This window comes from Allgaiera indica (assembly GCF_900106675.1).
Classification (GTDB): domain Bacteria; phylum Pseudomonadota; class Alphaproteobacteria; order Rhodobacterales; family Rhodobacteraceae; genus Acidimangrovimonas; species Acidimangrovimonas indica.
Window position 1 is genome coordinate 1 of record NZ_FNOB01000011.1, and the last position, 55465, is coordinate 55465.

The 55465-nt window shown below is 67.3% G+C and carries 52 protein-coding genes, 2 tRNA genes and 4 pseudogenes (1 of these 58 cut by a window edge); 29 read left to right on the forward strand and 29 right to left on the reverse strand.

Annotated features, from left to right (window positions below; all coding sequences use genetic code 11):
* Window positions 1-104 precede the first annotated feature (104 nt).
* The 9 genes and pseudogenes from BLV97_RS11250 to BLV97_RS11290 form a co-directional block, all read left to right on the forward strand.
* Window positions 105-422: pseudogene (locus tag BLV97_RS11250) on the forward strand (IS3 family transposase); the annotation flags it as partial.
* 274 nt (window positions 423-696) lie between these two features.
* The gene (locus tag BLV97_RS11255; protein ID WP_035845598.1) at window positions 697-1680 is read left to right on the forward strand and encodes an SPOR domain-containing protein; all 984 of its coding nucleotides are present in this window, start codon (window positions 697-699) and stop codon (window positions 1678-1680) included.
* 20 nt (window positions 1681-1700) lie between these two features.
* Window positions 1701-2870 (forward strand): D-alanyl-D-alanine carboxypeptidase family protein, encoded by a 1170-nt coding sequence (locus tag BLV97_RS11260; protein WP_035845600.1) that lies wholly within the window; start codon window positions 1701-1703, stop codon window positions 2868-2870.
* Between the two features lie 22 nt (window positions 2871-2892).
* On the forward strand, window positions 2893-3531 hold the full coding sequence (gene tmk, locus BLV97_RS11265; protein WP_035845603.1) for a dTMP kinase: 639 nt from the start codon (window positions 2893-2895) through the stop codon (window positions 3529-3531).
* On the forward strand, window positions 3528-4658 hold the full coding sequence (locus tag BLV97_RS11270; protein WP_035845606.1) for a DNA polymerase III subunit delta': 1131 nt from the start codon (window positions 3528-3530) through the stop codon (window positions 4656-4658). The genes tmk and BLV97_RS11270 overlap by 4 nt, the downstream gene beginning before the upstream one ends.
* Window positions 4659-4666: 8 nt before the next feature.
* Window positions 4667-5476, forward strand: coding sequence for a TatD family hydrolase (locus tag BLV97_RS11275; RefSeq protein WP_092164069.1), 810 nt, complete (start codon window positions 4667-4669; stop codon window positions 5474-5476).
* On the forward strand, window positions 5476-6273 hold the full coding sequence (locus BLV97_RS11280) for an MBL fold metallo-hydrolase (RefSeq protein WP_035845613.1): 798 nt from the start codon (window positions 5476-5478) through the stop codon (window positions 6271-6273). Before BLV97_RS11275 ends, BLV97_RS11280 begins: the two co-directional genes overlap by 1 nt.
* 4 nt (window positions 6274-6277) lie before the next feature.
* Window positions 6278-7207: an AEC family transporter gene (locus BLV97_RS11285; RefSeq protein ID WP_092164070.1), complete on the forward strand. Its 930-nt coding sequence runs from the start codon at window positions 6278-6280 to the stop codon at window positions 7205-7207.
* Window positions 7208-7274: 67 nt separating this feature from the next.
* Window positions 7275-8435 (forward strand): beta propeller repeat protein, encoded by a 1161-nt coding sequence (locus tag BLV97_RS11290; protein WP_035845618.1) that lies wholly within the window; start codon window positions 7275-7277, stop codon window positions 8433-8435.
* A gap of 122 nt (window positions 8436-8557) precedes the next feature.
* Here the strand turns inward: BLV97_RS11290 and BLV97_RS11295 are convergent, their stop codons facing one another.
* Window positions 8558-9748, reverse strand: coding sequence for an MFS transporter (locus BLV97_RS11295; protein WP_035845620.1), 1191 nt, complete (start codon window positions 9746-9748; stop codon window positions 8558-8560).
* Between the two features lie 148 nt (window positions 9749-9896).
* On the opposite strand from BLV97_RS11295, the gene BLV97_RS11300 reads away from it, so the two are divergent.
* Window positions 9897-9972, forward strand: a tRNA-Val gene (locus BLV97_RS11300).
* Window positions 9973-10014: 42 nt separating this feature from the next.
* On the opposite strand, the gene mntR is transcribed toward BLV97_RS11300, so the two are convergent.
* Entirely contained in the window at window positions 10015-10458 is a 444-nt protein-coding gene (gene mntR, locus BLV97_RS11305) for a manganese-binding transcriptional regulator MntR (RefSeq protein ID WP_051646250.1), read from the reverse strand.
* A gap of 390 nt (window positions 10459-10848) precedes the next feature.
* Here mntR and BLV97_RS11310 point away from each other — a divergent pair, with 390 nt between their 5' ends.
* Window positions 10849-12135: an Nramp family divalent metal transporter gene (locus BLV97_RS11310; protein ID WP_035845623.1), complete on the forward strand. Its 1287-nt coding sequence runs from the start codon at window positions 10849-10851 to the stop codon at window positions 12133-12135.
* Window positions 12136-12156: 21 nt separating this feature from the next.
* Here BLV97_RS11310 and BLV97_RS11315 read toward each other — a convergent pair whose 3' ends face one another.
* From BLV97_RS11315 to BLV97_RS11330, 4 genes are all read right to left on the reverse strand, one after another.
* Window positions 12157-12675 (reverse strand): tetratricopeptide repeat protein, encoded by a 519-nt coding sequence (locus BLV97_RS11315; protein ID WP_143037515.1) that lies wholly within the window; start codon window positions 12673-12675, stop codon window positions 12157-12159.
* Between the two features lie 67 nt (window positions 12676-12742).
* Window positions 12743-13255, reverse strand: a complete 513-nt coding sequence (locus BLV97_RS11320; protein WP_051646251.1) for a CHAP domain-containing protein — start codon at window positions 13253-13255, stop codon at window positions 12743-12745.
* A gap of 288 nt (window positions 13256-13543) precedes the next feature.
* On the reverse strand, window positions 13544-13849 hold the full coding sequence (locus BLV97_RS11325) for a lipid-A-disaccharide synthase N-terminal domain-containing protein (RefSeq protein ID WP_035845630.1): 306 nt from the start codon (window positions 13847-13849) through the stop codon (window positions 13544-13546).
* Window positions 13846-14598, reverse strand: a complete 753-nt coding sequence (locus BLV97_RS11330) for a glycosyltransferase family 2 protein (protein ID WP_210184786.1) — start codon at window positions 14596-14598, stop codon at window positions 13846-13848. The genes BLV97_RS11325 and BLV97_RS11330 overlap by 4 nt, the downstream gene beginning before the upstream one ends.
* A gap of 345 nt (window positions 14599-14943) precedes the next feature.
* Here BLV97_RS11330 and BLV97_RS11335 point away from each other — a divergent pair, with 345 nt between their 5' ends.
* Genes BLV97_RS11335 through BLV97_RS11345 form a run of 3 tightly spaced genes read left to right on the forward strand, consistent with a single transcriptional unit; the run spans window position 14944 to window position 17113 of the window.
* Window positions 14944-15327 carry a low affinity iron permease family protein gene (locus BLV97_RS11335; RefSeq protein WP_051646253.1) on the forward strand — a complete coding sequence of 128 codons (384 nt, stop codon included), beginning with the start codon at window positions 14944-14946 and terminating at the stop codon, window positions 15325-15327.
* A 50-nt stretch (window positions 15328-15377) separates the two neighbouring features.
* Window positions 15378-16460, forward strand: a complete 1083-nt coding sequence (locus BLV97_RS11340) for an NAD(P)/FAD-dependent oxidoreductase (RefSeq protein ID WP_051646254.1) — start codon at window positions 15378-15380, stop codon at window positions 16458-16460.
* A complete protein-coding gene (locus BLV97_RS11345; protein ID WP_035845632.1) occupies window positions 16457-17113 on the forward strand; it encodes a DUF938 domain-containing protein in 657 nt (218 codons plus the stop codon). The genes BLV97_RS11340 and BLV97_RS11345 overlap by 4 nt, the downstream gene beginning before the upstream one ends.
* Before the next feature lie 57 nt (window positions 17114-17170).
* Here BLV97_RS11345 and BLV97_RS11350 read toward each other — a convergent pair.
* The 7 genes and pseudogenes from BLV97_RS11350 to BLV97_RS11380 form a co-directional block, all read right to left on the reverse strand.
* Window positions 17171-17245, reverse strand: a tRNA-Val gene (locus tag BLV97_RS11350).
* Window positions 17246-17293: 48 nt separating this feature from the next.
* A complete protein-coding gene (locus BLV97_RS11355) occupies window positions 17294-17668 on the reverse strand; it encodes an HU family DNA-binding protein (protein ID WP_244521012.1) in 375 nt (124 codons plus the stop codon).
* Between the two features lie 262 nt (window positions 17669-17930).
* A complete protein-coding gene (gene lon / locus BLV97_RS11360) occupies window positions 17931-20342 on the reverse strand; it encodes an endopeptidase La (protein ID WP_035845635.1) in 2412 nt (803 codons plus the stop codon).
* A 284-nt stretch (window positions 20343-20626) separates the two neighbouring features.
* Window positions 20627-21715, reverse strand: a complete 1089-nt coding sequence (locus tag BLV97_RS11365; RefSeq protein WP_035845638.1) for an alkene reductase — start codon at window positions 21713-21715, stop codon at window positions 20627-20629.
* Window positions 21716-21914: 199 nt separating this feature from the next.
* Window positions 21915-22669, reverse strand: a pseudogene (locus BLV97_RS11370) (IS5 family transposase).
* Window positions 22670-22951: 282 nt separating this feature from the next.
* A pseudogene (locus BLV97_RS21785) lies at window positions 22952-23080 on the reverse strand (phosphatase PAP2 family protein); the annotation flags it as partial.
* A gap of 56 nt (window positions 23081-23136) precedes the next feature.
* Window positions 23137-23679 carry a phosphatase PAP2 family protein gene (locus tag BLV97_RS11380; protein ID WP_035845645.1) on the reverse strand — a complete coding sequence of 181 codons (543 nt, stop codon included), beginning with the start codon at window positions 23677-23679 and terminating at the stop codon, window positions 23137-23139.
* A gap of 34 nt (window positions 23680-23713) precedes the next feature.
* Between BLV97_RS11380 and BLV97_RS11385 the strand changes: the two genes are divergently transcribed.
* Entirely contained in the window at window positions 23714-24196 is a 483-nt protein-coding gene (locus BLV97_RS11385; protein WP_035845742.1) for a DUF2127 domain-containing protein, read from the forward strand.
* A gap of 90 nt (window positions 24197-24286) precedes the next feature.
* Here BLV97_RS11385 and tgt read toward each other — a convergent pair whose 3' ends face one another.
* A complete protein-coding gene (tgt, locus tag BLV97_RS11390) occupies window positions 24287-25414 on the reverse strand; it encodes a tRNA guanosine(34) transglycosylase Tgt (protein ID WP_035845647.1) in 1128 nt (375 codons plus the stop codon).
* 334 nt (window positions 25415-25748) lie between these two features.
* Here tgt and BLV97_RS11395 point away from each other — a divergent pair, with 334 nt between their 5' ends.
* The 3 genes from BLV97_RS11395 to BLV97_RS11405 all read left to right on the forward strand — a co-directional run bounded on the left by BLV97_RS11395 (window position 25749) and on the right by BLV97_RS11405 (window position 26949).
* Window positions 25749-26114 (forward strand): SUF system Fe-S cluster assembly protein, encoded by a 366-nt coding sequence (locus BLV97_RS11395; RefSeq protein WP_035845649.1) that lies wholly within the window; start codon window positions 25749-25751, stop codon window positions 26112-26114.
* Window positions 26115-26197: 83 nt separating this feature from the next.
* Window positions 26198-26548 carry a HesB/IscA family protein gene (locus tag BLV97_RS11400; RefSeq protein WP_035845652.1) on the forward strand — a complete coding sequence of 117 codons (351 nt, stop codon included), beginning with the start codon at window positions 26198-26200 and terminating at the stop codon, window positions 26546-26548.
* The gene (locus BLV97_RS11405) at window positions 26548-26949 is read left to right on the forward strand and encodes a TfoX/Sxy family protein (protein ID WP_035845655.1); all 402 of its coding nucleotides are present in this window, start codon (window positions 26548-26550) and stop codon (window positions 26947-26949) included. The genes BLV97_RS11400 and BLV97_RS11405 overlap by 1 nt, the downstream gene beginning before the upstream one ends.
* On the opposite strand, the gene BLV97_RS11410 is transcribed toward BLV97_RS11405, so the two are convergent.
* The gene (locus BLV97_RS11410) at window positions 26897-27550 is read right to left on the reverse strand and encodes a TetR/AcrR family transcriptional regulator (protein WP_051646255.1); all 654 of its coding nucleotides are present in this window, start codon (window positions 27548-27550) and stop codon (window positions 26897-26899) included. The genes BLV97_RS11405 and BLV97_RS11410 overlap by 53 nt on opposite strands.
* Window positions 27543-28094 carry a VOC family protein gene (locus tag BLV97_RS11415; RefSeq protein ID WP_035845657.1) on the reverse strand — a complete coding sequence of 184 codons (552 nt, stop codon included), beginning with the start codon at window positions 28092-28094 and terminating at the stop codon, window positions 27543-27545. The genes BLV97_RS11410 and BLV97_RS11415 overlap by 8 nt, the downstream gene beginning before the upstream one ends.
* Before the next feature lie 276 nt (window positions 28095-28370).
* Here BLV97_RS11415 and BLV97_RS11420 point away from each other — a divergent pair, with 276 nt between their 5' ends.
* Together BLV97_RS11420 and BLV97_RS11425 are read left to right on the forward strand one after the other, a co-directional pair.
* The gene (locus tag BLV97_RS11420; RefSeq protein WP_051646256.1) at window positions 28371-29897 is read left to right on the forward strand and encodes a class I adenylate-forming enzyme family protein; all 1527 of its coding nucleotides are present in this window, start codon (window positions 28371-28373) and stop codon (window positions 29895-29897) included.
* Window positions 29894-31990 carry a 3-hydroxyacyl-CoA dehydrogenase NAD-binding domain-containing protein gene (locus BLV97_RS11425; protein ID WP_035845661.1) on the forward strand — a complete coding sequence of 699 codons (2097 nt, stop codon included), beginning with the start codon at window positions 29894-29896 and terminating at the stop codon, window positions 31988-31990. Before BLV97_RS11420 ends, BLV97_RS11425 begins: the two co-directional genes overlap by 4 nt.
* Before the next feature lie 234 nt (window positions 31991-32224).
* On the opposite strand, the gene BLV97_RS11430 is transcribed toward BLV97_RS11425, so the two are convergent.
* Both BLV97_RS11430 and BLV97_RS11435 read right to left on the reverse strand, forming a co-directional pair.
* Window positions 32225-33046 carry an IclR family transcriptional regulator gene (locus BLV97_RS11430; protein WP_035845665.1) on the reverse strand — a complete coding sequence of 274 codons (822 nt, stop codon included), beginning with the start codon at window positions 33044-33046 and terminating at the stop codon, window positions 32225-32227.
* Window positions 33047-33076: 30 nt separating this feature from the next.
* Window positions 33077-34279: an acetyl-CoA C-acyltransferase gene (locus tag BLV97_RS11435; protein WP_035845667.1), complete on the reverse strand. Its 1203-nt coding sequence runs from the start codon at window positions 34277-34279 to the stop codon at window positions 33077-33079.
* 299 nt (window positions 34280-34578) lie between these two features.
* Here BLV97_RS11435 and BLV97_RS11440 point away from each other — a divergent pair, with 299 nt between their 5' ends.
* The 6 genes and pseudogenes from BLV97_RS11440 to BLV97_RS11460 all read left to right on the forward strand — a co-directional run bounded on the left by BLV97_RS11440 (window position 34579) and on the right by BLV97_RS11460 (window position 39559).
* Window positions 34579-35814 (forward strand): branched-chain amino acid ABC transporter substrate-binding protein, encoded by a 1236-nt coding sequence (locus tag BLV97_RS11440; protein ID WP_035845670.1) that lies wholly within the window; start codon window positions 34579-34581, stop codon window positions 35812-35814.
* Window positions 35815-35887: 73 nt separating this feature from the next.
* On the forward strand, window positions 35888-36820 hold the full coding sequence (locus BLV97_RS11445; protein WP_035845673.1) for a branched-chain amino acid ABC transporter permease: 933 nt from the start codon (window positions 35888-35890) through the stop codon (window positions 36818-36820).
* Window positions 36817-38088, forward strand: coding sequence for a branched-chain amino acid ABC transporter permease (locus BLV97_RS11450; protein WP_051646257.1), 1272 nt, complete (start codon window positions 36817-36819; stop codon window positions 38086-38088). Before BLV97_RS11445 ends, BLV97_RS11450 begins: the two co-directional genes overlap by 4 nt.
* Window positions 38089-38159: 71 nt before the next feature.
* Window positions 38160-38606, forward strand: a pseudogene (locus BLV97_RS21960) (ATP-binding cassette domain-containing protein); the annotation flags it as partial.
* Window positions 38607-38705: 99 nt separating this feature from the next.
* On the forward strand, window positions 38706-38855 hold the full coding sequence (locus BLV97_RS21965) for an ABC transporter ATP-binding protein C-terminal domain-containing protein (protein ID WP_425285089.1): 150 nt from the start codon (window positions 38706-38708) through the stop codon (window positions 38853-38855).
* Window positions 38852-39559: an ABC transporter ATP-binding protein gene (locus tag BLV97_RS11460; RefSeq protein ID WP_244521013.1), complete on the forward strand. Its 708-nt coding sequence runs from the start codon at window positions 38852-38854 to the stop codon at window positions 39557-39559. Before BLV97_RS21965 ends, BLV97_RS11460 begins: the two co-directional genes overlap by 4 nt.
* A 289-nt stretch (window positions 39560-39848) precedes the next feature.
* On the opposite strand, the gene BLV97_RS11465 is transcribed toward BLV97_RS11460, so the two are convergent.
* From BLV97_RS11465 to BLV97_RS11485, 5 genes are all read right to left on the reverse strand, one after another.
* Window positions 39849-40295 carry a YtoQ family protein gene (locus tag BLV97_RS11465; protein ID WP_035845679.1) on the reverse strand — a complete coding sequence of 149 codons (447 nt, stop codon included), beginning with the start codon at window positions 40293-40295 and terminating at the stop codon, window positions 39849-39851.
* Between the two features lie 162 nt (window positions 40296-40457).
* On the reverse strand, window positions 40458-43559 hold the full coding sequence (locus BLV97_RS11470; RefSeq protein WP_035845681.1) for an efflux RND transporter permease subunit: 3102 nt from the start codon (window positions 43557-43559) through the stop codon (window positions 40458-40460).
* 43 nt (window positions 43560-43602) lie between these two features.
* Window positions 43603-44667 carry an RND family efflux transporter gene (locus BLV97_RS11475; protein ID WP_143037516.1) on the reverse strand — a complete coding sequence of 355 codons (1065 nt, stop codon included), beginning with the start codon at window positions 44665-44667 and terminating at the stop codon, window positions 43603-43605.
* Window positions 44645-45187 carry a Chromate resistance protein ChrB gene (locus tag BLV97_RS11480; RefSeq protein WP_035845684.1) on the reverse strand — a complete coding sequence of 181 codons (543 nt, stop codon included), beginning with the start codon at window positions 45185-45187 and terminating at the stop codon, window positions 44645-44647. The genes BLV97_RS11475 and BLV97_RS11480 overlap by 23 nt, the downstream gene beginning before the upstream one ends.
* A gap of 172 nt (window positions 45188-45359) precedes the next feature.
* Window positions 45360-46799, reverse strand: a complete 1440-nt coding sequence (locus tag BLV97_RS11485) for an MFS transporter (RefSeq protein WP_035845686.1) — start codon at window positions 46797-46799, stop codon at window positions 45360-45362.
* 257 nt (window positions 46800-47056) lie between these two features.
* On the opposite strand from BLV97_RS11485, the gene BLV97_RS11490 reads away from it, so the two are divergent.
* The 3 genes from BLV97_RS11490 (at window position 47057) to BLV97_RS11500 (ending at window position 49995) form a co-directional block, all read left to right on the forward strand.
* Window positions 47057-47923: an S-methyl-5'-thioadenosine phosphorylase gene (locus tag BLV97_RS11490; RefSeq protein WP_035845688.1), complete on the forward strand. Its 867-nt coding sequence runs from the start codon at window positions 47057-47059 to the stop codon at window positions 47921-47923.
* A 281-nt stretch (window positions 47924-48204) separates the two neighbouring features.
* Entirely contained in the window at window positions 48205-48744 is a 540-nt protein-coding gene (locus BLV97_RS11495) for an adenine phosphoribosyltransferase (protein ID WP_035845690.1), read from the forward strand.
* Between the two features lie 78 nt (window positions 48745-48822).
* The gene (locus BLV97_RS11500; RefSeq protein WP_035845693.1) at window positions 48823-49995 is read left to right on the forward strand and encodes a dipeptidase; all 1173 of its coding nucleotides are present in this window, start codon (window positions 48823-48825) and stop codon (window positions 49993-49995) included.
* A gap of 23 nt (window positions 49996-50018) precedes the next feature.
* Here BLV97_RS11500 and BLV97_RS11505 read toward each other — a convergent pair whose 3' ends face one another.
* The 6 genes from BLV97_RS11505 to murD all read right to left on the reverse strand — a co-directional run.
* The gene (locus BLV97_RS11505) at window positions 50019-50987 is read right to left on the reverse strand and encodes a Gfo/Idh/MocA family protein (protein WP_035845750.1); all 969 of its coding nucleotides are present in this window, start codon (window positions 50985-50987) and stop codon (window positions 50019-50021) included.
* Between the two features lie 372 nt (window positions 50988-51359).
* Window positions 51360-51605: a DUF2484 family protein gene (locus BLV97_RS11510; protein ID WP_035845696.1), complete on the reverse strand. Its 246-nt coding sequence runs from the start codon at window positions 51603-51605 to the stop codon at window positions 51360-51362.
* A gap of 3 nt (window positions 51606-51608) precedes the next feature.
* On the reverse strand, window positions 51609-53024 hold the full coding sequence (murC, locus tag BLV97_RS11515) for a UDP-N-acetylmuramate--L-alanine ligase (RefSeq protein ID WP_035845699.1): 1416 nt from the start codon (window positions 53022-53024) through the stop codon (window positions 51609-51611).
* Entirely contained in the window at window positions 53021-54148 is a 1128-nt protein-coding gene (locus tag BLV97_RS11520; RefSeq protein ID WP_035845700.1) for a UDP-N-acetylglucosamine--N-acetylmuramyl-(pentapeptide) pyrophosphoryl-undecaprenol N-acetylglucosamine transferase, read from the reverse strand. Before BLV97_RS11520 ends, murC begins: the two co-directional genes overlap by 4 nt.
* On the reverse strand, window positions 54148-55311 hold the full coding sequence (gene ftsW / locus BLV97_RS11525; RefSeq protein WP_035845702.1) for a putative lipid II flippase FtsW: 1164 nt from the start codon (window positions 55309-55311) through the stop codon (window positions 54148-54150). The genes BLV97_RS11520 and ftsW overlap by 1 nt, the downstream gene beginning before the upstream one ends.
* A 151-nt stretch (window positions 55312-55462) precedes the next feature.
* On the reverse strand, window positions 55463-55465 hold the end of the coding sequence (murD, locus tag BLV97_RS11530) for a UDP-N-acetylmuramoyl-L-alanine--D-glutamate ligase (RefSeq protein WP_035845704.1). It continues 1401 nt past the right edge of the window; only the last 3 of its 1404 coding nucleotides appear in the window; its start codon lies beyond the right edge, outside the window — the gene reads right to left on this strand; the stop codon is at window positions 55463-55465.

Below are 55465 nucleotides of genomic sequence, written 5' to 3' on the forward strand. Positions count from 1 at the left end.
CACGCGCCCCAGAAAAACGCTGGGCTGGCAAACACCGGCAGAGGCTCTCGACCGGCTGCTCAAACAGGATATGATAGAAGGTGTTGCGACGACCGGTGGAATCCGCCCAATACACCAGCGGGCAGTACCAGCACCTGCTTATCGACAATGGCATCACGTGCTCGATGAGCCGGGCCGGCAATGTCTGGGATCGAGCCATGTGAACGCCACTGGTCCGAGAGACCATGGCGAGGTCAGCGATGGAGAGCTTCTTCTCTTCGCTGAAGACCGAACGGACCGCCTCCAAAGTCTACTGCACCCGCGATGCCGCCCGCGCCGACGTGTTCGATTGCATCGAGCGCTTCTACAATCCGCGGCGGCGTCATTCAAAGCTCGGCTATCCAAGCCCCATGGCATTCGAGGCCCGAGCTATGCAAACCTAACCCGGTGTCCACGAAACAGGCAGCAGCTCAGGGGCGCGAACACGCCTTTAGCCCCCCCCCTCACGCGATTCTGAAAGACCGCGGCGCCTCAAGATCCAGTCCACACAAGTACAAAAGGGCGCCGAAATCTGCTGAGGCCGATGCAGCGCCCTTTCCTTGGATGCCCCCCCCGGCTAGTATGCGCACCAGCCGCCATGGGGCCGGCAGGTACAGGCTGAGAACCCCGCAAAGGGGAAAGCGGACGCACCCGGAACGGTGCGCAAAGGGGGCAAGTATGGCAGTATCCAAGATTTCGGCGCTTGTGCTGATGACGGTCGCGGCCACTGCGCTGGCGGGATGCCAGGACGGGGCGCAACCGTTCGGCTTCCTTAAGGGCACGGGCGGCAAGGCGGCCGCGGGCAAGACCGCCACGGCGGCGACGCCAGAAAGATCGGTCAAGCTGGTCGACCGCGATGTCGAGGCGCCCGAAATCTTTCACGTCACCGCCAAGGGCCTGTGGGATGGGCGGCCTTCGCTGGGGGGCGTCTGGGCCGCCTATCCCGGGGTCCAGAACCCCGAGCGCGTGATCATCCGCAACCCGAAGAGCGGCAAGTTCGTGATCGGGGCGCTGTTCAGGCGCGAAGACAACAACCCCGGCCCCAAGCTTCAGCTTTCCTCGGATGCCGCAACCGCGCTTGGCCTTTACGCGGGCGAGCCCGCGACCGTCAGCGTCACGGCCCTGCGCCGCGAAGAGGCCCCCGTGCCCGCGCCCGACGCCAAGGCGCCGGCCCTGGCCGCCAATGAACAGATCACCTCGAAGCCGCTGGCCTCGGAAGCGGCGCCCGCAAAGCCCGGATCGAAACCGGTGGCCGAGGTGGCCTCGAAGGCGCGTGCCGCGATCGAGAAGGCACAGAACCGCAAGGCCGCGGCAGCCCCCAAGATGACTGCCTCGAAAACCGCGGCCGCGACAACGGCAAGCGCCGTGACATCCGCGCGTAAACCCGAGGCGCGGCCCAAGGCGGCCGCCAAGCCGGCGCCAGCCTCAGGCGCGCGCGACTATCTGCAGATCGGGATCTTCAGCGTCGAGGCCAACGCCAACCGCGCCGCGAACATGGTGTCGAAAGCCGGGGCTCTGGTCCATATCCGGACAGAGAAGAGCCACGGCAAGACCTTCTGGCGCGTCGTCGCGGGGCCCGCCACGTCCGCGACCCAACGCCAAGCGCTGAAGGACAGCGTCAAGAAGCTTGGCTTCAACGATGCCTATTACGTCACCCGCTAGCACAGGAAGAAGCGCCACCGATGATGTTTAGCCGCCTGCTTGCCCCCGTCCTGCTGATCGTCACCCTTGGCGCGGCCCATTCGGCCGCCGCGTTCGACACGATCGCCAGATCGGCCTATGTCGTCGATGTCACCACCGGCACGGTCCTGCTGTCGAAGAACGCCGACACGCCCGAACCGCCGGCGTCGATGTCGAAGCTGATGACGGTGGATCTGCTGTTCCAGGCCCTGGCCGACGGGCGGGTGAAGATGACCGATACCGCCACAGTCTCGCCCGATGCGGTACGACTGACGCATCTGGGCGGATCGACCATGTACCTCAAGGTCGGTGACCGGCCGACGATCAAGCAACTGATCCAGGGGATCATCGTCAATTCCGGCAACGACGCCTGCGTCGCCGTGGCCGAGAAACTGGCCGGCACCGAAAGCGCCTTTGCCAAGATGATGAACGCCAAGGCCAAGGAACTGGGGCTGAAGCATTCCGAATTCGCCAATGCCTCGGGCTGGCCGAACCCGCATCAGCTGATGTCCATGCATGACCTGGCGATGCTGGCCATGCACATCATCAAGACCTACCCGCAATATTACCACTTCTTCGGCGAAACCGAATACGATTACGACGACCGCGCCCCCGGCAATCGATTCAACCGCAACCCGTTGCTGGGGCTGGGGATCGGCGCCGACGGCATGAAGACCGGCCATACCGTGGCCTCGGGCTACGGCCTCGTCGGCACCGCCAAGCGCGACGGGCGCCGGGTGCTGGTGGTGCTCAACGGCCTGCCGACCGAACAAAGCCGCGGCACCGAGGGCGAAAAGCTGATCAACTGGGCCTTTGGCCAGTTCTCGATCAAGGAAGTCGCGAAGAAGGGCCAGGTCCTGGCCGAGGCCCCGGTCTGGATGGGCGACGCGTCCCAGGTGGGGCTGGCACCGGCGAAGGATCTGAAGCTGCTGGTGCCGGTGGTCGGCGGCAGCCAGGTCAGCGCCAAGGTGATCTACGACGCGCCCCTGAAGGCGCCGATCAAGGCGGGAACCAAGGTGGCGGATCTGGTGGTCTCGGCGCCCGGGCTGCAGGACCGCACGATCCCGCTGGTGGCGGCCTCGACGGTGCGCAGGGGCGGCGTGACCAAACGCCTGACCACGGCGGCGGCGCAGCTGTTTCGCCAGGTCGCCGGCCAGGCCGTGAACATGTGACCCGGCGCGGGAAGGAACACGGGTGTTCATCAGCTTCGAGGGCATAGACGGCTCGGGCAAATCCACCCAGGCCCGGCTTCTGGCCGAAGCGCTGCGCGCCGAGGGCCGCGAGGTCGTGCTGACGCGCGAGCCCGGCGGATCCCCGGGCGCCGAGGAGATCCGCCGCCTGGTACTGGAAGGCGACCCCGACCGCTGGTCGGCCGAGACCGAGATCCTGCTGTTCACCGCCGCCCGCCGCGATCACCTGGAAAAGACTATCCGTCCGGCGCTGGCGGCGGGCAAGATCGTGATCTCCGACCGTTTCGCCGACAGCACCCGGCTTTATCAGGGCATCACCCGGGGCGATCTGCGCGCCGTGGTCGACCGGCTGCACGATCTGATGATCGGGATCGAGCCCGACCTGACCCTGATCATCGACATGGACCCGGCCGAGGGCCTGGCCCGCGCCCTGGGCCGCCAGGGCACCGAAGAGCGGTTCGAAAGCTTCGGCGAAGGGCTTCAGGTACGGATGCGCGACGGCTTCCTGGCGCTGGCGCGCGAATTCCCGACCCGCTGCGTCGTCGTCGACGGCGCCCGCACGGCCGACGTGGTCGCCGCCGATGCCGCCCGCATCACCCGCGACCGGCTGATGCGCACCAGGGACGGGGCCCTCGGCGCATGAGCGATGATCCCACCCCCGAGGCCGACCGCGTCGAAGGCGCCCCCCACCCGCGCGAGACCCGGGCGCTGATCGGCCAGTCCGCGGCCGAGGTGGCGTTTCTTGATGCCTATCGCGCCGGTCGGCTGCACCATGGCTGGCTGATCACCGGCCCGCGCGGCGTCGGCAAGGCGACGCTGGCCTGGCGCATCGCGCGCTTCCTGCTGGCCGAGGAACCGGCGGGCGACACGGGCCTCTTCGGCGCCCCTCCCCCGCCCGAAAGCCTGGACATCCCCGACGACCACCCTGTCGCGCGCCGCATGGCCGCGCTGTCCGAGGGGCGGCTGTTTCTGCTGCGCCGCGCCTGGGACGCCGACAAGAAGCGCCTCAAGGCGCAGATCACCGTGGACGAGGCGCGCAAGCTGAAGGGTTTCTTCGGCCTGTCCTCGGCCGATGGCGGGCGGCGCGTGGTGATCGTCGACGCCGCGGACGAGATGAACGTCTCGGCCGCCAACGCGCTTCTGAAACTGCTGGAGGAGCCGCCTGCCAACACCTCCCTTCTGCTGGTCAGCCACCAGCCCTCGCGCCTGTTGCCGACGATCCGCTCGCGCTGCCGCGAATTGCGGCTGACGACGCTTTCACCCGACGACATGGCCGCCGCGCTTGCGGCCGCGGGCTGTGCGGCTGGGGCCGACACGGCGGCGCTGGCCGAACTGTCCGCCGGCGCGGTGGGAGAGGCCGTGCGGCTGACCAACCTGGGCGGGCTGGAAGGCTATGCCGATCTGGTGCGGCTGTTTTCCGATGTTCCCGGCCTCGACCGTGCCCGCGCGATCCGGCTGGCCGAGGCCTGCGCCGGGCGCGGCGCCGAGGACCGGCTGGACCTGACCATCGGCCTGATCGAAACCTTCCTGGCCCGCCTTGCCCGCGCCGGCGCCACCCGCCGCACCCCGCCCGAGGCCGCGGCGGGCGAGGCCGCGCTTTTCGCCCGCCTCGCGCCCGACGCCGGCGCCGCCCGCCGCTGGGCCGATCTGCACCAAAGCCTGGGGGCCGAGGCCCGCCACGGCCGGGCGGTCAACCTTGACCCTGCCGCGCTGGTGCTCGATATGATCCTAAAGATCGACGAAGCGGCGGCCGGGGTCGCCGCACACTGAGGGCCCCGATGACAGCCGACATCGTAGACAGCCATTGCCACCTCGACTTTCCCGATTTCGAGGGTCAGCTTGACGCCGTCATCGCCCGCGCGGCCGAGGCCGGGGTGACGCGCATGGTCACCATCTGCACCCGACTGCGCAACGAACCCGCCGTCCGCGCCATCGCCGAGGCGCATGATCCGGTGTTCTACGCCGCGGGCACCCATCCGATGAGCGCCGCCGAGGAACCGCTTGCCACGGTCGAGCAGCTGGTCGCGCTGGCCGCACATCCGAAATTCGTGGGCATCGGCGAGACCGGGCTGGATTACCACTACACCGCCGAAAGCAAGGCGGTGCAGAAGCAAAGCCTGCGCATCCACATCGCGGCGGCGCGCGAAACCGGGCTGCCGCTGATCATCCACGCCCGCGACGCCGACGACGACATGGCGCAGATCCTGACGGAAGAGCACCGCGCCGGCCCCTACCCTTGCGTGATGCACTGCTTCTCGTCCTCGGCGACACTTGGCCGCGCCGCGCTGGATCTGGGCTTTTACCTGTCGATGTCGGGGATCGCGGCCTTCCCGCGCTCGACCGAACTGCGCGAGATCTTCGCCGCCGCCCCGGTCGACCGGATCCTGGTGGAAACCGACAGCCCCTACCTTGCCCCGCCGCCGCACCGCGGCAAGCGCAACGAACCGGCCTTCACCGCCCACACCGCCAGGGTGGGCGCCGAGGTCTTCGGCCTCTCCTACGAGGATTTCGCGGCCCGGACCTCGGCCAATTTCGACCGGCTCTTTGCCAAGGCCGCCGCCTGGCGCGGCGCGCAAGGGACCGCGTGATGGCCAGGCTGCGCTTCACCATCCTGGGCTGCGGCTCCTCTGGCGGGGTGCCGCGGCTGGGCGGGCATTGGGGCGAATGCGACCCTCAAAACCCCAAGAACCAGCGCCGCCGCTGTTCGCTGCTGGTCGAGCGCGAGGACGCCCAGGGCACCACGCGGGTGCTGATCGACACCACCCCCGACATGCGCGGCCAGCTTCTGGACGCGGGCGTCGGGCGGCTCGACGCGGTGGTCTATACCCATTCCCATGCCGACCATGTGCACGGCATCGACGACCTGCGCCAGATCGTCTTCAACATGCGCCGCCGCCTGCCCGTCTGGGCCGACGGCGACACGCAGGAGGCGCTGATCGCACGCTTCGGCTATGCCTTCGTGCAGCCCCAGGGCAGCCCCTATCCGCCGATCCTGGACCTGCACACGATCAAGGGCCCCTTCGACATCGCGGGCGAAGGCGGCACGCTGACCTTCCATCCGTTCCGGGTGGGCCACGGGTCGATCGATGCGCTGGGGTTCCGGATCGCCGGTCTTGCCTATCTGCCCGACGTGGCCGAAATCTACGAAGACGCCTGGGGCGCGCTGGAAGGCCTCGATTGCTGGGTGCTCGACGCGCTGCGCCGCCAGCCGCATCCGACCCATGTACATCTGGACCGCGCCCTGGAATGGATCGCCCGCGTGGCGCCGCGCCGAGCGGTGCTGACCAACATGCATATCGACCTGGATTACGAAACGGTGCGCGCCGAGACCCCCGACCACGTCACCCCCGCGCATGACGGCATGATCATCGAATACGAGGTCTGACGCGGTGGAGGCGCTTATCGAGGTCGTCCTGCCGGTTTTTCTGGTCATCGGCTTCGGCTATGGCGTCGCCTGGAAGGGCTGGTTCGCGGAAGAGCATGTCGATGGGCTGATGAAATTCGCCCAGCAATTCGCCATTCCCTGCCTGCTGTTTCGCGCCATCTCGCGCCTCGATCTGGGACAGGAATTCAACCTGCCGCTGTTGGTCAGCTTCTATGCCGGCGCGGTCAGCGGCTTTCTGGCGGCGATGCTGGGCGCGCGGTTCATCTTCAAGCGCCCCTGGGAGGACAGCGTCGCCATCGGCTTCTGCGGGCTGTTTTCCAATTCGCTGCTCTTGGGCCTGCCGATCACCGAACGCGCCTATGGCACGGGCGCGCTGGCGGCGAACTACGCCATCATCGCGCTGCATGCGCCGATCTGCTATGCGCTGGGGATCACCACGATGGAAGTGGTGCGCCACCGCGGCGGCGGGTTGGCGGCGACGGGACGGCGGGTGTTCCGAGCGATGTTCAGCAATGCGCTGGTGATCGGGATCGCGCTGGGCTTCGTGGTCAATATCGGGCATGTGCCGCTGCCCGGCGTCTTCACCGACGCGCTGGACCTGATGGTGCGCGCGGCGCTGCCTGCGGCGCTGTTCGGGCTGGGCGGCGTGCTTTACCGCTATCGGCCAGAGGGCGACCTGCGCACCGTGCTTTACGTCTGCGCCTGTTCGCTGATCCTGCATCCGGTGATCACCTGGTCGCTGGGGTCCGGCTTCGGCCTGGGCACCGCGCCGTTCCGCTCGGCCGTGGTGACCGCGGCGATGCCGCCTGGGGTGAACGCCTATGTCTTCGCCAACATGTATGGCGTGGGCAAACGCGTGGCCGCGACCACCGTGCTGCTGGCCACCACCTTCGCCATCATCACCGCCTGGGTGTGGCTGTCGCTTCTGCCGTGAGGCGCCGCGCGCTAGGCGGAATCTCCGCGCCATGGTATCATTGCGACGCGAACGGGAGGGCCCGGTGATGACGAAGCTTGGATTGACCTTGCTGATCGGCACGACCAAGGGCGCCTTCCTGGCCGACGGCGGCGGCGACCGCAGCGGTTGGCGCGTGCGCGGCCCGTTCTGCGGCGGCTGGCCCATCAACCACGTCATCGGCGATCCCGACAGCGGCACGATCTGGGCCGGCGGCGGCGGCGATTGGTTCGGCGCCGGGGTCTGGCGCTCCTCGGACGGGGGCGAGACCTGGGATCTTACCCGCCTCAGCCCCGGGCAGATGGACGAATGGGCCGCGAATGACGCCGACTTCGCCAGCATGATCGGATGGGAGGCGGCCGAGCTTCCGTTCAAGGGCCTGTTCTCGCAGGTCTGGTCGCTGAATTTCGCCCATGGCACGCTGCATGTCGGCACCAAGCCCGCAAACCTGCTGCGCAGCCGCGACGGCGGCGAAAGCTTCGAGCGGGTCGAGGGGCTGACCGATCATCCCTCGGCCGCCGACTGGTCGCCGGGCGCGGCGGGGCTGGTGCTGCACACGATCGTCCCCGATCCCGGCGATGCGCGGAAGATGTGGGTGGGGATATCCGCCGCGGGCGTCTTCGCCACCGAGGACGGCGGCACCAGCTGGGAGCGCCGCAACCGCCTGTCGAATGCCGAGGCCTGCGATCACCACAGCCACCCTGCCGGCCCGAAGGACGGCGAGATCGGCCACTGCGTCCACAACATGATGCGCGCGCCGGGCGATGGCGCCCTGCTGTACCAGCAAAATCACCACGGCGTCTGGCGCAGCGCCGATGGAGGCCGCAGCTGGGAAGACATCACCCAGGGTCTGCCCTCGACCTTCGGCTTCCCGATCCGGGTCCACCCGCGCGATCCGCGCCGGATCTGGACGATTCCGCTGAACGGCGACATGGCGGGCCGCTTTCCGCCGGATGCCGCCGCGGCGGTCTGGCGGTCCTCGGACAGGGGCGACAGCTGGCAGCCGATGCGCCGGGGGCTGCCGCAGGAAGGCTGTTTCTTCACCGTGCTGCGGCAGGCCATGGCCGGCGACGGGCGCGATCCGGCCGGTGTCTACTTCGGGACCAACAGCGGCTCTGTCTTCGCCAGTTTGGACGAGGGGGACAGCTGGGGCGAAATCGTCCGCCATCTGCCCACGATCCTTTCTGTCGAGACGCTGGACCGGGCTTGAACGACGGCGCAGCCCCCCATCCGACGGCCTTTCAGCCGGCTAACCCCGAGACAGCGGCAACGACGAGCCCGCACCCGAGCGCCGCGCCCGAATTCGGACCCCGCCATGCTGGATTGCACCGCTCAATCCAGCCGATCCTCGGTGAACAGGTAAAGCCCCAGAGTCAGCGCCACGAAGCCCGCGAAGAACAGGAAGATCGCGCTATAGGGGGCGATCGGTCCCGCCCCGCCCCAGGCGGCGTGGATGCGCCCGGTCACCACCTGCATCAGCCCGGTGCCGCCGATGCCCACCAGCGTCAGCAATGTCACGCCACGCCCCACCAGATGCGGGGGCAGGAAGCCGCGCCCATGCGCCATCACCGCCGAATAGGAGGCCCCGAAGACCCCCAGCGCGGCCAGCCCCAAGGTCGCCTGCCAAAGCCCCGCCGCCGGCCACAACCCCATCGCCAGAAGGCTTAGGCAGGCCAGCACATTGCCCCCGAACACGCCCCATTTGCGCGACCCGATCACCCGGTCGAGCGGGCCGTAAAGGAAATTGCCCGCGATCATTGCCAGCCCCATCACCAGGCTGACGCGGCCGATCCCGCCCGCATCCAGCCCGTAGACATCGCCCAGCCACGGCCCGACCCAGAGGCCGCGAATATCGGCCGCCGGGGCATAGCCGGCCACCATCATCGGCGCCAGCAGCCACAGCGAACGCTCGCGCAGCAAACCCCGCAACGTCAGCCCGTCCCCGTCGCGCGCGACCGGCGCGGGATCATGCACGAACCGCCACAGCGCCGCCGCGGCCAGCAGCGTCACCACGCCCACCCCGGCCACCGCCGCGCGCCAGCCATAGGTCTGCGCGGCCCAGGCCAGCGGCAGTGTGCCCGCGATGTTGCCGAAGGATCCGATCCCCACCGTCATCCCCGCCAGCGTGGCGAACAGCGCCGGCGGATATTCCCGCGCATAGATATAATAGGCCGCCACCAGCACCGGCGCGCAGCCCAGCCCCGTCAGCACCATCGCCACGGTGATTCCGATCGGTCCCTGGGCCAGCGCAAAGCAAAACGCCCCGCCGCCGCCCAGCACCGCCAGCGGCACCGCCGCCGTCAGCCGCGGCCCGATCCGATCCAGCGCCCAGCCGATCGGCAGCTGCGCCAGCGCGAAGGCCACGAACCACAACCCCGAGGCCCATGCCAGGCTGTCCGCCCCCACCCCCAGATCTCGCATCAGGAAGGGAGCCAGCACTGCCAGGAACGCGCGGTAGAACTGGCTGAGCACATAGCCCAGCACCAAGAATACCACCCCTGTCGAGACCCGTCTCCTGCCCATCGGCGCATCATGCAACTCGCCGGTGCCGCGGCAAGCCCTTTCGCATCGGCCGCCGGCGGGATTTCCGCTCCGCCGCACCCGCCTGGACAGGATCGCCTCTTGCGTCATGGCAGCCGCCCGCGCTAAGAGGCGGCGCGCTACATGGCAAGGGTGATTAGCTCAGTTGGTAGAGCGCCTCGTTTACACCGAGGATGTCGGGAGTTCGAGTCTCTCATCACCCACCAGCGCCCTCACGAATCCCACGACGGTGGCCATTGCGCCCGATCCTACGGCTTGCCCGCCAGATAAAGCTCGAACGCCTTCAACGTGCGGCGCGAGACATGATGCTCGATCCCTTCCGCGTCGGCCTCGGCATGTTCGGGCGGCACGCCGACCGCGACCAGCAGATCCACCACCGTGCGGTGGCGGGCGCGCACCCGATCGGCCAGCGCCGCGCCCTCGTCGGTCAGGAATACCCCGCGATAAGGCCGCGAGGTGGCCAGCCCCTCGCGCTTGAGCCGCGCCACCGCCTTGGTCGCGGTCGGATGGGCCACCCCCATGCGTTCGGCGATATCGGCGACGCGGGCCTCACCATGCACGGCGATCAGATCGCCGATCATCTCGACGTAATCCTCCAGCACCGCCTTGGCCTGCGCCTCGCGCGCGCGCGCAAAACGCCCGGCCTGTTCGGATGGAGACGCCTCGGATGCTGGGCGGTCGTCCTCGATCATCCCTCTCTCTCCCGCGCCGGCCCCGGCGGGCAGTCGCCGGGGGTGACAGATAGCATCCTGAAGCCGCAGAAATCAATATAGCCGAGGGTGAATTTCGGGGCCTGATCCGGAGTTTGCCGCCAGCCTGCCCCGCACGCCGCGTCGCGAGGACAGCGCCGGTCCGTCAACCTGCCCTGCGACGCCCTGAGGACCATCCGCCAGGCCGAACTGCAAGACCTCCACCCTGATTTCGCGACTGCCGATCGCGCCAGAGGGGTCCTGCCCCGCGCTGCGGCTTCGGCTTCCGCCCGGCGTTCGTCGCCCCGATCCGCCCGGCCTGAATAATATGCCCCCTTGCGGATAATGTAGCCTTGGCTATATTCCTTTGCGAAACGCAATCCGGAACCTCTGATGACCAGCTCCGAACGTACACGCCTTGGCATGAGTGCCGTCCTTTCGGGCGAGAGGAGGGGATTTGGCGCCAAGTTCCTGTTCGTAGGCCCGGCGGTGATCGCCTCGATCGCCTATGTCGATCCCGGCAATTACGCGACCAACATCCAGGCCGGGGCCGGCTACGGCTATACGCTGCTGTGGGTCGTGCTGATGGCCAACCTGATCGCCATGCTGTTCCAGGCGCTTTCGGCGCGGCTGGGGATCGTCACCGGCAAGAACCTGGCCGAGATGTCGCGCGACAACTTCCCCCGCCCCGTCGTCTGGGCGATGTGGGCGGTCAGCGAAGTGGCGGCGATGGCCACCGATCTGGCAGAATTCCTGGGCGGTGCGATCGGCCTGGCGCTTCTGTTCAATATACCGCTGATCTGGGGGATGGCGGTCACCGCGATCGTCACCTACGGCATCCTGATCTTCGAGCGCAAAGGCTTCCGCCCGATGGAGCTGATCATCGGCACGATGGTCGCGATCATATCGTTGTGCTACCTGGTCGAGATTTTCATAGCCCCCGTCAACTGGGGCTCGGCCGCCGTGGGGCTGGTGACGCCGGATCTTCCCGACGCGGCCGCGCTGACCATCGCGGTGGGCATCATCGGGGCCACGGTCATGCCCCATGCCGTCTATCTGCATTCCGGGCTGACCCAGAATCGCGTTGTCATCCGCAACGACACGGACCGCCGCAAGGTGCTGCGGTTCTCCAACATCGAGGTGATCGCGGCCCTCGCCGTGGCCGGGATGGTCAACATGGCGATGGTGATCATGGCCGCCTCTGCCTTCCATCAAGGCCATAGCGACGTCGCCGAGATCGAGACCGCCTATCACACGTTGACTCCGCTTCTGGGATCCGCCGCGGCGGCGGTGTTCCTGGTCTCGCTGATCACCTCCGGGGTGTCGAGTTCGGTTGTCGGCACCATGGCGGGGCAGATGATCATGCAGGGCTTCCTGCATTTCCATGTTCCGATCTGGTTGCGCCGCCTGATCACCATGTTGCCCGCCTTCGCGGTGGTCGCGATCGGCTTCAACGCGACCGAAGCGCTGGTGATGAGCCAGGTCGTGCTGTCGATCGCGCTGCCGGTGCCGATGATTGCGCTGGTCATCTTCACCTCGCGCCGCGATGTGATGGGGGATTTCACCATCGGCCCGGCGATGCGGGTACTGGCGATCCTGGGCGCGACCGTGGTGCTGGGGCTGAACTTCGTGCTTCTCGCCCAGACCTTCGGCGTGCCGATCCCGTTTCTGGTGGGCTGACCCCCTGGCCGCGCCTGCCGGCTAAAGGCTATGCCCCTCGGGGGAGGACAGCAGCTTGCGCTCGGGCAGCCAGGGGTCAAGCTTCAGCGCGGCACGGATGGTCTGCTTGGCGGCTTTGACCCGCCCCATCCGCATCAGCACCAGCGCCTTGCCCGACAGCGCGCCCACATGGTTCGGCACGCGGGCCAAGACGTGGTTCGCATCCTTCAGCGATGCCGCATCCTGCCCGGCCAGGAATTCGCTGAAGGCCCGCTGATTGTAGGCCTCGACGAAATCGGGGCAGGTCTTGATCAGCCGGGTCAGCGTGTCGATCGAACCCTGAAGGTCGCCCTGGGCGCGCTGGGCACGGGCGGCGTTCAGCAACGCCTGGGATTCGGGACCAGGGGCGCGCAGCTGGATCATCCAGAATTCGCCCATCAGCGCGGCGGCCTCCTTGGCCGATCCGGCCTTCTGCAGGTCCGCGATCACCGCCGCGCGCGCCGGCCCCTTGTCGGGGCCCGCCGGGCAGGCCACCGCCGCGACAGGCGAAAGAAGGGCCATCAGAAAGCTTGCGTAGCGCATCGCCGAATGATGCCGCGACGGGTCGGGAAGTCAAGCGCGGGGCGCGTCAGTGGACGCCGGCGCTAGCCCAGATGAAACCGGCGACGGGGTAGATGCTGCCGAACTTGTCGGGCCGGCTTTCGACCCGCACCTTCGACCAATCGTTGTCAGCCGAGACGTCGATCACCGCCATCCCAAGGGATACCTTGTTGCGGTGCCAATTCGCCTGATCGACCAGGATCTTGCGCGACGAAACCACCTTGGAAACCACCGCCACATGACCCAGCGGAATGCGTCGCGTCGGGCGGAACGTCATCACCGCGCCGACCTTGGGTTCATGGCTGCGGTCATAGCGATGGGCGGCCTGGCTCCACCAGGTTCGTGCATTGCCGTGGATATCGACGCCGCTCGCGACCCGCGCGAAGGGGACGCACCAAAGCCTGCGCCCGCTGGCGCGGATCTCATGCGCCTCCTTCAACGCGGCGGCGCGGCGGACGGGGCTTAGCTCTTGCGGGGCGCCGGCACCGCGCGAAACCGGAGGTTGGGAACAAGCCGCCGTGAACAGCAGCAAAACAGGCATCAAAAGCGCCCCGACTCTCGGTCGACCGGCATGTTTCAATCTGCAACACTCCCCAGAGCGGTCGGCCCCACCGCATTCGGTCGCGTGGCGATGGGCCACGGGGCGGATCCGGGCGGCACTTTTTCAGTTTATGAAGCAAAATCAACCCCTCCGCGCCGGGATTGGCGAACTTCCGCCTTCCGGGCTGCGTCTTGCGCGGCCGTTCGCCGCCAAGGCACGGCGCAAGGGTCAGCCGGACGAGGTGCCGAAGTCATGCGACCGGGGGGCGGAAGGGACCGCTTGCGCGGGTCAGCCCTGCTGGCGTTCGGACCGGATGAGCCACAGATTGCGGGCGTAGATCACCACCCCCATCGACTGTCCCAGCGTGAACACCGGATCGCGCCGATAAAGCGCATAGGCCAGCAGGACCAACCCGCCCGCGATCGAGAAATACCAAAACAGGATCGGCATCACCGAGCGATGCGCCCGCTCGGAGGCGATCCATTGCACCAGGAAGCGACCGGTGAACATCAACTGGCCCAGAAGGCCGACCATCACCCAGGTCAGTTCAAGCCCGTCGTCAACATGAAACCAGTTCATCATTTGGTTGATCATCGCCCCCCCTTTCCCGGCGAAGGGCGCGCGCCCTCTTCCAGGGCCCGAACCTTCTTGCGGCGCGCGATCAGCCAGGCCACCCCGATCAGATCGCGCACCCCGACCACGGCCCGCTGCAGGTTCGAATAGTTCGACTGCCCGGTCTGGCGCTCGCGGTGGGTCACGTCGACAAGAACGATTTCCCATCCATCGCGGCGCGCAAGGGCCGGCAGGTAGCGGTGCATGTGATCGAAATAGGGAAATCCCAGGAACATGTCGCGCCGGAACCCTTTCAAGCCGCAGCCGGTGTCGCGCGTGCCGTCCTTCAGGATCCAGCCGCGCAGCGCATTGGCAATGCGCGAAGCCAGGCGTTTCGACAGATCGTCGCGCCGCCCCACCCGCTGACCCGCGACCAGGCCAATCCGGCCGCTGGTGTCGTTCAGAAGCGGCGTCCAGAGCTTCGGCAATTCCTCTGGCGGGTTCTGGCCGTCGCCGTCCAGCGTGCAGCAGATCGGCGAGCGCGCCGCGCAGACGCCAGAATGCACTGCCGCGCTCTGCCCGCCCGAGTGCGGATGGCGCAAGAGGCGTAGTTGCGGGATTCGGGCCTGCAGCGCCTCGATCCGCGCAGCGGTATCGTCGGTCGAGCCGTCGTCGACCGCGATGATCTCGAATTCCGGCAGCACCGAACAGGCCGCGACGATCCCTTGGATCAGCGGCTCCGCGGCCTCGGCCTCATTGTGCATCGGAATGACGATGGCGACTGATTTCACCCTGCGGCCGTCCCTCGGCGCCTGAAAATTGATGGGCTTGATCTAGGTTCGGTTGGCAATGGTGTCAATGAAACGCTGCGTCGCAGCGCGATCGCACGAACGGCTTGCGCCGCGAAGTCCGGCAATCGGCAGTCCCCGCCCCGGGCACGCGAATGTGAGCGCCGCGCATATGCGTGCCCCCTTCCGTTTCGGCGGCCGCGACGCTAGCTCATCGAGGCGGGTTCGCGCCCGCACAACCGGAGACCAGTTCCAATGCCAACCCACAGTAGAACGACCGCGCAACGCCTGCCGGATTGAGGGTTGCCTCCTCTTCCGGTGGTCCGGGGCCGGTCGGAGGAGAAGAAAATGCGGGCGTTCATCCAAAACAGATTCGAGTCGCTCTCGGAATGGATCTCGAAGGTGCTGGGCAACCCCTACGCCTTTCTGATCGCCCTGTTCACGGTGCTGATGTGGGCGCTCAGCGGCCCCATTTTCGCCTTTTCGGACACCTGGCAGCTGATCATCAACACCGGCACCACGATCGCCACCTTCCTGATGGTCTTCCTGCTGCAAAACACCGGCAACCGCACGATCGAGGAAATGCAGGAAAACCTGCACCGCCTGCAGTATCAGAACGACGCGATCTTGCTGGAATTGCGGGCATTGCGGCTGGCCGCGTCCCGCGAAGCCATCGGATCGGACATGACGCCCGACGCGCACCCCGGCTCGGCGCCGCGGCAGGCGGCCTGACGGGCGCGCGGCGCCTTGCACCGAAGCTGAAATCTGTCAGTTTGGCGCGCATGACGCATGACTTCCTCATCATCGGCGGCGGCATCGCGGGCATCGCCGCCGCCGCGACCCTGTCGCCCCTCGGCCAGGTGCTGCTGCTCGAGGCCGAGGACCATTTCGCCCATCATGCCTCGGGCCGTTCGGCCGCCTTGTTCGAGCCCAGCTATGGCCTGCCGCCGATCAACGCGCTGAGCCGTGCGAGCGAAGACCACCTGGCCCATGCCGACGGCGGCGTGTTAAGCGCGCGGGGTTTTATGGTGGTCGCCGGCGCCGAGGAACGCGCCGCCTTCCAGGCCGATTGCACCGCAATGGCCATGACCCGGATCAGCGTCGAAGAGGCCTGCGCGCGGGTGCCGATCCTGAACCCCGAAACCGTCGCGCTGACGGCGATCGCCGATCATGCCCAGGACATCGACACCGATCTTCTGATCCAGAACTTCCTGCGCCGCGCCCGCGCCAACGGGGGCCAGACGCTGACCGGCGCACGCGTGACCGCGATCGCGCGCCGGGGCGGTGCCTGGCAGGTGGAAACGCCCAAGGGCAGCTTTCGCGCGGCGGCCCTGGTCAACGCCGCCGGTCCCTGGGCGGACCAGGTGGCGCAGATGGCGGGGGCGGCGCCAATGGGCCTGACCCCCTATCGCCGTTCGATGGCGCGGATCCCCGCCCCCGGCGGGCACGACGTCTCGGGCTGGCCTATGATCTTCGGCGCGGGCGAAAGCTGGTATGCCAAGCCCGATGCTGGTGCGCTGATCGTCTCGCCCGCGGATGAGGACCCCAGCACCCCGCATGACGCCTATGCCGATGACATGGTGCTGGCCGAGGGCATCGCGCGCTACGAGGCGCGGATGCGCGTGCCGGTGACGCGGCTGCTGGCCAATTGGGCGGGGTTGCGCACCTTCGCCTCCGATCGGGTGCTGGTGATCGGGCCGGACCCGGCGCTACCCGATTTCTTCTGGTCTGCCGGCCAGGGAGGCTATGGCTTCCAGACCTCGGCCGGGGCGGCGAACCTGCTGGCGGCGCTGGTCGGTGGCACCGCCCCGCAGCTAGAGGCCGACATGGTTGCCGCCCTTTCGCCCGGGCGCTTCGCGCGATGACCGGGCTACAGCTTCCCGACAGCGCCGCGCTGCGCGCCCAGGCCGAGGGGGGGTGCCGGATCAGCCCGTCGGCGCTGCGCAATGTCGAGCCGATCCTGGCGCAGATGGAACTGCACGCCCCACAGACCGGCCGCGCCCTGGAAATTGCCAGCGGCACCGGTCAGCACATGGTGCGCTATGCCGCCCGCCGGCCCAATCTGACCTGGCAGCCCAGCGATCTGAACCCCGCCAACATGGCCTCGATCGCGGCGTGGCGGCAGGCTTCGGGCGCGGCGAACATCCGGGCGCCGATCACGCTGGACGCCGGCACGCCCGGCTGGGCGGCCAAACTGGGGCCTTTGAATCTGGTCGTGATGGTCAATGTCCTGCATCTGGTGACTGAGGCGGCCGCTTGCACCATCCTGGCCGAAACCGCCGCGGCGCTGGCCCCCGCAGGGGTGGCGCTGATCTACGGTCCCTTCCTGCGCGACGGTGTGCCGACCAGCGAAGGGGACCGGCGCTTCGATGAAAGCCTGCGCGCCCAGAACGCGGGGCTGGGCTACAAGGATGCGGCCTGGGTGGCCGCGCGCCTGGCCGCGGCCGGGCTGACCCCTGCCCCACCTGCCGAAATGCCCGCCAACAACCTGATGTTCGTCGCCCGCGCGGCACGCTGAGGAGCGGCCCAGAAATGCGAAACGCGCCCGGAAGGCCCCGGGCGCGTTTCAGATGAATGGTGGGTGATAAGAGATTCGAACTCCTGACATCTTCGATGTGAACGAAGCGCTCTACCACTGAGCTAATCACCCGTTGGCGCGCGTCTTAGCGTCCCGCGCGGGACGACGCAAGAGGGCGGATCAGCTTTCTTCGTCCTCCGCCCCCAGGGCGGCCGACCGCCCCTTGCGACGCAGCTTCAGCGTGATCACTTCGGCCGAACCCGCGTCCCGCGATCTCACGATCCGGACCTTGCCCAGAGGCGGCAGATTCAGCGCCTCGCCGTCGGCCAGTGCCTGGCCGATAATCGCCAGCGTCGCCTCGACGATCTGCTTCACCTGCGGTTTCTTCGCGTCGGTTGCCGCAACCACGCGGGCGAACAGCTCGCGCTTGAGCAAGGTCACCTCGACGCCGCGATCCTCTGCAAGATCCGCGTCCTGCGCGGAGGTCGACGGGATCGAGGGGGCGGCATCGGCGCCCGAAACAGCGGGCGTTGTGGTCTTCGGCGACATTGCCATCGCGGGGCCCTCCATGGGGTAGCTGCGGCATGATACCGGGTCGCCCCGGGGCTTGTCACCTATGCCGATGCCCCGGCTGCCGCCGTCGCGCGGGCCTTCACACCTACCCGCCGGCACAGGCCAGCCGCGGAGGGGCGGAGGATCGGAAGGCGGAGGAAGAAAGGTCGAAGAATGGGTTCGGGCACGCCATTGCCGAGGGACGCCCCAAACGACAGCGGCGGGAAGCCGAAGCCCCCCGCCGCGATCGATTCGTGCCCCGCGATCAATGCGCGGTGGCAGCCTGCCCTTCGCTTGGCGCCGTGACGGCGGCGGCCTTGGCGGCGGCCTCCTCGGCCTCCTCGTCCCATTCCACCGGCTCGGGCGTCCGCACCAGCGCATGTTTCAGCACGTCGCGCACATGGGCCACCGGAATGATCGTCAGCCCCTCCTTCACATTGTCGGGGATCTCGGGCAGGTCCTTGGCGTTTTCCTCGGGGATCAGCACCGTCTTGATACCGCCGCGCAGCGCCGCCATCAGCTTTTCCTTCAGCCCGCCGATCGCCAGCGCGTTGCCGCGCAGCGTGACCTCGCCGGTCATGGCGATGTCCTTGCGCACCGGGATCTGGGTCAGCACCGAAACGATCGCCGTCACCATCGCCAGACCGGCCGAGGGCCCGTCCTTCGGCGTCGCGCCCTCGGGGACGTGGACGTGGATATCGATCTTCTCGAACTTGGGCGGCTTCACCCCGATCTCGGGGCTGATCGAGCGCACGAAGCTGGACGCCGCGTCGATCGATTCCTTCATCACGTCGCCCAGCTTGCCGGTGGTCTTCATCCGGCCCTTGCCGGGCAGCTTCAGCGCCTCGATCGACAAAAGCTCACCGCCGACGCTGGTCCAGGCCAGCCCGGTGACCACGCCGATCTGGTCCTCCTTCTCGGCCAGGCCGTAGCGGAACTTCTTCACGCCCAGGAAGTCTTCCAGGTTCTCGGGCTCGATCGACACGGCCTTGACCTTCGACTTGACGATCTCGGTCACTGCCTTGCGGGCAAGTTTCGCAATCTCGCGCTCCAGGTTCCGCACCCCGGCCTCGCGGGTATAGGTGCGGACCATCTCGGTCAGCGCCGCATCCGAGATCGAGAACTCGTTCTTCTTCAGACCGTGGCCCTTGATCTGCTTGGGCAGCAGGTGCTGGCGCGCGATCTCGCGCTTCTCGTCCTCGGTGTAGCCGGCCAGCGGGATGATCTCCATCCGGTCCAGCAGCGGCCCCGGCATGTTGTAGGAGTTCGCCGTCGTCAGGAACATCACGTTCGAAAGGTCGTATTCGACCTCCAGATAGTGATCGACGAAGGTGGCGTTCTGCTCGGGGTCGAGCACCTCGAGCATGGCGCTGGCCGGATCGCCACGGAAATCCTGGCCCATCTTGTCGATTTCATCGAGCAAGATCAGGGGGTTCGTGGTCTTGGCCTTCTTCATCGCCTGGATGATCTTGCCGGGCATAGAGCCGATATAGGTCCGCCGGTGACCGCGGATCTCGCTTTCGTCGCGCACGCCGCCCAGGGAGATGCGGATGAACTCGCGTCCCGTGGCGCGTGCCACCGACCGCCCGAGCGAGGTCTTGCCCACGCCCGGAGGCCCGACAAGGCACAGGATCGGCCCCTTCAGCTTGGCCGAACGGGCCTGCACCGCGAGGTATTCGACGATGCGTTCCTTGACCTTTTCAAGCCCGTAGTGATCGTGATCGAGGATCTCCTCGGCCTTCGACAGATCCTTTTTCACCCGGCTTTTCTTGTTCCACGGCACGCCCAGAAGCCAGTCGAGGTAGTTGCGCACCACCGTCGCCTCGGCGCTCATCGGGCTCATGGACTTGAGCTTCTTCAACTCCGCGTCGGCCTTCTCGCGCGCCTCCTTGGACAGCTTGGTGGCCGCGACGCGCTCTTCCAGCTCGGCCACCTCGTTCTGGCCCTCCTCGCCGTCGCCCAGCTCCTTCTGAATGGCCTTCATCTGCTCATTCAGGTAATATTCGCGCTGGGTGCGCTCCATCTGGCTTTTCACGCGGGTCTTGATCTTCTTCTCGACCTGCAGGACCGACATCTCGCCCTGCATCAGGCCGTAGACCTTTTCCAGCCGCTCGGCCACGTCGAGGGTTTCCAGAAGCTCCTGCTTCTGCGCGACCTCGATGCCCAGATGGCCCGCGACCAGATCGGCCAGACGGGCGGGTTCCGAGGTTTCGGCCACCGCCGCCAGCGCCTCTTCGGGGATGTTCTTCTTGACCTTGGCGTAACGCTCGAACTCGTCCCCGACCGACCGGGTCAGCGCCTTTACGGCGTCCGCATCGCCCGGCATTTCCGTCAGCAGCGCGGCCTCGGCCTCGAAATACTTGTCGTTGGGAAGGAATTCGGTGATCCGCACGCGCGCGCGGCCCTCGACCAGAACCTTCACCGTACCGTCGGGCAACTTCAGAAGCTGCAGCACATTGGCCAGCACGCCGGCCTTGAAGATGCCGTCGCTGGCGGGGTCGTCCTCGGCGGGGTCGATCTGGCTCGACAGCAGGATCTGCTTGTCTTCGGCCATGACCTCCTCCAGCGCCCGGACGGATTTCTCGCGGCCCACGAAAAGCGGCACTATCATGTGCGGGAACACCACGATGTCACGCAACGGCAACACCGGGTAGCTGGGGAGAAGGGTCTCGGTCATTCGCGTTCCTTTCTGGCGGAAGAGCCCGGCCCCAAAGATCGGCGACCCGGCGCTCCCCTGTTCTTCCCATATCTGGGGGCCGGCGGGATGTTGTTCAACCTCGGCATGGCGCTGCCGGACACAATGGCCCGTGGTGGCGCCCGGAGCAAGTCGGCAATCCTGTCGAATTGTCGCGTCTTCGTCGCGATCGGGCCGCCTTCAGGGGCCAGATCCAGCCGGGCGCGCGCCGAAAACCGGGCGCGCCCGCCGTCTTGTCAGGCCCTTTCAGGCCCCGTCAATCCGCCTCAAACCGATTCGAGGGCCGGGTAATCCGTCAGGCCCTTGGCGCCGCCGCCGTACAGCGTGTCGCCGTCCAACTGGTTCAGCGGCGCATCTTTTTCGAGCCGCTCGACAAGGTCCGGATTGGCAATGAACGGCCGCCCGAAGGCCACCAGATCCGCCGCGCCGCTGTCGATCGCATCCAGCGCCATCTGCCGGTCATAGCCGTTGTTGGCCATGTAGGGGCCGCCGAACAGCTTGCGCAGGGCGGCGATGCTTTCGCCCTCGGCCAGCGCGCGCGAGCCGCCGGTCGCGCCCTCGACCATGTGCAGAAACGCAAGGCCAAAGCGGTTTAGCGCCCCGATCACATGGCTGAAAGTCGCCATCGGATCGGCGTCCGAGATGCCATTCGCCGGGCTGAAGGGCGACAGGCGCAGCCCCACCCGGTCACCGCCCAATTCGTCGGTGACGGCCTCCAGCACCTCCAGCAGCAGCCGCGCGCGGTTCTCGACCGAGCCACCGTAGGCATCGGTGCGGTGGTTCGACCCGGTCTTCAGGAACTGGTCCAGGAGATAGCCGTTCGCGCCATGCACCTCGACCCCGTCAAAGCCTGCCTGCGCCGCCAGCCGCGCCGCGTGACGGTAGTCGGCCACGATCCCCGGCAGTTCGTCCAGTTCCAGCGCGCGCGGGGCCGAGGTGTCCTCGAACCCGTTCCTGGTGAAGGTCTTGGACCCCGCCGGGATCGCCGAGGGCGCGACCGGCGCCTGCCCGTCCGGCTGCAGCGAGACATGGCTGATCCGCCCTACGTGCCAAAGCTGCACCACCATCTTGCCACCCTCGGCATGGACCGCATCGGTCACCTTCTTCCAGGCCGCGGCCTGGCCCTCGGTGTGGATGCCCGGGGTCTGGATATACCCCTTGCCCTGAGGCGAAATCTGCGTGGCTTCGGTGATGATCAGCCCGGCGCCGGCGCGCTGACGATAATATTCGACATGCAGATCGCCCACTTCGCCGGTCTGATCGTCGGCCCGGTTGCGCGTCAGCGGCGCCATGACGACGCGGTTGCGCATTTCGATACTGCCGGCGGTGAAGGGCGAGAAAAGCTTATGCGGCATGTGGCTGCTCCTGTGGTTGGTTCGCGCGTTTTGCGCCTCGTCAGGGGAGCTAGGCGGATTGCGCTCCGCAGCAAGGGCGGGCGGAAAATTGAGCGGATAACCCCGGCAGGCGCAGCTGACGCATTCCGGCTTTTGGCGCGCAATAACGGCGTTGTGTGCCACTCTGGCGTAGGGTGGAATTGCCCTATGCTGACTGGTTTCAGGCCAGGGCCTCGATCTCCGAGGAGCCGAGGGCATTGTCGCGGTTCATGAGTGAGCCATGTTGCGCCATTGGTCCGAGCGACACTGGCGGATGATGCGGATCCGGATTTCTGCGGTCTGGCGGTCAGGATCTTGGGACATGATCCGCTCACCGAAAGCCTTGAGGCTGTTCATCCGGGCCGCGTCCTGACTTTGAACGTCATAGCCGGCCCATCGCTTCGCCGGCGCCCGGCCCAAATGGCGCGTGGCGCGCAGGATCTCTTCCCGGGCGATCGCCGCCGGGCAGTCTTCCTTCCAGGCACGCCCGTCGCGGCGGATCGGTATGACCGCATCGGCACCGCGTTCGATGATCGCCGCATGGCATCGCTGCGTTTCATAGGCGCCATCCGCGGTTACGGTGGCGATTTCTTCGCCTTCAGGGAAGCGCGCCAAAAGCCCGGGAAGCAGAGGGCTGCCCCCCCCCCTGGCGGCTCGAGGTGAACTCGACCGCCCGGACGTTTTCGGTCTTCGTGTCCACGACGATGTGGACCTTGCGCCATTGCCTGCGGCGCGAGGGGCCGTGATTGCGCACCTGCCATTCGCCGTCGCCGCGGAACGTTACGCCTGTGCTGTCAATCAGCAGGTTCAGCGGCGCCCCGGAGCGCCAGGCCGCCTCGGGATCAAACCAGACCAAGCGCGCTCCCGGCGGCGCGGCGACGCGGTATATTCTGACCGGTTGGCCGTGCGGTAGCGGGTGCGAGATAGCTTCGGCACGCGCCTCAGCGAACGGGCAGGATTCGCAGGGTGACTCCGCGTCACCGATATGTGCAACACTGCCCTGGGAACGTACGAGATGATCCAGGTTCACAAGCGCCGCGCGACGGCGCCGACCCTCCTGACGCAGGTCATGCGTCTCGGGGCGCATCCGGTTCGCGATAGCGCCCAGCCGCCACGGGGCGGCCCCCCGGCGGATCCTCTACAGACCCTGGCTCTACCATGGCGCGCCGCTCTGGCGGGAGTTCGAGACCCGATGACGAACAAGCCTTTCCTGTCGGTTCAGCCAAACGTATCAGTCATGAGCCGGGTTACCAGCACCCACGCGGCGCCGAGGGTCCAGCCAGCCAGCACGTCGGTCGGCCAATGAACCCCGAGGTAGACACGGCCGAACCCCATAAGCCCGGCCATAAAACGCCCACCCCCATGACGAAGCCGCGCATCGCGCAGCCCGTCTCGCCGCCCGTTCACAGGATGCTCGTCGCGAAGCGATCGAGGCGCGTATTCTCGCGGTAGAGCAGGCGGACGATGATGGCGCCGAGGAACCCGGTCGCCGTGCCCCCCAGAACGTCGGTCACATAATGGGTGCCGACGTAGACGCGCGACAGGCAGACGAGGAATGCCATGGCGAAGAACGCCAGCGCCCGGCGCGGAAGCCCCTGCAATGCGAAGGCCATTGCCACCGACATCGAGGCCGTGGCGTGATCCGAGGGGAACGACCAGTCCGCGCTCTTCGCGATCAGAAGGTGTGACACCCCGGCATCGTAGGGCCGGACGCGGTGGATGAACAGCAGAACGCCCTGGTTGATCGCAAGCCCGAGAAGAAAGGCAAGGCCCGCACAGATCGCCACATGACGCACATGGGTCCGATCCTCGCGGACCCACCATTGCACGACGACCAGAAGGACGATGATGGGCACACCCACTTGCGTGATCGCCACCATCATGGGATCGAGGAGGGGCGTCTGGCCCGCGAAGGAGTTGATCCAGTGGGTGATCGCAGCGTCCATGGCATTCCCTTCTTACAGCGAGGTCCTTCCCGGCATGCAGGTCACCGAGCACCGCATTCACCAAGCCTTTCAACTTAGTGTCCTACTCAAGGGGTTGCACGCGCTGACCGAGATCGTTGGCGGACTTGTGTTCTATTTCGTTCCGGCGCCGATGATCCTGCACTGGGTCAACATCGTCACGCAGGAGGAACTGACCGAGGACCCGCGCGACTTTGTGGCCACTCATCTGGTCAGCGCCGCGCAGCATCTCTCCGGTGGGACCGAGGCGTTCTATGCCTTCTACCTCATCAGCCATGGCCTCATCAAAGTCGTGCTGGTGGCGGGTCTTCTGCGAGAGAAGTTGATCGCCTATCCCTTGTCGCTGATCGCGCTCGGAGGCTTCATCGCCTACCAACTCTACCGCTACAGCTACACGCACTCGTTCGGACTGATCGTGCTGACGGTGTTCGACCTGATCGTCATCGTGCTGGTCTGGCACGAATGGCGCCTGCTTCGGAAACATCTGCCAGTGGATTGAAGACAGCGGGCCTCCAGCCGATCAGGTTCGCATTTCGATCGCGCGGGCCCGCCGACGTAGCTCCTCAAGCCGGAATGCGCCAAGGCGCGGCTAGAGGCGCTCGATATCGCCCTCGGCGCGGAGCCTGTGGAAATCGGCCACGAAGGCCTCCAGGCGGCCGGCGGCGATGGCGGTGCGCAGACCATCCATAAGCTCTTGGAAATAATGGAGGTTATGCCACGTCAGCAGCATCGAGGCGATGATTTCGCCCGCGCGGTAGACATGGTGCAGATAGGCACGGCTATAGCCCCGGCAGGCGGGACAGGCGCAGTCTTCGTCCAGCGGCCGAGGGTCATCGGCATGGCGGGCGTTCTTCAGGTTCACCTGACCGCGCCGTGTCCAGGCCTGGCCCGTGCGTCCCGACCGCGAGGGCAGCACGCAATCCATCATGTCGACGCCGCGCTGAACGGCGCCGACGATATCGTCGGGCTTGCCGACCCCCATCAAATAGCGCGGCCTGTCGGCGGGCAGCATGCCGGGCGCGTAGTCCAGCACCCCGAACATCGCCTCCTGCCCCTCGCCCACCGCGAGGCCGCCGATCGCATAGCCGTCAAAGCCGATCGCGCGCAGCGCCTCGGCGCTTTCGGCGCGCAGCTCCTTCGTCACGCCGCCCTGCTGAATGCCGAACAGCGCATGTCCCGGCCGATCGCCGAAGGCCTCGCGCGACCGCTCGGCCCAGCGCATCGACATCCGCATCGATTGCGCCACCTGCTCTTCGGTCGCCGGCAGCGCGGGGCATTCGTCGAAACACATCACGATGTCGGAGCCCAGAAGCCGCTGGATCTCCATGCTGCGTTCGGGCGACAGGAAATGCTCGGACCCGTCGACATGGGATTTGAAGCGCACGCCGTCTTCGGTCAGCTTGCGCAGGTCCGACAGGCTCATCACCTGGAACCCGCCGGAATCGGTCAGGATCGGGCGGTTCCAGTTCATGAAGCGGTGCAGACCGCCAAGCTTCGCCACCCGTTCCGCCCCGGGGCGCAGCATCAGGTGATAAGTGTTGCCCAGCAAGATGTCGGCGCCGGTGGCGCGCACGCTTTCGGGCAGCATCGCCTTCACCGTGGCGGCCGTGCCCACCGGCATGAAGGCTGGGGTGCGGATCTGGCCCCGCGGGGTGTGGATCGTGCCGGTGCGCGCGCGCCCGTCGGTGGCGGCGATGGAAAACGAGAAAGCTGTCATGGCCGGGCCATAGCGCCCCACGGGGCGCGATGCAATTGGCCTGACATCGCACGACCCCGGCCTAGACCCGTTTCGGCCCGGCAGGCGGCCCAGGCGCGGGGCCCAGGCGCGGGACAAGCGCCTCCGGCGCTCTCGATCACGCGGGCACCAACGGCGATGCCGCCCCATCGGCGCCCAAACCCCGGCACAGGCCCCCGGGGGGCCAAGCGCGCGCCCCGCGCGGACCGGATGTTCCCCTCACAATCTCCGGACCGGCCCCCGACGCGCCTTACGCGCACTGGACCCGGCGGCCCGCTTTCCCTATATAAACAGTCGACAATCGTGCGAGAGATTCATGACCGCTGACGCCGCATACCCCGCCGAGGGCGAACCCCTGATCCGGCCCTCGACCCAGGACCACCCGCTTTACGACGCGGTCGTAGAGGCCTGCCGTACGGTCTATGACCCGGAAATCCCTGTGAATATCTTCGATCTGGGGCTGGTCTACACGATCGAGATCAACGACCAGAACGAGGTTTTCGTCATCATGACGCTCACCGCGCCCGGCTGCCCCGTCGCGGGCGAGATGCCCGGCTGGGTGGCCGAGGCGATCTCTCCCCTGCCTGGGGTCAAGACGGTCGATGTGCAGATGACCTTCGATCCGCCCTGGGGCATGGACATGATGTCCGAAGAGGCCCGGTTGGAACTGGGCTTCATGTAACCGCGGCCCCGCCGCCCTTGAGAAGTGGCTGGGGCAGACCTAAGTTGAGCGTAACGCACAGGATTACCCTGAAAGGTTCCGACATGTTCGGCATTCCCGGCAAACAGGCCGTCACCCTTACCCCCACCGCCGCGAAGCAGGTGGCGAAGCTGATGCAGCGCGACGGCGCCGCGGGGCTGCGCATCGGCGTGAAGAAGGGCGGCTGCGCGGGCATGGAATACACGATGGACTATGTGTCCGAGGTCGATCCGATGGACGAGGTCGTCGAACAGGACGGTGCGCGGGTGATGATCGCCCCGATGGCGCAGATGTTCCTGTTCGGGACCGAGATCGACTATCAGACCTCGCTGCTGGAATCGGGTTTCCACTTCAACAACCCCAACGTGGTCGAGGCCTGCGGCTGCGGCGAATCGATCAAGTTCGCCGAAAGCTGATGGCCGCCGACCCGGCCCTGATCGCGCATCTGCGCGATCTTTTCGCCGGGCTGGGTCCGATCGAGGTGCGCCGGATGTTCTCGGGCGCCGGCCTCTATGCCGAGGGCGACGCGATGTTCTGCCTGATCGCCCACGATGCCGTCTACCTGAAGACCGACGACGCCACCCGCCCGCTGTTCGAGGCCGCGGGGGCCGAACCCTTCGCCTACGAGATGAACGGCCGGACGCGATCGTTGCCCAGTTTCATGACCTTGCCCGAAAGCGCCATGGAAGACCCCGACGAGGCGCTGCGCTGGGCCCGCCTTGCCCTGCCACCCGCCCAGGCCGCCGCGCAGGAGAAGCGGCGCGTCAAGGCGCGCAAGGCCGCGAAGGCCGGGGGCGCGGCGCGGCCACGCGCCTGAACATCCCCACGACCTGTCCGTTCAGCCGCAGCACCTCGGCCGCGTCGAGGCCCTGCCAATGCCGGGCAAACCAGCGGTCGGCCTCCAGTGCCATCGCGAACAGCACCGGCAGCAGCAGGCTTTCGGGCAGATCGTCGCGCACCGCGCCGACCGACCGGCCGATCGCCACCAGCCGCGCGAAGCCCTCGCGCAGGAAGCCGCCGGGCAGCGCGCCGCGCGTGGTGTCGCTTTCGTACAGGCCGCCGGCCAGCGCCGCCAGCGCCGGATCCTTCAGAAGTAGCACGCTCACCTCGCGAAACAACCGCTCGACCTCGGCCCAGAAGGCCCCTGCGTCGCGCGGCGCGGTGAAGGTGAAATCCAGTTCGGCCACCAGCCGCTGAAAGGCCCGCTCGATCACCGCGCCGTAAAGATCGGCCTTGTCGCGGATGTAGTAATAGGCTTGGCCCTTGCTCATCCCCGCCGCGGCCAGGATGCGGTTCAACGAGGCGCCCGCAAAGCCGTGCACGGCGAATTCGGCCTCGGCCGGGTCTAGCAATTGCGCCCGCCGCGCCGCGTCCAGCGCCCTGAGGCGCGCGCGCGCCGCCCCCGCCGGATCAGCCATGCCCGGCCTTCGGCAATTGCCGCATCGCGGCCTTGGCCGGCGAGGCGCCCCATTCCGGGTGCAGCGCCTGCTGCTCCTTCATCGCGCGCAGAAACCGGCGCCAGGCCCCGATCCCGGGAAGCCGCGGGATATGGGCCAGTTCCCAGTGAATGCCGTTGATCGGATCCTCGAAGAAGGTCGCGTAATAGCCCGGGGTATAGATCGGGTATTCCTGTGGCGGATCACTGACCGGCACCCCGTTGCCGGTCAGGAACTCGCGATGGAAGCGGTCCACCTCTGTCCGGTTCCGGGCCCAAAGCGCGATGTGATGGATCCCCGTCGCCCGCGCCGCGTGGTCCAACCTGGCGCCCGTCTTGGCCGGTTGCAGGCCGATATAGCTGTGCGGCAGCGGGAAACGCGCCATGTAATAGGTCGAGTGGTAGCCGATATCGAGGGTCCAGAAGCTCTTGTAGCCGAGCCAGCCGAACATCCGGTCATAGAAGGCCACGGAACGCTCGTAGTCGAGCACCGAGAATTCCACATGATTGATGCCGCGCCACCGCATGGACCTGCCCTTTCCCGGTCGAATTCATTAGACTGCCAGTCTAATTCTCATATTTGACCGTCGGTCTAACCAGTCAAGCAAAGTCTCGCACCGCCACGCGAAGCAAAACGCCGCCCGCTGCGCGCCACAGGCGCAGGACAAATACGCCCAACTCGCACCGCTTCACGCTGGAGTTCCGCAATGCAAAATCTGGTTTCGCGAGATTGACCGCCGATTTTCCTGTGGCTAGTCTCGGCCGCAGCGCCCCCTGGCATCGACGGGGCCAAGGGAGGTTCCATGGATTGGCTACATGAGTTGCCCGCCGCGCAGCCCCGCGACGCCCGCGCGGTGATCGACCACGACGGGGCGGAATTCAGCTTTGGCGCGCTCGACGACATGGCCGCCGATCTGGCGGGAATGCTTGAAGCCGAGGGGCTGCGCCCCGGCGACCGGCTGGTGCTGATCTCCGAGAATTCGGCCACCTACGCGGCCGCCATCCTTGCGGCCAGCCGCGCACGCGCCTGGGTGGTCCCCGTCAACGCCCGCATGTCGGCCGAGGAAATCGACGCCGTGATCGCCCATGCCGGTGCGCGCATGGCGCTGTTCACCCCCGAGGCCTCTGCCCCCGCGCGCACCCATGCAGGGCGCATGACGGCCCGGCGCGTGGGCCGGATCGGCGCGGGAGAGGTGCTGCTGGCCGGCCCCTACGACGGGCCCGGCACCGCGCCGGAACCGGTCGAGAACGCCCCCAGGGACCGCGTCGCGGTGCTGCTTTACACCACCGGCACGACCTCGGCCCCGAAGGGGGTGATGCTGACCCATGGCAACCTGATGTGGAACGCCCGCGTCTCGGCCAAGGTGCGCGGCGCCAGTCCCGGCGACGTGGTGATCGGGGTGTTGCCGGGGACGCATATCTTCTGCCTCGCCTCGGTCTATCTGGCCTCGCTTGCCGGGGGGTCGGCGATCCGCTTCCTGCCGCGATTCTCGGCCCGGGCGGTGCTGGCGGCCTTTGCCGACGGCGATACGATCCTGCCGGCCGTGCCGCAGATGTATCAGGCTATCTTGCAGGATCTGGCGGCGCGCGGCGAACGCCCCAGGGCGCCGCGGCTGCGCTCGATCTCGTCGGGCGGCGCGCCGCTGGACCCCGAGTGGAAGGAGAAGATCGAGGCGCTGTTCGGCCTGCCGCTGAACAACGGCTACGGGCTGACCGAAACCAGCCCGGGCGTGGCCTCGACCCGCAACGACGCGCCGCGCCGCGACACCGCCGTGGGCCAGATCCTGGAGGATCTGGACTGCATCATCGACGCGCCCGACGCCGGGGGCGTGGGCGAATTGCTGATCCGCGGCCCCAACATCATGAAGGGCTATTACCGCGACCCCGACAGAACCCGCGAGGCGATCCGCGAGGACGGCTTCTTCCGCACGGGTGATCTGGCGAAGATCGACCCCGACGGCACGCTGTGGATCATGGGCCGCAAGAAAGAGCTGATCATCCGCTCCGGCTTCAACGTCTACCCGCCCGAGATCGAGGCGATGCTGACCCGGCACCCGGCCGTGCGCCAGGCCGCCGTGGTCGGGCGCGCGGTCCCCGGCAACGAAGAAATCGTGGCCTTCGTGCTGGCTGGACCGGGCATCGACGAGGCCGGATTGAAGGACTGGCTTCACGGCCATCTGACCGGCTACAAGATCCCGCAACATATTCTCATCGTGGATGAATTCCCCACCGCACCGACGGGAAAGATCCTCAAACACAAACTGCTCCCGGCCTATGCGCATCTGCTGGCTGCGCGCGACCGGGGCCTTGAAACGGAACCAAGCGCATGACCGACACGACCCGGATCAACGACAAGATCAGCCTCGAACGTCAGGATGGCATCGCCCTGGTGCGGATCGACAACCCGCCGGTGAACGCCTCGGGCCAGGCGGTGCGCCAGGGGCTGCTGGAGGCGGTCGATGCCGCCAACGCCGACACGGACGTCAAGGTGATCGCGATCTATGCCGCGGGCCGCACCTTCGTGGCCGGGGCCGATATTCGCGAATTCGGCAAGCCGCCGAAATCGCCCGCCCTGCCCGATGTCTGCAACCAGATCGAGGCCTCGGGCAAGCCGGTGATCTCGGTCCTGCACGGCACCGCGCTGGGGGGCGGGCTGGAGCTGGCGCTGGCGACCCACGCGCGGGTCGGCATCAAAGGGCTGCGCGTCGGCCTGCCCGAGATCCTGCTGGGCCTCTTGCCCGGCGCCGGCGGCACCCAGCGCGGGCCACGGCTGATCGGCATGGCCAACACGCTGGATATCGCGCTGTCGGGCCGCCAGGTGAAGGCCGAGGAGGCGCTTTCCTGGGGCCTGATCGACCGGATCGAGACGGGTGATGTGCGCGAGGTGGCGCTGGCGGCGGCGCGCGACGTGCTGGCGGGCAGGCTGGCCACCCGGCGCACCGGAGAGTTGGAGGCAACCCGCGACGAGGCCGCGCTGGAGGCCGCCCGGGCGATGGTGGCGAAGAAGATGGCGCGCATCGCCTCGGCGCCGCTCTGCATCGAGGCGGTGGCGCGCGCGACCGGCCCGCTGGCCGAGGGCATGGCGTTCGAGCGCCAGTGCTTCACCGAGGCGCTCAAGACGCCGTCCGGCCAGGGCATGATCCACGCCTTCTTCGCCGAACGCGCGGTCGCGAAGATCCCCGAGGCCGGCGCCACCCCCCGCCCGGTGACCAAGATCGGCGTGATCGGCGGCGGCACCATGGGATCGGGCATCGCCACCGCGGCGCTGATGGGCGGCCTCGAGGTGCGGCTGATCGAGGTCGCGGACGAGGCGTTGGAACGCGGCCGCGCGACGATCGCAAAGAACCTCGACGGCGCGGTGAAGCGCGGCAAGATGAGCGCGGAGAAGCACGATGCGGCGCTTGCCCGCCTCGCCCCCTCGACCGACATGCACACGCTTGCCGACGTCGATCTGGTGATCGAGGCGGTGTTCGAGAACATGGAAGTGAAGAAGGAGATCTTCACCAAGCTCGACGCGATCTGCAAACCCGGCGCGGTGTTGGCCTCGAATACCTCCTATCTGAACATCGACGAGATCGCCCGGGTCACCTCCCGCCCCCAGGACGTGCTGGGCCTGCATTTCTTCTCGCCCGCCCATATCATGCGGCTGCTGGAGGTCGTGGTTGCCGAAAAGACCGCGCCCGAGGTGGTGGCGACGGGCTTTGCGCTTGGCAAGGCGCTGCGCAAGGTCGCGGTGCGCGCGGGTGTCTGCGACGGTTTCATCGGCAACCGCATCCTTGCCCATTACGGCAAGGTCATCATGTACATGCTGATGGACGGCGCCGACCCGGCCGAGATCGACGCCGCGCTGGAAGGCTTCGGCCTGGCGATGGGGCCGTTCAAGGTGGGCGATCTGGCGGGCCTCGATATCGGCTGGGCCGAACGCAAGCGCCGCGCGCCGCTGCGCCCGGCGGAGGAACGCTATATCCCGATCGCCGACCGGATCTGCGAACAGGGCTGGTTCGGGCGCAAGACCGGCCGGGGATGGTATCTATATGACGACGCCGAGATCCGCCCCAACCCGGCGGCGCAGGCGATCATCGACGCCGAACGCGCCAGGGCCGGGATCACCCCGCGCAAATTCACGCCCGAGGAGATCGTCGATCGTTTCCTGACCGCGATGATTTCCGAAAGCGCGCGGGTGGTGGCGGACGGCATCGCCCAGCGCCCGATCGACGTGGACGCGGTGTTCCTGTTCGGCTATGGCTTCCCCCGCTTTCGCGGCGGGCCGCTGCACCATGCCGACCAGATCGGCGTCGCAGAGCTTGTGGCTCGGATCGAGGCCTATGCGAAGGAAGACGCCCAATACTGGCAGGTTCCGCCGTTCTTGCGCAAGTTGGCCGAGACCGGCGGCAGCTTCGCGGCCCTGAACACCGGGGACTGAGGCCGCCGAGGGCAGCCAGGCAAGGCCCTCTTTCCGCCCGGAGCGCGCCGCAGGCGCAGGGCGAGCGGCAGCCGGTGTCACGCCGAAGGCGTGCCTCCGGCACCGACCGGGCCGGCGTCATGAAGCTCTCGATCACGCGGCGGCTGGGGGGGGCCGGATCATAAATGGCGAAGCTTCCCCATCGGGATGCGCCACCCCAGGGGCAGGCGCCGCCCCGTTTCGGTCAGCGCCGTGTCAGGCGCCGCAGCCGCCCGGGGCCTGGGCCGAGAGGTTGCGCGCGGCCTGTTTCAGCGGCTCGGCATAATGCGTCATCAGGTCCTCGGGGCTGACCAGAAAGGCCGGGCCGCCGACATTCAGCCCATAGATCCGGTCGCCGTTCAACGAGAACACCGGCACCGCGATGCCGTTCACCTCCTTGCGCCAGTTGCCGAAGCCGGTGCAAAGGCCGTAGCGCTCGAAATCGGCCAGCGCGTCGGCGATGCAGCGGTCGATCTCGGCGGCGTCGTCGGGGCGGGCCTCCTTGGCCATCCGCACCACGTGGTCGCGCTCTCCCGCATTCATCCCCACCAGGATCGCCCGCCCGATGGCGGAACGCAGCAGCGGCAGCCGCGCGCCCACGTTGATCGTCAGCGCCACCGCCTGTTGCGACCGGTGCACCGCCATGTAGACGGCCGAAAGCCGGTGCATCTCGGCCAGCGCGGCGGTGACGTTGGGGTTCGGCCCGGTGCACAGGCGCCGCAGTTCCTCCTGCGCGCGCGTGGCGATCTCCATCCCCGAGAGCACGCCGTAGCCCAGCGACAGCACCCCCGCGCCCAGCCGATAGGTGCCGGTGCGTTCCGAATAGACCAGGTAATCCAGCCGCCGCAGCGTATGCGTCAGCCGCGAGATGGTGGGCTTCGGCAGGCCGGTGCGCGCGGCGATTTCCTGATTGGTCAGGGTGGTCTCATGCGGGCGAAAGCAGCGCAGCACATCGAGGCCACGCGCCAACGCGGTGACGAACTTGCGATCGCCGTCCTCGCCCTCGATGTCGTCGTCGAACTGGTCGTCTGCCTGCATGGCGATCCTTGTCCAAGCCTCCGGCACGCGTCACAGCACCTCGAAAAGGCCGGCAGCGCCCATCCCGCCGCCCACGCACATCGTGCAGACGACATATTTCGCGCCCCGGCGCCGGCCCTCGATCAGCGCATGCCCGACCATCCGCGCCCCGGACATCCCGTAGGGATGCCCGACCGAGATCGCGCCGCCGTTCACGTTCAGGATCTCGTCCGGGATGCCCAGCTTGTCGCGGCAGTAGATCACCTGAACCGCGAAAGCCTCGTTCAATTCCCAAAGTCCGATATCGTCCATCGTCAGGCCGTTGGCCGACAAGAGCTTCGGCACCGCATAGACCGGGCCGATGCCCATCTCATCGGGTTCCAGCCCTGCCACCGCCATGCCGACATAGCGGCCCAGGGGCGCCAGGCCGCGCTTTTCGGCCTCCGCGGCCTCCATCACCACCGCGGCCGAGGCACCGTCCGACAGCTGGCTGGCGTTGCCGGCGGTGATGAAGCGCCCCTCGGCGATGGTCAGCCCGTCCTTGTGCACCGGCTGCAGCGAGGCAAGCCCCTCCAGCGTGGTCGAGGGGCGGTTGCCCTCGTCCTGGGCCAGCGTCACCTCGCGGTCGGAAACCTCCTTGGTCTCCTTGTCCATCACCTTCATGATCGTGGTCAGCGGCACGATCTCGTCGTCGAAGCGGCCGGCCTCTTGCGCCGCGGCCGTGCGCTGCTGCGATTGCAGGGCGTATTCATCCTGCGCCTCGCGGCTGATGCCGTAGCGGGCGGCGACGGTCTCGGCGGTTTCGAGCATCGACATGTAAAGCGCCGGGCGGTGCTCCATCAGCCAGGGATCGCGGGCGCGGTCCTTTCGCATGTTCTGGTTCTGCACCAGGCTGATCGATTCCACCCCGCCGCCCACGGCGATGTCCATCCCGTCGTGGATCACCTGCTTCGCGGCCGTGGCGATCGCCATCATGCCGCTGGCGCATTGGCGGTCCAGCGACATGCCCGCCACGGTGACCGGCAGCCCCGCCCGCAGCGCCGCCTGACGGCCGATATTGCCCTGGGTCGAACCCTGCTGCAGCGCCGCGCCGACGATCACATCCTCGATCTCCGGCCCCTCCAGCCCGGCGCGCCCGACGGCCTGCTGAACCGCATGGCCGATCAACGCCTGGGCCTGAGTGTCGTTGAACGCTCCGCGAAAGGCCTTGCCGATCGGCGTGCGCGCCGTGGAAACGATGACAGCATCCCGCATCTCTTCTGTCCCTCTTCGAACCTACATTCCTTGCCGGTGACCCCGCATCGGTGACCCCGCCGGCCCCGGGTCAGTGCCCGCATGGGCCAAGATGCCGCGACAAGACGACGCCCTGCCATGGCCCCGGATCGTCGGGGGCCGCGAATCTTTCTTTCCTTTCCGATACCAGACGCAAGTGGTCACGTTTTGCAACGCAAAATTCAGTTTCACAAAATCCTTGACAAGCTCACGGCCTAATAACAACAATTTGAGCAGCCGGGCTCCCGTATAAAACAAAGCCCTGCGACTGGGAGGAGAAAATGAATATCAAGAAGACGGCCATTCTGGCGGCCGCCTTGTCCGTGTTCACGTTGACCGCGGCAGCCGCCGGTACCATCAAGATGGCATTCATCGACCCGCTTTCCGGCCCCTTCGGACCGTCCGGCGAAGGCGCGCTGACGTCGTTCCAGCTTGCCGCCGAGCACATCAATGCCGCGGGCGGCATCAACGGCGACAAGATCGAGGTCACCGGCTACGACAACAAGGTGAATCCCAAGGAATCGCTGGTTCAGCTGCAAAAGGCGCTCGACAGCGGCGCGCGCTACATCCTGCAGGGCAACGGCTCTTCCGTGGCGGCGGCGCTGATCACCGCGGTGAACAAGTACAACGCCCGCAACCCGGGACAGGAGGTGCTGTTCTTCAACTACGCCGCCGTGACCCCGGCCTTCACCAACGAGATGTGCTCGTTCTGGCATTTCCGCTTCGACGCGCATGCCGACATGAAGATGGCCGCGATCACCGACTGGATCAAGAACAACCCCGATATCCACAAGGTCTATATCATCGGCCAGGATTACGTCTTCGGCCAGGCCGTGGCCAAGGCGGCGGTCGAGCAACTGGCCAAGAAGCGCCCCGACATCAAGATCGTCGGGAACGAGCTGCACCCGCTTGGCAAGGTCAAGGACTTCACCCCCTACATCCAGAAGATCGTCGCCTCGGGCGCCGATGCGGTGATCACCGGCAACTGGGGCGCCGACATGCAGCTTCTGATGAAGGCCGCGGCCGAAAGCGGATCGAACGTGCCGTACCTGACGTTCTACGGCGGCTCGAAGGGCACCGTGGCGGCGCTGGGCGCGGGCGGGATCAACCGTCTCTACCAGGTCACCGAGGGCATCACCAACCTGCCCGCCTCGGACAAGCAATATGCGCTGATCGAGGAATACAAGAAGCGCTTCCCGCAATACGACTACTACTACCACCGCTCCTTCATCGCGATGGCGATGTTCAAGGCCGCAGCCGAGAAGGCCAAGTCGAACGACCCGATCCCGGTCGCCAAGGCGCTGGAAGGGCTGGAAATCGATCAGGCCTATGGCAAGGCGCTGATGCGGGCCTCGGACCACCAGATCCAGATGCCGCTTTACATCTCGACCGTGTCGGATGACGTCAAATACGGCGTCGACGACACCAAATACGGCTGGAAGCTGGTACCGAATGGCACGATCTCGCTTGAGGCCGCCGAGCAGCCGACCACCTGCAAGATGAAACGGCCAAGCTAACCCGTTCCCTTAGCGGAACCCGGGCGCCGGGCGGATCGCGCGGCGCCCCTACTTTCAGCCGAACGGGGTCGGAATGGAAACCATCGTCTTCGCGCTTGTCAACGGCGTGATCTATGGCCTCTTGCTTTTCATGCTGTCATCGGGCCTGACGCTCATCTTCTCGATGATGGGCGTGCTGAACTTCGCCCATGCCAGCTTTTACATGCTGGGCGCGTTCTTCGCCTATACGATCATGGGCGCGACCAGCTTCTGGCTGGCGCTGATCTTCGCGCCGATCCTGGTCGGGCTGATCGGCGCGGCGGTGGAACGCTACGGGCTGCGACGGGTGCATGTGAACGGCCATGTCGCGGAACTGCTGTTCACCTTCGGCCTCGCCTATCTGATCGAGGAGATCGTCAAGATCTTCTATGGCAAGACCGCGGTGGATTACCGTGTACCCTCGATCCTCGATTTCCCCGCCATGCAGATCTACGGCGTCGATCTGCCCGCCTACCGCATCTTCATGCTGTTCGTGGCGATCGCCATGCTGGTCGGGCTTTGGCTGCTTCTGAAACGCACCCGTGCGGGGTTGATCATCCAGGCGGCGCTGAGCCATCCGCACATGGTGGGCCATCTGGGCCATAACGTGCCCTTGATCTTCATGGCGGTGTTCGGCATCGGCTGCGCGCTGGCGGGCCTGGCGGGCGTGATCGCCGGCAACATCTTCGTCACCGATCCCTCGATGGCGGTGCAGATGGGGCCGATCGTCTTCGTCGTCGTCGTGGTCGGCGGTATCGGCAGCCTGGAAGGCGCCTTCGTCGCCTCGTTGCTGATCGGGTTGCTGCAAAACCTTGCCGTCGGCGTCAACGCCTCCTTCGCCGATATCTTCGGCTTTCTGGGCCTGAGTGCGGCCAGCGAGGTCGGCTCGATCACCGTCTCGTCGCTTGGCCCCGTGCTGCCCTTCCTGCTGCTGGTGCTGATCCTGATTTTCCGCCCGCAGGGCCTGATGGGGGAACGCGAGCTGTGAGCACCACCCAAGAAAGCTTCGACTATTCCGCGCATATCCCCTCGAATGCCGAGAAATTCCGCCAGCGCACCCTGCCGCTTCTGATCTTCGCGGCGATCCTGGTGGCGATTCCGCTGACCGGCCCGTCGCGCACCGTCTACACGCTGATGCACCAGATGGGCATCAACATCGTGCTGGCGCTGTCCTACAACATGCTGCTGGGACGCGCGGGGCTTCTGTCCTTCGGCCATGCGGTCTATTTCGGCTTTGGCGGCTATTTCGCCATGCATGCGATGAACTGGATCGCCGACGGCAGCGGCATCTGGGCGGATTTCCCGGTCTTCCTGCTGCCGGTGCTGGGTTTTGGCGCCGGCGCGCTGGCGGGCGCGGTGATCGGCTGGCCTTCGTGCCGGCGGGCAGGGACCACCTTCGCGATGATCTCGCTTGGCGTGGCCGAACTTATCGCCAGCGGCGCCTTCATGTTCGACAGCTTCTTCGGCGGCGAACAGGGCATTTCGGGCGACCGGATGAACGGGCCGGAACTGTTCGGCCTGACCCTGGGCCCGATCTCGCAGGTCTATTGGTTCATCGCCTTCTGGACGGTCGTCGGCGTGGTCGGGATGTATGCCTTCACCCGCACCCCCCTGGGCAAGCTGTCCGAGGCAACCCGCGACAACCCCCAGCGCGTGCAGTTCATCGGCTACAACCCCCAGCGGGTGCGTTACCTCGTGTTCATCTTCTCGGGCGGCTTCGCCGGACTCGCCGGCGCCATGGCGGCGGTGAACTACGAGATCTTCACGCCGGATGCCTTCTCGCTGGTGCCGTCGGGTTTCATCCTGATCATGGCCTATGTCGGCGGCATTACCTATTTCGTGGGCCCGATCTTCGGCGCGATCCTGCTGACCTACATGCAATCCATGATGTCGGATTTCACCGATGCCTGGCTGCTGTATCTGGGGGTTCTGTTCATCTCTATCGTGATGTTCGCGCCGCGCGGCCTGGCGGGGATCGTCTTCGGCTTCAGCGCCGGGCTGCGGGGGCCACGCCCCCGGGCCTTCCTGATCACCTGGCTCACCCAGCTGGCCGGGGTCGCGCTGATGCTGATCGGGCTGATCGTACTGGTCGAGATCGCGGTGCGCTGGTCGAACGGCTATGGCGAGGTCTTCGCCCCCTTCGGCCTGCCGCTGGCGCAGGCGAACCCGCTAAGCTGGCTTCTGGTCGTGGCCCCGGCGATCGCCGGCGTCGCGCTCAGCCGCCGCGCGGCCCGGATGCGGGAGGCCCAGGCATGACCAGCCCCCCCGCCCTGTCGATCCGGGACCTCAGCAAATCTTTCGGCCCGGCCCGGATCATCAACGGCGTCAGCCTGGATATCGCGCCGGGCGAACGCCATGCGATCATCGGGCCGAACGGCGCCGGGAAATCGACGCTGTTCAACCTGATCTCGGGGCTTTACTTCCCGACCCAGGGGTCGGTCCTGCTGAACGGGCAGAAGATTTCCGGTCTGCCGCCGCATCAGATCAACCGCATGGGCCTGTCGCGTTCATTCCAGGTGTCGAACATCTTCACCAACATGACGGTGCGCGAAAACGTCCGCTGCGGGGTGCTGAACACGATGGGGCTGGGCTATAGCTTCTGGTCCAACATCGGCGCCAACAAGGCCGCCCATGCCAAGACCTTCGAGATCCTCGAACGCTGCGGGTTGTCGGACAAGGCCAACGTGCCGGCCTCGCTTCTGCCGTATGCCGACCAGCGCTCGTTGGAGATCGCGATCACCATTGCGGGCAACCCCGACGTGATCTTGCTGGACGAACCCACCGCGGGGATGAGCCAGTCCGAAACCGCCCGCGCCGTCGAGTTGATCGCCAAGGCAACCGAGGGCAAGACCCTTCTGATCGTCGAGCACGACATGGGCGTGATCTTCAACCTCGCCGACAGGATCTCGGTCCTGGTTTACGGCGAGATCCTGGCCACCGGCACCCCGCAAGAGATCCGCGGCAATGCCGAGGTACGCGAGGCCTATCTGGGCGACGAGGCCCTGCCGGAGGAACTGGCATGACCGGCGCGATGCTGAAGGTCACCGATCTGCACGCCTTCTACGGCAAGTCGCATGTGCTGCGCGGCGTGAACCTGGAGATCATGCCGGGCGAGGTGATCGCGCTTCTGGGCCGCAACGGCGTGGGCCGCTCGACCACCGCCAAGGCGATCATGGGAGAAGTGGCGCCAAAGGGCCAGATCCTGTTCAAGGGTCGGCCGATCGCCGGGCTGGAAAGCCACAAGATCGCGCGGCTGGGGCTGGGCTATGTCCCCGAGGCGCGCGATATCTTCCCCACGATGACAGTGCGCCAGAACCTGATCCTGGGCGTCAAGAACATGCGCAAGCCGGGCAAGTACACGATCGATCAGATGCTGGACATGTTCCCCAACCTGCGCGAACGGGCCGACAATCCGGCCGGGGTGCTGTCGGGCGGCGAGAAACAGATGCTGACGATGTGCCGGACGCTGATGGGCGACCCGGACCTGATCATCATCGACGAGCCGACCGAGGGTCTTGCCCCCAAGATCGTGCACCGGATCGGCGACATGATCGCCGACATCGCGCGCACCGGCGTGGCGATCCTGTTGATCGAGCAGAAGCTTTCCATCGCGCTGCGCATCGCCCACCGCGTCTATGTGATGGGCCATGGCGAAATCGTCTATGCCGGCACCCCCGAGGATTTCCGCACCCGCGACGACATCCGCGCCGAGTGGCTGGAGGTCTAGGCCGCGCGCAACCGCTGCCTGGTATCGGCACGCCGCAACCGAGCGGAATGGCCGGCTGGGCCGTTTCGCGTGGCCATCGGGCGCCGCGGGGACAGCCGCCGTGAAGGATTTCCCCGGCGGCGATGTTGTTGCACGGCCGGCGGCGGGGGTTTCACACCCCCGCACCCCCGTGGAGTATTTCCACCAAGATGAAGCGGAAAAGCGTGCCTCGGGCTTTTTCGGGCGATATTGCCTTGGGGCGTGGCGGGGGCGGCGCCGGCCGCCGACCTTGCGGCGACCGAGGCTTTGCCTACGTGAGCGTGGCGGTCGTGATGTAACGCAGCGCGCGCGCCACCTGTTGCGGGGTGCGGGCGACGGCATTGGCGGCGGCATCGACCTCTTTCAGCGCATGGTCGTGTTCTGGCGGATGCAGCACGATGACGGGTTTGCCGAGCGCCGCGGCGTAGCCTGCATCAAAGGCGGCGTTCCACTGCTTGTATTTCTCACCAAAACATACCACGAGCACATCGCAACGCGCGATCCCGGTGCGGATCCGTACGGCGTTCAGTAGCGCGCCCTTGCGATCATGCCAGAATTTGTCGTCCTCTTCTCCGAATATCTCGGCCCCGCAATCGTCCGATGCGGCATGTTCGGTGACTGGACCGAACCAGTCGATCGGCAGCCCGTCGCAGGCCGAGATGATCGCGTCGCGCCAGTCGGAATGGATCTCGCCCGCGAGATAGACGTTTAGTTTCATGGATTTCGCTCCTTCTCTCTGGGCGCCCCGATGGGGCCGGGGCCTGTCTTGCGCCCCGGACCTTGCCCCAAAAGCTTCGCCCCGGAAAGCCCCGGCGGCCCGTGCGGGCGGCATGTCGCCGGTGTTTTTACGCGATTGACAAGACGGCCTTGCGCCATCCTTCTAAGGCTTCTCACGCCGACCGAGATCGCCGTAGCGCAGGGCCAGGGCGGGCAGCACCAGCAGGTTGAGCAGCGTCGAAGTCACCAACCCGCCCAGGATCACCAGCGCCATGGGTCCCTCGATCTCATTGCCCGGCGCGCCGCTGGTCAGCGCCAGCGGCAAAAGCCCCAGGCCCGTGACCAGCGCCGTCATCAGGATCGGCACCAGGCGCTCCGAGGCGCCGCGCAGCATGGTCTCGGCCGTCCAGGGCTGGCCCTCGACCCGTACCAGATGATCAAAATGGCTGATCAGCATGATCGCATTGCGCAAGGAGATGCCGAAAAGCGTGACGAAGCCAACCATACCGCCCAATGGCAGGTTGCCGCCCGCCAGCAGCGTGCTGGCAACCCCGCCGACCAGCGCGAAGGGCAGGTTCGCCATCACCAGCGCCACCAGCCGCGCGCGCCGCAGCGCCAGGCTCAGCAGCAGCACCACCATCGCCAGCGACAGCGCGCCATAGCCGAAAAGCGTCGCCTCCGACCGGCTTAGCGCGGCGCCCTGGCCCTCGTACAAGGCATAGACACCCGCGGGCATCGTGACGCCCGCGGCCACCCGCTGCTTGAGGATCGCGACGAAGCGCGCGGGCGAGACGCTGCCCAGGTTGATCAGCACCGATTGCAGGCGCTGGCCGTTCTCATGCGCGATCTGGTAGCGTCCCGCCACCTGGCGGATGCTGGCCAGATCGCCCAGCGGCACATAGCGCCCCGACGGCGTGCGCAGCGTCAGCGCGCCCAGATCCGCGACCCGCGCGCGCAACGACGGCGGCAGGATCACGACCACGTCCGTCGTCCGGGTGCCCTGGGTGATCTTGCCGGTCACCTGGCCCTGATAGGCGGTGCGCAGCGCATCGAGCACCTGCACCGGACGCAGCCCATAGCGCGCCAGCGCCGTCTGGCGCAGCCGGACCGAGATGCGCGGCATCCGCGCCGGCGTGTTCAGCCGCACGCTGGCCGCTCCGGGGATCTTGGCGGCGATCTGCGCGATCTGGGCCGCGGTCTGGTCGATCCTGTCCAGATCGTTGCCGAAGACCTTCACGACGACCGGCGCCGTCGCCCCCGAGATCGTCTCGTCGATGCGCTCGACCAAGAAGGTATTGACCGCCGTCGTCAGCCCCGGAAAGCGCGCCAGCGTCGCCCGTACCCGCGCCAGCACCGCGTCCTGCCCCGCCGCCGATTGCGGCGCAAGATCCAGGTCGAATTCGCTCAGATGCACGCCGGCGGGGTCGACCACGTCATCGGCCCGCCCAGCCCGTTGCGCGACCATCGTAACGCCCGGGATCGCCGCCAGCGCCTTCGAGATCCGGTCGCCCACCCGCATCGATTCCGCCAGCGAACTGCCCGGCTCCAGGCCCACATGGACGATGTAGTGCCCCTCGCGCAGATCGGGGATGAAGCTGCCCTGAACGAAGGGCAGCACGGCAAGCGCGGCGATCACCAGCACCGAGGCCCCCAGGATCAGCGCGCGGGTGTGGCGCAGCGTGGCGGCCAGAATCCTGCGGTAGCCCCGCCCCAGCCGCGCGGCAAAAGCGTGGGTCCGGTCCTGGCCCGAACCGGTGCGCGCCAGCAGCCACAGCGACATCGCCGGCGTCACCGTCAGCGCCACCCCCAATGAGGCCAGCACCGCCGCGATATAGGCCAGGCCCAGCGGCGCGAACAGCTTCCCCGCCACGCCGCTCAGCATCAGCACCGGCAGGAACACCAGCGTCACCGCGAAGGTCGCGAAGATCACCGAACCGCGCACCTCGGCCGAGGCTTCCAGCACCACCCGGAAGGCCGCGCGCGGCGCCGAGAGGGCCGCGTTCTCGCGCAGGCGGCGCAGGATGTTCTCGACGTCGATGATCGCGTCGTCGACGATCTCGCCCAGCGCGATCGCCAGGCCGCCCAGCGTCATGGTGTTCATCGAGATGCCGAAGAAGTTCAGCACCATCAGCGCGGCCAGCATCGACAGCGGGATCGCCACGGCCGAAATCGCCGCGGCGCGCAGGTTCATCAGGAAAAGCATCAGCACCGCGACCACCAGCACCGCGCCCAGGACCAGCACATCGCGCAGATGGCTGGTGGCGCGGGTAATGAAATCCGCCGGTCGGAAGACATTGGGCACCAGGGTCACGCCCTGCGCGGCCAGAACCGGGCGCAGCGCATCCAGCCGGCGGCTCAGCCTTTGCGTCACCGCCAGGGTGTTGGCGCCGTATTGGCCCTCGACGATCAGCATCACCGCGGGGCGCCCCATGATGGACGCCGCCCCCACCGGGGTTTGCGGCGCGTAGGCCACCTTTGCCACATCGCCCAGACGCACCGGCCTGCCCCCCGCCCGGCCGCCGCCCAGGGGCAGTGCGGCCAGTTGCGCCGGGGTGGTGATCTGGCCCTGCGCCTCGATCGTCAGATACTGGTTCGGCGTGTCGATGGCGCCGGCGGCGCGCGCGCCGGTCGCCTGCGCCACCGCCGCGCTCACATCGGCCAGCGACAGGTCATGCGCGCGCAGTTTCTCGGGGTCGGGCTGGATCTGCAGCTGGCGCTTCAGCCCGCCGAAGACGATCGCGTCGGCGACCCCGCGCACCGCCTGCAATTGCGGCTTCACCACCCAGCGGGCGACATCGTGCAGATCCATCAGGGAACGGGTCTTCGACGTCAGCCCGATGGTCAGGATCACGCTGGTCGAGGTGGTCAAGGGCAACAGCCGCGGGCGCGCGACGCCGCTGGGCAACTGGCCCTGAACGCCGGCAAGCTGTTCGGAAATCAGCTGACGGGCGCGGAACACATCGGCGCCGCCGCCGAACACCACCGTGACCAGCGAAATCCCCGCAAGCGAGCGCGAGCGCATGTCGCGCACGCCCGCCGCGCCGCCCAGGGCGGTCTCGATCGGGTGGGTCACCAGGGCTTCGACCTGGGCGCTGGAATAGCCGGGCGCCACGGTCTGCACCACAGCCATGGGCGGCGCGAATTCGGGAAAGACATCAAGCTTTTCGCGCGACGCCCCGATCGCGCCCACGACCAGCAGCAGCACCGCCAGCGCCAGCACCAGGCCGCGCTGACGCAGGCTGAAGCGCAGCAGGCGCCTTAGCATGTCGGCACCGCCGATGGCAGAACGTGGACATGGGATGGGGTGGTCATCCGTCGCATTCCGGCGGGTCGGGGCATTCGGTCTTGATGTCCTTGGGGCGGGTCTCTTGCGACAGCAGCAATTGCGCGCCGCGGGTCACGATGCGCTGACCGGCGGCAAAGCCCTTCGCCGCCACATAGCCGCCCTCGGCGGGCTGCAGATCCGCCGCATCGGGCAGCGCATGACGCACAAGACCGCCGCCGTCGCCGGCCACATAGACCCAGCGCTGCCCGCCAAACCAGATCACCGCGCTTTCCGGCACGAAGACACCCGCCCGTGCGGCGCCAAGCGGGACAAGCGCCATCGGCTGACTGCCGATCTCCAGCGCCTGGTCGGCCAGGTAATAGGCGGTGGGGCCGGCGGCCTTGGCGTTGTCCACCGGCGCGGCCGAAAGATAGCCGGCGCCGATCCGGCCACCGCCCTCTGTTTCCAGCCGGATCCGGTCGGCGGGACTGCCCGGCCCCGGCAGCGAGACCGCGACGAGCGCGGCCGCATGATCGCGCAACTTGGCAAGCAGCGCCTGCGCCCCCGCGCCTTCAAGAAACGCCGGCCCGAATTGCGCCCGCAGCCCGGCAAGCAGGTCATCCAGTTGCGCCTGCGCCTGCACCAGCTTCTGGGCATCGGTTTCGTCGGCGGCCTGCGCGGCCATCAGCGCCTGCTGCGACACCGACTGATGATGCGCGAAAAGCGACTGGTCGCGCGCGTATTCCTGGCGCGACAGCCGCGCCTTGGCCTGCGCCGCCACCAGCGCCGCCCGGGCCCCAGCGATCCGGCTTTCCTGCGCGAACAGCGGCGCGGGGTCCACCACGCGGGCATAGCGGCGCGCGATGGGCCGGAAGGGCGCCGCGCGCAATGCCGCCAGTGTGACACCACCCGCGCCCAGCGCATCCCGGTCAAGCGTCAGCACCGGCGGCCCCGCCACCGCGCGGCCATCCGGCCCGGCGGGCGCGGTCGGCAGCGCGACCGTGCCGAAACCGGTCGTCAGCCACACGCCCCCCAGCGTCGCCGCCACCGTCAGCGCGGCGACCGACGCCAGCAATACCCCGGCCCTAGCGATTTTCGTCATGGGCATCGAACACCTTCTTGGCGTAATCGTCGAGCCGCGCCTTGCACGCCGTCAGGCGCTCCTGCGCGGTGCCGGCCAGGGGGGCGGCGTGGAAATCCAGCTTGCGGATCTTTTCCAGCCAGCGCTCCAGTTTGCGGAACTCGGCGTCCTCTTCCTCCAGCTCGGCATAGGTGAATTTCTCGATCCGGATCTCCTTGTCGATCTCGGCCTCGAAAGCATCGCACTTGCCCAGGAATTCGCGGTACTGGTCGTCGCGATCCGCCTGAAAGCGGCTGATCAGCTTCTGCTCTTGCGCGGGATCCAGGCCCACCGCCTGCATCAGAACGCAATCGCCTTCCATCCCCGCGATCTCGTTTTCCAGGATCTTCAGACGCCGCAGATGATCGTCGGTCCGCGGCAGCAGGCAGACGCCGTTTTGCAGATAGATCGCCCCCAGCCCCTTCAGCCGCCGCCACAGCCCGACCCGGCGCGAGCTGGGCTCGGCCGGAACGCGGTAGGTCAGCAGAAGCCAGTTTCCATTTTCCATTCGCACGGACTATTTGCAACCATGGTTGCGTACAAACCGTTTCGAATGGACTTACGAAAATGTGACGCGCCGCGCGCTGTGCGTGAGCAGCGACGCAAAGGCCCGCGCACGAGGCACGGGCCCATCTGGAATGCCGTCGTCTTCGCCGCGGTGGGGCGGTCGCGGTCCCGCCCTAGGGCGAGACTTCGTGCAGGTGACGGTTGCGGGTGTGCAGGGTGAACTGCACCAGCACCGCCGCGACCACCAGGAAGCCCGAGACCAGCAAGAGCGCCTCAAGCACGCTCAGATGCGGCAGCATCGGCGCGATCACCATGATGCCGACGCCGCCGCCAAGATGACCGACCCCGTCGACCAGCGCGAAACCGGTCGATCGGGCGCGGGTGGGAAACATTTCCGCTGTCAGCGCATAGGTCGGCGAAACCCACAGGTTGAACCCCGCGAAGATCAGCATCGAACCAAGAAAGGCCATGCCGATATGCACCCCCGCCGCGGCGATCAGAACCGCCCCCGCGATCGTCACCACGGCGCCGACCGGCAGCCAGTAACGCCGTTCGAGCACCTCCACGATCCACGACATCACCACGGCCTCGGCAACGAAGCCCAGCGTGCCCACGGCGGCGATCACCCCGGCCTCGGGCGGTGCATAATGCAGCGACGTAAGCACCGAGGTGAACCCCGCGGCAAACCCGTAGACGGTGATGTAGCCCACGAACCAGATCGCCAGCAGCAGGACCAGGCGACGCAGGTAAAGCGGGTCGGAGAAGAGGTCTCGAAACGGCGTGGTCGACATCTCGGGAATGCCGTCAGGCATCGCGGCGAAGTCGGGCTCGGCCAGCGGCCCCCTGGCGCTTGCACGGGCCTCCATCCCGGCGACGACGGCCTCGGCCTCGGTCATGCGACCGGCCTGGATCAGCCATTGCGCCGATTCCGGCAGCTTGACGCGCATCACGATGGCAAGCGCCGCCAGCACCGCACCGATGCCGTACATCCAGCGCCAGCCCTGGGTGAAGCCCGCCCCGGCGATGGCGAAGGGCAGGCCCATCGGCCAGGGCGCGGCCGGCGTGGTCAGGAAAAGCCCCAGCCAGATGCCGAAGAACGCCCCCAGCGCCGACATGATGAATATCACGGTGGCAAAGCGGGCGCGGGCGCGGCGCGGGGCGACCTCGTTGACGTAGGTGTTCACGATCGCCAGATCGGCGCCGATGCCGATGCCGGTGACGACGCGCGAGGCCACGAAATGCGCATAGCTCGGCGCGAAGGCGGTATAGAGCGACCCCAGCCCGGTGATCAGCATCGTGACCATCAGCATGTTGCGCCGCCCGATCCGGTCGGCCGCCGGGCTAAGCACCAGCGTGCCCAGCACATAGCCCAGCAGGTTCAGCAGCACCGGCAGGCCGATCCAGTTGACCGTGCTTTCCGGGGTGCAGCCCTTCACCAGCTGGCTGCAGGTCTGGATGAAGGACACGTTGATGTCGAAGATGTCGTAGAAGGTGAACAGAAATCCCAGCCCGATGATCGCCAGGAACGAAGGCGCCATCGACCAGACGTGTATCCGGTCGAGCCGCGCCCGCAGATGCCGCGCCGACGGGGCGCCGTTGTTGATGTCGCGCATGATCTTCCCCTTGGTCCTTGGCCGCCCGGGCGGCCCCCTCGGGCCGGGACGCTAGCAAGCGGGGGGATCGTTGCGCATACAACAAGATTGCACGATGGCTCACTATGATGAGAGACCCGGCGCGAAGGGCCTGCGGCTGCGGCGCCCCTGACACGCCCCGGACCGCCCTATCCATCGCCGGATCCATCGTCCTGCCCCCTTTCGCTGCGTCTGCATTCCCCCTAATCTGCGCGCGCAAGAACAGCCGGAGGCAGGGCATGGAACGCGTGATCGGAGTGATCGGCGGCTCGGGCGTCTACCAGATGGAAGGCCTGGAAGAGGCGCGCTGGCAGGCGGTGGAAACCCCCTGGGGGGCGCCCTCGGACGAGATTTTGACCGGTCGGGTCGCGGGCATGCGGATGGCCTTCCTTCCGCGTCATGGGCGTGGGCATGTGCATAGCCCCAGCTCGGTTCCCTACCGCGCCAATATCGACGCGATGAAGCGGCTGGGCGTGAGCGATCTGGTCGCCGTCTCGGCCTGCGGATCGTTCCGCGAAGACATGGCGCCGGGCGATTTCGTCATCGTCGACCAGTTCATCGACCGCACCTACCAGCGCGAGAAAAGCTTTTTCGGGGCGGGCTGCGTGGCCCATGTGGCCTTTGCCAACCCCACCTGCCCCACCCTGTCGGCCGCCTGCCTGACGGCGGCGCTGGACGCGGGCATCACCGTGCATGACGGCGGCACCTATGTGGCGATGGAGGGGCCGCAGTTCTCGACCCGCGCCGAGAGCGAGATGCATCGCGCCTGGGGTGCCGACCTGATCGGCATGACGGCGATGCCCGAGGCCAAGCTGGCCCGCGAGGCCGAGCTTTGCTATGCCTCCGTCGCAATGGTCACCGATTACGACGCCTGGCACGACGGGCATGAGGCGGTGGACGTGGCCTCGGTGATCGCGACGCTGACGGGCAACGTGGGCAAGGCTCAGGCACTGATCGCCGCGCTGGCGCCATTGCTCGGGCCCGAACACGGTGCCTGCCAGGGCGGCTGCGACCATGCGCTGGACCACGCCTTGATGACCGCGCCGGCCAAGCGCGACACCGATCTGGTGGCGAAGCTTGACGCGGTTGCGGGGCGGGTTCTCTGACCGCAAGGGGCAATCTCAGCGTGCCAACGCGGGCTGTCGAAGGGTCGGCCCGCACAAAGGCTGCCAAGAAGCAGCAACCGTCAGGATTTTGGCCCCCAAAAGACCATCCGGGCGGCGATGGGACCGCAAGGCGCACAGGTCAGACGACGCGTCTTGCGGCCTTGCGGCGCATCCGGCGGCATGGGCCGCGCCGCAAGGTCACGCCGACCGGCCCGCGCCCGTGGCGGGTTGAAAGCGCGCGCGTCCTCGGCCATGAGGGGGCGTCACTCTCGGAGGCTGCGATGAGCACGAAGAAGACCGTAAAGGATTACATCCGCACGATCGTCGATTTCCCGCAGGAGGGGATCCTGTTTCGCGATGTGACCACATTGTTCGCCGATGCGCGCGGGTTCCGCATGGCGATCGACCAGATGCTGCATCCCTATGCCGGCCAGCCGATTGACAAGGTCGTGGGGCTGGAGGCGCGCGGCTTCATACTGGGCGGCGCCATCGCGCATCAGCTGTCCGTGGGCTTCGTGCCGGTTCGCAAGAAGGGCAAGCTTCCCGGCGCCACCATCGCGCAGGAATACCAGCTGGAATACGGCGACGCGGTGGTCGAGATCCATGACGACGCGCTGGCGGCGGGCGAGCGCGTGCTGCTGGTCGACGACCTGCTGGCCACCGGCGGCACCGCCGAGGCCGGGATCAAGCTGATCGAGCGCCTGGGCGCCGAGGTCGTGGGCTGCGCCTTTATCATCGACCTGCCCGATCTGGGGGGGCGCACGCGCCTGGAGGGGTTGGGAATGGACGTGCATTGTCTTTGCGCCTTCGAGGGCCTCTAGCGGCGGCCGGGGGCCAGCCCCCGGACCCCCGGCGTATTTGAGGAACAATGAAGGGCGCGCGGCGCGGGAGGGGCGGCGATGATGCTGGGGATCGGACTGGGCGTATTGGTTCTGCTGACGCTAGGGCTGGCGGGTTTCTTGATTTTCGGTCCCGCGATCGCCGAGCGCGGCATGAACGCGGTGCTGCCGGGGCGGTCGACGCCGGTACCGGAGACCGCCCGGGCGCTGCATGCGCGCCTGGTGGTGGGCGACTGGCATTGCGATTCGCTGCTGTGGAACCGGGATCTTCTGAAACGCGGCGGCCGTGGCCATGTCGATTTCCCGCGCCTGCGCGAAGGCAACGTGGCATTGCAGGTCTTCACCACCGTCACCTGTGTGCCGGCCGGCATGAACGTGATCCAGAACCAGCCCGGCGCCGATCGCATTACCCTGCTGGCGATGGCGCAGCTTTGGCCTGCGCGCACCTGGCGCAGCCTGTGCGAGCGCGGCCTTTATCAGGCGCAGCGGATGCACCGCTATGCCGCCCGCGCGCCCGAGGCAGTGAAAGTGCTGCGCGACCGCGCCGATCTGCGCGATCTGCTTGCGGCGCGGGCGGGTGGCGCGCAGGTGGTCGGCGCGGTGCTGGGTGCCGAGGGGGCGCATGTGCTTGACGGGCGGATCGAGAACCTCGACCGGCTGTGGCAGGCCGGCTTTCGGCTGATCGGGTTGCACCATTTCCTTGATACCGAGATGGGCGGTTCGCTGCATGGCGCCTCGGGCGCAGGGTTGACGGATTATGGCCGCGGCGTGGTGGCGCGGATGGTCGAGATGGGCTTCATCATCGACCTCACCCATTCCTCGGAACAGACCGCGCGCGACGTTATGGCGATGACCGATGTGCCGCTGGTGGTCAGCCATACCGGAATCTGTTCGCATTGCCAGTCGCCCCGCAACTTTCCCGATCCGCTGATGGCCGAGATCATGGCCCGCGGCGGCGTCGCCGGGATCGGCTATTGGGCCGAGGTGATCGGCGACGCCTCGCCGCGCGGCATTGCGGGGGCGGTGGTCGCGGCGGTCGGCCTGCTGGGCGAGGATCACGTCTCGCTGGGATCGGATTTCGACGGCGCGGTGGCGCAACCCTTCGATGCCTCGGATCTGGCCCAGGTCACCGCGGCGCTGATGGCGGCCGGGCTGGAGGAGCGGGTGATCGCCAAGGTGATGGGCGGCAACATGGTGCGCCTGCTGGAGCAAATGCTGCCCGAGGCGGCCTGAGGCGTGCCCGTCCGTCTTTCGCATCAGCCTCCGCCCGCGACGTAGATCGCGTCGATCATCTTCTGATTTCCCAGCGAGAATTCCAGCGGGCAGGCATAGGGGGCGCCATCGAACACGCTGGCCGCGAAGGCTTCGGCCTGGGCCGCGTATTGATCGATCCGGGCGAAATGTTCAAAGCGCCGGCCACCGGCGACGGTGAAGATCTCGATCACCGGATCGCCATAGGCTTCGGCGTTGAACGGGGCGTTGACCCGGATCCAGCCCTTCTCGCCATGGAACAGCATCTGCTGCCAGGGCGCGCGCCGCATCGAGACGAAGAACTCCAGCGTGAACGAGGTAAAATCGGCCCAGACCCGGGCCGAGGCGTCGATGCCCCCGTCCCAGTCCAGCCGCGCGCTGATCTTGCCTGGCTCCTCGCCGGTAACGAAGCGGGTCACGATCGCGGGATAGACCCCGATATCGCGCAGCGCGCCGCCGCCCTGGGCGGCGTCGTTGCGGATGTTGCCGGGGTCGTCGTTGTAGAACGAGAACCCGCCCTGCACCCCGACCAGCCGCCCGATCTCGTGGCTCGCGACCAGTTCGCGCACCCGCAGCCATTGCGGATGATGGGTGACCATGAAGGCCTCGGCGGCGAAGCGGCCGGTCTCGTCGCGGGTGCGGATCAGGGCCTCGATCTCCGCGGCCGTGAGGGCGAGGGGCTTTTCGCAAAGCACATGCTTGCCGGCGCGCAGGGCCTTCTCGGTCCATTCCACATGGGCGGCGTTCGGCAGGCCTATATAGACGGCATCGACCCCGGGATCCGCCAGAAGGGCCTGGTAATCGTGGTGGATGGCGACCGGGCCATAGGGCGCGGCCAGCGCCTCGGCCTTGCCGGGGGTGCGGCTGGCGACGGCGGCGATGCGGCCCCGCGCCGAAGCATGGATCGCGGGGGCCACGAATTCACGCGCGATCTTGGCCGCGCTCAGAATGCCCCAGTTGAGTTGCTCCGTCATCATCTGTCCTCCGGCTTCGTCGGGCGCACCTTAGGAAGCCCACGGCATAGGGGCAATGCCGGGGTGCCATGGAACCAGGCATCGCGGGTTCAATTGCCAAGCGCCCGCGCCGTCACGAGTGCCGGCCTCGGTACCGGTGGCTTTCTTCTCGCCAAAATCGTCGCTTGGAACCACCAATCGCTGCGCCACCGGTCCAAGCGCCATTGGCGACGGCCCCTCGACGCCGATCCCGTTGGATATCGCGACCACGGGATAAGCAAAGAACGCCCCTTGCCTTCATCTTGGTGGCAATACTCCGGGGGCGCAGGGGGCAGAGCCCCCGCTGCCGCCGCCGCAAACCGAAACCCCGCCCCGCAGGGGCAGGAGAAGCCCCTACCCCGTCAGCCGGAGCCACATCCTGCGACCAAGGTAGAGCAGCGGATAGCGCAGGACCGATACCAGCACCGCCACCGCCACCAACCCGAATAGCACCCCCGAGCTGCGGTAGATCAGCACCACAAGCGGCAAAGCGGTAATCAGCAAAGGGATCGCGCCCCAGGGATGGAACCGGCGCGGCAGGGCGGCGACACAGGCCGCCACGACGACCCAGATCATCCCCCAGACCAGCGGCGCCGCCATCCCCTAGCCCTTCAGCAGTTCCGGCAGCGCATGGGCCCAGGCCGAGATCGTGCCCGCGCCAAGGCAGACCACCATGTCGCCCGGCCGCGCCTGTTCGCGCACCAGCCGCACCAGATCGTCCTCGTTCAGAATGGCACGGGCGTGGCGGTGGCCATGGGCGATCAGCCCGGCGACCAGATCGTCACGGCTGGCGCCCTCGATCGGGTCTTCGCCGGCGGCATAGACCTCGGCAATGGCGACCACATCGGCCTCGTTGAAACAGGTGCAGAAGTCGTCGAACAGAGAATGCAGACGCGAATAGCGGTGCGGCTGATGCACCGCGATCACCCGGCCCTGCGTCGCCTGACGCGCGGCCTTCAGCACCGCGGCGATCTCGACAGGGTGATGGCCGTAATCGTCGATGATGGTGACGCCGTCGACCTCTCCGACCCGGGTGAAGCGCCGGTTGACGCCGCCGAAATTGGCCAGCGCGTCGCGGATCTCGTCCTTCTTCATGCCCAGATGCCGCGCCACCGCCACCGCCGCCAGACAGTTCGAAACATTGTGGTCCCCCGGCATCGGCAGGGTGCAGCCCTCGATCCGGCTGGCCTCGCCCCCCCCCGCGCCCTCGGCGTTCAGGGCGATGTCGAAATGCGCCACCCCGTTCTCATAGCGCAGGTTGATCGCGCGCACGTCGGCCTGGGCGTTGAAGCCGAAGGTCACCACCCGCCGGTCCGTCACCCGCCCGACCAGCACCTGCACCTCGGCATGATCGGTGCAGCAGACCGCCAGCCCGTAGAACGGGATGTTCGAGACGAAATCGGTGAAGCCGCGGCGCAGGTTGTCGAAACTGCCCCAATGTTCCATGTGCTCGGGATCGATGTTGGTGACGATCGCGATCGTCGCCGGCAGGCGGTTGAACGAGCCGTCGCTTTCGTCGGCCTCGACCACCATCCATTCGCCCGCGCCCGCCCGCGCGTTGGAACCATAGGCGTGGATGATGCCGCCGTTGATCACCGTGGGATCAAAGCCGCCCTTGTCCAGAAGGGTCGCCACCATCGTGGTCGTCGTGGTCTTGCCATGCGTCCCCGCGACCGCGATGTTCGAACGCAGGCGCATCAGTTCGGCCAGCATCTCGGCCCGGCGCACCACCGGCAGCTTGCGGCGCCGCGCCTCTTCCAGTTCCGGGTTGCCCGGCTTGATCGCCGAGGAAATCACCAGCACCTCGGCGTCGGCCACGTTCTCGGCCTTCTGGCCCTCGAAGACCTTGGCCCCCAGGGTCGTCAGCCGATCGGTGATCTTCGTGGTGCGCAGGTCGGATCCCTGCACCCGGTAGCCCAGGTTCAGCAGCACCTCGGCGATGCCCGACATGCCGATACCGCCGATGCCCACGAAATGGATCGCGCCCAGCTCTCCGGGAAGTTTCGTCGCCGCGTTCATGTCTCTGCCTCGCTGTTCAGCCGCCCGCCCGCGCCCAGGGCCAGGCCCTCGACCATCTCGACCAGCCGGTCGCAGGCGTCGGGCCGAGCATAGGAGAGCGCCCCGCGTGCCATCATCTCGGCCGCGTCGGGCTGGGTCAGGATCGAGGCGATCTGCCCTGCCAGCGCCCGCGCGTCAAGGGCACTTTCGGGGATCAGGATCGCGGCCTGCGCGTCAACCAGCCCACGCGCATTCGCCGTCTGGTGATCGCCGGTCGCGGCGGCGAAGGGGATCAGGATCGAGGGCCGCCCGATGATCGCGATATCGGCCACCGAAGAGGCGCCCGAGCGCGAGATGACAAGCTGCGCCTCGGAAAACCGACGCGGGATGTCCGGGAAGAAAGGCAGTACTTCGGCCCGGATGCCGGCGGCTTCATAGGCCTCGGTCACGCGGGTCAGATCCTCGTCCCGGGCCTGATGGGCGACGCGGATATTGGCGCGCAGGCCCTCGGGCAGCGCCGCCAGCGCGGCGGGCACCACGTCCGACAGGATCCGCGCGCCCTGGCTGCCGCCGATCACCACCAGACTCATCGGATAGTCGCCGGGCGGGATATAGGCCGCGCCCGCGCGGTCACGCACGGCGCGGCGCACAGGGTTGCCGGTATGCACGCCCTTCACCCCCTCGGGCAGGGTGGTGGGCCAGGTGCCGCAGGCGATCGCCTCGACCCGAGGCGCGAAGATCCGGTTCACCCGCCCCAGCACGCCGTTCTGTTCATGGATCATCCGCGGCACCCGCAAAAGCCAGGCCGCCGACAGCGCCGGAATTGTCGGATAGCCGCCAAAGCCCACCACCACGCGCGGCCGGTCCGCCAGCATCGAGAACACCGCCTTCAGAATGCCACCGGCGATACGGAACGGCACCGCCGCGCGGGCCAGCGCGCCGCCCCGTGCGAAAGTGGCCGAAGACACCTGCCGGACCTGGACCACATGGGGAAAGCCCCCGGCGTAGCGCGCTCCTCGCGCGTCGGTGGACAGCCGCACCCGCCAGCCCTTGCGCACCATCGCCTCGGCCAGCGCCTGGGCGGGGAACATATGCCCGCCGGTCCCACCCGCCGCAATCAGAAGAAGCGGGGATTTCGCCGCCATCAGCGCCCCCGGCCCAGGACGTCACCGATCTGGCCCTGCGGGCGCGTGCGGGTGAAGGCCAGAAGCATCCCCATGGTGATCCCCGCCGCGATGATCGAAGATCCGCCGTAGCTGACGAAGGGCAGCGTCATCCCCTTGGCGGGCAGCAGCCGGCAGGCCACGCCCATGTTGACGATCGCCTGCACCCCGAAGATGCAGGCAAGCCCCGTTCCCGCCAGCCGGATGAAGGGATCGCGCTCGCGCATCAGGCGGGCCAGCGACCGGATCACGATGACCGCGTAAAGCGCGATGATCACGAAGACCAGGATCATGCCGTATTCCTCGGCCGCGACGGCGATGATGAAATCGGTATGGGCATCGGGCAGCGACCATTTCACCTGACCGTTGCCGACGCCGACGCCGAAGAAGCCGCCTTCCTGGATCGCGTTGGTGGCATAGCCGATCTGGGTGCGCGGATCGACATCGGCGGCCAGATAGCCGTTGATCCGTTTCGCGAAATGGTCGGAATACTGATAGGCCATCATGCCGCCGCCGGCGACCATGGCGCCCACCGTCGCCAGCAGGGTGATCGGCGCCCCGGCGACGAAATACATCACGCCCCAGGCGAACAGGATCAGCGCCGACTGGCCGAAATCGGGCTCGGCCGCCAGGAAGGCGACAACGACGATCGCCACCGCGAAGGAGATCGACTTGCCCGGCGGGCCGTTGATTTCCTGGCTGGCGGCCATCAGCCAGCCGCAGAGGATCACGAAGAACGGTTTCAGGAATTCCGAAGGCTGCACGGTGATGAAGCCGAACGAGAACCAGCGCGTGGCGCCCTTGCCGAAGTCGGACCCGAAGATCGGCAGCAGCGAAAGCGCGATGAAGGCAAACAGGAAGGCCACCACCCCCAGCCGCCGCACCCGATCGGGCGACAGCGTCGAGGTCAGCAGCATCACCACCATCGACACCGCGCCGAACACCGCCTGGCGATCGACGTAATGGAACGGCGGCAAGCCATTGCGCGTGGCCAGCGGAACCGAGGCCGCAAGGCCCAGCAGCAATCCCATGCCGTAAAGCAGGAACACCGCCATCAGCGACCATTTGTCGACCGTCCGCCACCACCGGGGAAGAACGGGTTCGCCTGCCTGCGCCGGCACGGCGCCATAGACCATTTCCGTCATCGGAGAAAACCGCTTGCTGCCTCGAGAACGCCCGTTTGCCGGGTCTGGCGCAAAGTCTAGCCGATAGGCGGCTTGCTGGCTAGGAGAAAGGCCGCGACCACGCGGCTTTGCGCGCAGCCCCGCCCAGGCCGAAGCCGACCCCGGACCTGTCCTA

What these genes read in the sequence shown, in the direction of transcription:
- ftsW (WP_035845702.1), bottom strand. Translation starts at nt 55,311, where the DNA reads ATGACGGAAATGGTCTATGGCGCCGTGCCGGCGCAGGCAGGCGAACCC.
- BLV97_RS11520 (WP_035845700.1), bottom strand. Translation starts at nt 54,148, where the DNA reads ATGGCGGCGAAATCCCCGCTTCTTCTGATTGCGGCGGGTGGGACCGGC.
- BLV97_RS11435 (WP_035845667.1), bottom strand. Translation starts at nt 34,279, where the DNA reads ATGCGGGATGCTGTCATCGTTTCCACGGCGCGCACGCCGATCGGCAAG.
- BLV97_RS21965 (WP_425285089.1), top strand. Translation starts at nt 38,706, where the DNA reads ATGGGCGTGATCTTCAACCTCGCCGACAGGATCTCGGTCCTGGTTTAC.
- BLV97_RS11415 (WP_035845657.1), bottom strand. Translation starts at nt 28,094, where the DNA reads ATGCGGTGGCGCGGCATCAATCATGTGGAATTCTCGGTGCTCGACTAC.
- murC (WP_035845699.1), bottom strand. Translation starts at nt 53,024, where the DNA reads ATGAACGCGGCGACGAAACTTCCCGGAGAGCTGGGCGCGATCCATTTC.
- BLV97_RS11255 (WP_035845598.1), top strand. Translation starts at nt 697, where the DNA reads ATGGCAGTATCCAAGATTTCGGCGCTTGTGCTGATGACGGTCGCGGCC.
- BLV97_RS11270 (WP_035845606.1), top strand. Translation starts at nt 3,528, where the DNA reads ATGAGCGATGATCCCACCCCCGAGGCCGACCGCGTCGAAGGCGCCCCC.
- BLV97_RS11340 (WP_051646254.1), top strand. Translation starts at nt 15,378, where the DNA reads ATGACGCATGACTTCCTCATCATCGGCGGCGGCATCGCGGGCATCGCC.
- BLV97_RS11335 (WP_051646253.1), top strand. Translation starts at nt 14,944, where the DNA reads ATGCGGGCGTTCATCCAAAACAGATTCGAGTCGCTCTCGGAATGGATC.
- BLV97_RS11485 (WP_035845686.1), bottom strand. Translation starts at nt 46,799, where the DNA reads ATGCGCGACATCAACAACGGCGCCCCGTCGGCGCGGCATCTGCGGGCG.
- BLV97_RS11475 (WP_143037516.1), bottom strand. Translation starts at nt 44,667, where the DNA reads ATGCCCATGACGAAAATCGCTAGGGCCGGGGTATTGCTGGCGTCGGTC.
- BLV97_RS11290 (WP_035845618.1), top strand. Translation starts at nt 7,275, where the DNA reads ATGACGAAGCTTGGATTGACCTTGCTGATCGGCACGACCAAGGGCGCC.
- mntR (WP_051646250.1), bottom strand. Translation starts at nt 10,458, where the DNA reads ATGATCGAGGACGACCGCCCAGCATCCGAGGCGTCTCCATCCGAACAG.
- BLV97_RS11470 (WP_035845681.1), bottom strand. Translation starts at nt 43,559, where the DNA reads ATGCTAAGGCGCCTGCTGCGCTTCAGCCTGCGTCAGCGCGGCCTGGTG.
- BLV97_RS11325 (WP_035845630.1), bottom strand. Translation starts at nt 13,849, where the DNA reads ATGATCAACCAAATGATGAACTGGTTTCATGTTGACGACGGGCTTGAA.
- BLV97_RS11320 (WP_051646251.1), bottom strand. Translation starts at nt 13,255, where the DNA reads ATGCCTGTTTTGCTGCTGTTCACGGCGGCTTGTTCCCAACCTCCGGTT.
- BLV97_RS11490 (WP_035845688.1), top strand. Translation starts at nt 47,057, where the DNA reads ATGGAACGCGTGATCGGAGTGATCGGCGGCTCGGGCGTCTACCAGATG.
- BLV97_RS11505 (WP_035845750.1), bottom strand. Translation starts at nt 50,987, where the DNA reads ATGACGGAGCAACTCAACTGGGGCATTCTGAGCGCGGCCAAGATCGCG.
- lon (WP_035845635.1), bottom strand. Translation starts at nt 20,342, where the DNA reads ATGACCGAGACCCTTCTCCCCAGCTACCCGGTGTTGCCGTTGCGTGAC.
- BLV97_RS11495 (WP_035845690.1), top strand. Translation starts at nt 48,205, where the DNA reads ATGAGCACGAAGAAGACCGTAAAGGATTACATCCGCACGATCGTCGAT.
- BLV97_RS11310 (WP_035845623.1), top strand. Translation starts at nt 10,849, where the DNA reads ATGACCAGCTCCGAACGTACACGCCTTGGCATGAGTGCCGTCCTTTCG.
- BLV97_RS11460 (WP_244521013.1), top strand. Translation starts at nt 38,852, where the DNA reads ATGACCGGCGCGATGCTGAAGGTCACCGATCTGCACGCCTTCTACGGC.
- BLV97_RS11385 (WP_035845742.1), top strand. Translation starts at nt 23,714, where the DNA reads ATGCAGGTCACCGAGCACCGCATTCACCAAGCCTTTCAACTTAGTGTC.
- BLV97_RS11315 (WP_143037515.1), bottom strand. Translation starts at nt 12,675, where the DNA reads ATGGCCCTTCTTTCGCCTGTCGCGGCGGTGGCCTGCCCGGCGGGCCCC.
- BLV97_RS11440 (WP_035845670.1), top strand. Translation starts at nt 34,579, where the DNA reads ATGAATATCAAGAAGACGGCCATTCTGGCGGCCGCCTTGTCCGTGTTC.
- BLV97_RS11295 (WP_035845620.1), bottom strand. Translation starts at nt 9,748, where the DNA reads ATGGGCAGGAGACGGGTCTCGACAGGGGTGGTATTCTTGGTGCTGGGC.
- BLV97_RS11430 (WP_035845665.1), bottom strand. Translation starts at nt 33,046, where the DNA reads ATGCAGGCAGACGACCAGTTCGACGACGACATCGAGGGCGAGGACGGC.
- BLV97_RS11510 (WP_035845696.1), bottom strand. Translation starts at nt 51,605, where the DNA reads ATGGCGGCGCCGCTGGTCTGGGGGATGATCTGGGTCGTCGTGGCGGCC.
- BLV97_RS11365 (WP_035845638.1), bottom strand. Translation starts at nt 21,715, where the DNA reads ATGCCGCATAAGCTTTTCTCGCCCTTCACCGCCGGCAGTATCGAAATG.
- BLV97_RS11345 (WP_035845632.1), top strand. Translation starts at nt 16,457, where the DNA reads ATGACCGGGCTACAGCTTCCCGACAGCGCCGCGCTGCGCGCCCAGGCC.
- BLV97_RS11260 (WP_035845600.1), top strand. Translation starts at nt 1,701, where the DNA reads ATGATGTTTAGCCGCCTGCTTGCCCCCGTCCTGCTGATCGTCACCCTT.
- BLV97_RS11275 (WP_092164069.1), top strand. Translation starts at nt 4,667, where the DNA reads ATGACAGCCGACATCGTAGACAGCCATTGCCACCTCGACTTTCCCGAT.
- BLV97_RS11445 (WP_035845673.1), top strand. Translation starts at nt 35,888, where the DNA reads ATGGAAACCATCGTCTTCGCGCTTGTCAACGGCGTGATCTATGGCCTC.
- BLV97_RS11355 (WP_244521012.1), bottom strand. Translation starts at nt 17,668, where the DNA reads ATGGCAATGTCGCCGAAGACCACAACGCCCGCTGTTTCGGGCGCCGAT.
- BLV97_RS11420 (WP_051646256.1), top strand. Translation starts at nt 28,371, where the DNA reads ATGGATTGGCTACATGAGTTGCCCGCCGCGCAGCCCCGCGACGCCCGC.
- BLV97_RS11480 (WP_035845684.1), bottom strand. Translation starts at nt 45,187, where the DNA reads ATGGAAAATGGAAACTGGCTTCTGCTGACCTACCGCGTTCCGGCCGAG.
- BLV97_RS11465 (WP_035845679.1), bottom strand. Translation starts at nt 40,295, where the DNA reads ATGAAACTAAACGTCTATCTCGCGGGCGAGATCCATTCCGACTGGCGC.
- tgt (WP_035845647.1), bottom strand. Translation starts at nt 25,414, where the DNA reads ATGACAGCTTTCTCGTTTTCCATCGCCGCCACCGACGGGCGCGCGCGC.
- BLV97_RS11395 (WP_035845649.1), top strand. Translation starts at nt 25,749, where the DNA reads ATGACCGCTGACGCCGCATACCCCGCCGAGGGCGAACCCCTGATCCGG.
- BLV97_RS11405 (WP_035845655.1), top strand. Translation starts at nt 26,548, where the DNA reads ATGGCCGCCGACCCGGCCCTGATCGCGCATCTGCGCGATCTTTTCGCC.
- BLV97_RS11500 (WP_035845693.1), top strand. Translation starts at nt 48,823, where the DNA reads ATGATGCTGGGGATCGGACTGGGCGTATTGGTTCTGCTGACGCTAGGG.
- BLV97_RS11410 (WP_051646255.1), bottom strand. Translation starts at nt 27,550, where the DNA reads ATGGCTGATCCGGCGGGGGCGGCGCGCGCGCGCCTCAGGGCGCTGGAC.
- BLV97_RS11380 (WP_035845645.1), bottom strand. Translation starts at nt 23,679, where the DNA reads ATGGACGCTGCGATCACCCACTGGATCAACTCCTTCGCGGGCCAGACG.
- BLV97_RS11400 (WP_035845652.1), top strand. Translation starts at nt 26,198, where the DNA reads ATGTTCGGCATTCCCGGCAAACAGGCCGTCACCCTTACCCCCACCGCC.
- BLV97_RS11280 (WP_035845613.1), top strand. Translation starts at nt 5,476, where the DNA reads ATGGCCAGGCTGCGCTTCACCATCCTGGGCTGCGGCTCCTCTGGCGGG.
- BLV97_RS11425 (WP_035845661.1), top strand. Translation starts at nt 29,894, where the DNA reads ATGACCGACACGACCCGGATCAACGACAAGATCAGCCTCGAACGTCAG.